Here is a 57671-nt window from a genome sequence, read left to right as displayed (position 1 = left end):
TGCTGGACGCGGTCGCCGGCCGTGTCCTGTGCGGTCACCCGCAGCGTCACATAGGTGTCGCCGTGGGTACGCGGGGACTTGGTGACCACCGCGCCGAAGGCGTTGTGGCCGCGGTCCTCGACCTGCGCGCGGCTCCAGGTCTTCCCGTCGTCGTACGACGCCTCGACGGTGACCCGCACCCCGCGCGGTACGGCCGCGCCGTCCTGGGCGCGGACCGTCAGCCCGACGGTGTGCGAGCGGCCGGACGCCACCGTGTTGCGGGCGTCGACCGGGACCGCGTAGTCGAGCTGGAGCAGCGGCAGCAGGGTCGCCTCGGAGGTGCTGCCGGAGCGGAACGACCAGGACGTGCTGGTGTTCGTGGCGTACCGCCACTCCGCGGAGGTCCGTGACGTCGTCACGTCCAGGCGGTAGTCGGCCGTCGCCGCGGGCACCTCGAAGTCCGTCCACGGGGTGTCGGCCCTGGCCGCCTCGGAACCGTTGCGGTACAGCACCGCGCTGGTGGTGTCGGGCTCCTCCGTGCCGGGATCGTCGCCGATGTCACCCGGCTGCGCGGAGGTGCCGAAGCCGCCGCCGACCGCGGCCCGCGACCAGTGCCCGGCGCCGGAGTCGGTGAACTCCGGTATCCGCAGGTCGAGTGCGTTGCCGGTGCGGACGCTCGGGGTCTGCGTGCCGCGCGGGATCGACGGCCGCACCACGGCCTGCTGCCACGCCTCGTCCGGCTGCCTGCCCGGCCGGAACGTCCTGATGGCGTCGGCCATGCCGGACAGCAGCGGCGCGTCGATGTCGAACGTGGTGGCGTGGTTGACCAGGTGCTGCCAGTAGGTGCCGTTGGCGCTGATGTACTCGGTACGGGTGATGCCGGTCGGTACGTTGCGGGTGGCCTCCCACGCGGTGCCCTGGTAGGGCCGCCAGGCGTACCGCTGTTCGCTCGCCCACGGCTCGCCGCCGTTGTCGGCGTAGGTGCTGTGGACGACTGCGCTGTTCTGGGCGGAGACGGTGTACACCACCTGCTGCGGGATGCGCTGACTGGAGGTCTGCATCACGTCGTACAGGTACGGGCTGACCGCGGTGCCGGTGAACCGCACCGTGGTGGTCTTCTTCGCCAGCCGCTGCAGCAGCGCGGTGCCGACCGCCTTGCCGACGCGTACCGTCGGCAGCGCGGTGCGGGTGCCGGTCGGGCTCCAGCGGGTCCAGGCGAAGTCGGAGAAGTGCACGATCATCAGGCCCCGGGCGCCGGCCTTGGCCGCGGCGGCCGCCAACTCGTGCTCGCTCTCGCCGCTTTCGTTGCGTACGACGGCCAGCCGGCCGCGGACCCGGCTGAAGTCCGGCTTCTCCAGGGAGCCCGCGTCCACGGCGGTCAGGCTCACCCCGTGGCTGTCGAAGACCGGTGAGGTGGGCATGTAGAACCCCTTGAGGTCCAGTCCCGTGCCCTGCGCGTCGACATCGAGCAGCGGTGCGGTGAGCTGCCAGCGGGAGGCGAACTCGAAGCTCCCGTCGGTGACTTGGGCGGTGGGGCTGACGTACAGCCGGTCCAGGGCGCCGCCGAAGAACTGCTCGGTCTCGCTGAGGCCGCGCCCGTCGATCTGCCGGTAGGTCTGGTAGTACACCAGGCCGTTCTGCTGGGCCGGCTGGGGGGTACGGATCTGCACCTGCGTCGTGCGGCGCGCGTCGGTGGTCACCGCGGTGTCCTTGGTGACCTTCACCTCCGGGAGCACGACCAGGCGCTCCACGATCCCGTCGGCCGTCAGCTCCTGGAAGGAGGCACGGACCTGGTACGTACCCTCCTCGACCGAGGCGGTGTACCTGCCGCTGCCCGTGCCGTCGTCCACCGCGTTGACCATGCCGCCGGCGCCCCAGATGGAGAGCGCCGGCTGGGCGCGGTCGCCGTGGCCGTCGTAGGCGGTGATGGTGAGGGTGTGGACGGGGCCGTGGGCGACCAGCGCGAGGGTGGTGTGCACGCTCCCGGCCGCGCCGCCCGCCGGGGTGGCGGTCAGATAGCCGTAGTAGGAGCCGGTGGGCACCTTGGCCGGGTTCACCGACACCGGCACCTGGATGGTGCCGCCGGCCGGCACGGTCACCGTGTCACTGCCGAGCCGTACCGCGTCCCCGGCGACCGACCGGCCGCCGGCGGTCTTCAGCACCAGGCCCAGCTTGAGGGTCACGGCGGTGGCCGAGGTGTTGGTGTAGCGGACCGGATACGTGGCGGCCGGGTCCGCCTGGTGGACGTCGCCCAGGAAGACGGTGCCGGTGGCGGTGACGGAGCCCAGCGCCGCCGCTGCGACGTCGATCCGGCCGCCGCCCTGGTCGGTCACGCCCTGCCCTTCGACGGTGTGCGCGGTGCTGATCAGCGCGTCCTTGAGCTGGTGCGCCGACCAGTCGGGGTGCCGCTGCGCCAGCAGCGCCGCCGCGCCGGCCACGTGCGGGGTGGCCATCGAGGTGCCCGAGAGGGTGACGTAGTAGGTGTCGACCGGGTCGCCCAGGGTGGTGCCCGCCGCGCGGGCCGCGACGATGTCCACGCCGGGGGCGGTGACGTCGGGCTTGACCGCGCCGTCGCCGCTGCGCGGGCCGCGGCTGGAGAAGTCGGCGAGCGCGTCCTTGGCGTCCACCGCGCCGACGGTGAGCGCCTCGTCGGCGACACCGGGGATGCCGACGGTCTGCTGGCCGCTCTCGCCGTTGTTGCCCGCCGCCACGACGAAGAGGGTGCCGCTGGTGCGGGTGATCTCGTCGAGCGCGAGGCTCATCGGGTCGGTGCCGTCGCTCTCGTCGTCGGCCCCCAGGCTCATGTTGACCACCTTGGCGCCTTCGTCGGCCGCCCACTGCATCCCGGCGATCACCTGGGAGTCGGTGCCGTAGCCGTCGTCGCCGAGGACCTTGCCGACCAGCAGGTTCGCGGCCGGGGCGACGCCCTTGCGCGCACCGCCGGAGGCGGCGCCGGTGCCGCCGATGATGGAGGCCACATGGGTGCCGTGACCGAAGTGGTCACCGGTCCCGGAGGGGCTGTCGGTGAAGTCCTCGGCCTCGGCGACGCGGCCGGCGAGGTCCGGGTGGGTCTGGTCGACGCCGGTGTCCAGGATCGCGACCTTGACCTTGTCGCCCTGGTAGCCGGCCTGCCACACGGCGGGCGCGCCGATCTGGTCCATGCTGCTGTCCGCGGCGGCCCCGACCCGGCCGTCGAGCCAGATCCTGGGGGTGGCCTGGAGGGCTTGGGCGGTCTGCGCGGTCTGCGCGGTCTGGGCGGTCTGGGCTTTCGCGCTCGCGGGCGGGGCCGCGGGGACCAGGCGCTGCCAGAAGTCGTCGAGGCCGGCGTCGGGGATACGGACCGAGCGCGCGCCGATGCTGTCCAGGTCGAGGGCGGGCGCGCCGGGGGCGGCCAGCGAGGTGAGCCGGTCCACCGCGTTCACGCTCACGCCCGCGGGCTGCGCGATGATCAGCGGCAGGGCGGCGGTGTGCGCCTCGTCGTACTGCTGGGCGACCAGTGCGGTGACGTCGAAGAGCCGCCGGTCGAGACGCCCGGAGCGCAGCAGCGGGTCGGCGTCGGACGGCACCACGCTGATCCGGCCGTCGGTCTCGGCGGTGTGGAACACGATGCGCTGCCGCCCGGCGCCGGGCTCGATCGAGGCGGTGTGCGCGCCGTCCGCGGTGGTGGTGACGGTCACCTGGTCACCGGTGATCAGGCGGACGGTGGCGGTCGCGGTGGCCGCCGTACCTGCGGATCCGCCCGTTCGGACGGTGTTCGCCGGGGTGTCGCTTGCCTGGGCGATGCTCGGGACGGTTGCGGAAGCGGCCACGATCAGCCCGGTCGACACCACCGCCGCAAGGCGGGTTCGTCTCATTCGGTCCAGCCCCTCTCTCTGCGTGTGCACGCGATGCTGGACAGAATCAGCCGGGGGCCGCGGGCGTGTCACCGGTTTCCTGTGGCACGGATGTGACGTGTCACAAGGGCGCCACGGGGCCGGCCGGGGCGGGGCCCCGGCCGGCGGGCGTCCTACGGGTGGGTGACGTCAGGGTTGACCACGGGGTGCGCGGCGGGAATGCGCTGGCACCGCCGGGCGTTCTTCCCCTACGATGGAGCGAGCACAGTGAGCATCGCCGGGCCATGGTGAGTCCGGCGGCGCACCTTGAAAAAACAACATGGGGATGATCGGTTTCGACTGGGGATGTCGAAGCAGGGGAAGCGAGCCGAGGAAGCGGCAATGATCTCGTTAACCATATGCCGAAACCAATAATCGCCAACACCAAGCGCGATTCCTTCGCCCTCGCTGCCTAAGTAGCGACTTGCGAAGTGTCAGCCCGGGGCTGTTCCCGACCCGGATCCTGGCATCAGCTAGGGAACTAAACTTCTAGGACCGGTCACGGGTCCTGGAAGGAAATCAAACAGTGACTGGGCCCGTCGGCGGCTTGTCCGCGTGACTGCCGGGGCCGAGAAAAGCACAGCGGACTGCGCTCGGAGAAGCCCTGATTCCGCACCACAGGACGCGGGTTCGATTCCCGCCATCTCCACGAATGCGATAGGCGAGGTGTGCCCGCGGAAAGCGCGGGCCGCCTCGCCTTCGTCGTTTCTGCTCGGCTTCGCCTCGCCCGGCGGGGGCTCCGCCACCCGCACCCCCGTGCACCGGGCGGGGTGCCCCCGGGCGTCGGGTGAGGTGTGCCCGCGGAAAGCGCGGGCCGCCTCGCCTTCGTCGTTTCTGCTCGGCTTCGCCTCGCCCGGCGGGGGCTCCGCCACCCGCACCCCCAGGCACCGGGCGGGGTGCCCCTGCGCGTCGGGCGAGGTGCGCCCGCGGAGGGCGGAGGGCGCCTTGCCTTCGTCGTTTCTGCTGGGCTTCGCCTCGCGCCTCGGCGGCGGCCTTCGCTGCCCGCATCCCTTACGCCGCGCGTGCGGGGGCGCCTCGCCCGGCGGGGGCTTCGCCACCCGCACCCCCAGGCACCGGGCGGGGCGCCCCCGGGGCCCCCGCATCCTCACGAAGCGGAGTGCGGGGCCCTCGCACTCCGGGGGAGGGCTTCGCTACCCCGTACCCCTGGGGGCTGGAGGTGCGGGGCAGCACCTTCACGCCCCGGGGTGCCCGGGCCGCCGCGCATGTCGGGGGTGGGCCTCGGCACCCGCATCCCTCACGCCGCGGGTCGGGGGTTTCGGCACCCGTTCCCCCGGGTGCTGGGCGGGGGGTGCCGCCGGGGACGGGCGGGGTGGGGCTCACAGGGGTGGGGGGCCGGGGGTGAGTGCATGGTTGCGCTCGTGTCACCTCGCGGCATGGCGTGGAAACCCGCCGTTCCTATCGTCGGACGGAATTCCGATGGCGGGAGGCCGTGATGGGGCGCTGGATCGACACGTGGGACCCCGAGGACGAGACGTTCTGGGACGAGGGCGGGGGCCGCCGGATCGCCGGCCGCAATCTCGCCTTCTCCGTGCTCAGCGAGCACATCGGCTTCTCGGTGTGGAGCCTGTGGTCGGTGATGGTGCTCTTCATGGGCCCCGGATACGGCGTCGACCCGGCCGGGAAGTTCTTCCTCGTGGCGCTGCCGACGCTGGTCGGCGGGGTGCTCCGGGTCCCGTACACCTTCGCCGTCGCGTGGTTCGGCGGCCGCAACTGGACCGTGGTCAGCGCGCTGCTGCTGCTGATCCCGACCGTGACCGCCGCCTTCGTGGTCAAGCCCGGGGTGTCCTACGGAACGCTGATGACGGTGGCCGCGCTGACCGGCGTCGGCGGCGGCAACTTCGCCTCCTCGATGACGAACATCAACTCCTTCTACCCGCTGCGCCGCAAAGGCTGGGCGCTCGGCCTGAACGCCGGCGGCGGGAATCTGGGCGTCGCCGCGATCCAGCTGGTCGGGCTGCTCGTGATCGGCACGGCGGGGGCCGCCCATCCGCGGATCGTGCTCGCGGTGTACATCCCGCTGATCGTGCTGGCGGCGCTGCTCGCCGCGCTCTTCATGGACAACCTGAGCAGCGTCCGCAGCGACACCGGCGCGGCCGTCGAGGCGGCGAAGGACCCGCACACCTGGATCATGTCGCTGCTGTACGTGGGGACCTTCGGCTCCTTCATCGGCTACAGCTTCGCCTTCGGCCTCGTGCTGCAGAACCAGTTCGGCAGGACCCCACTGCAGGCGGCGTACCTGACCTTCATCGGGCCGCTGCTGGGGTCACTGGTACGGCCGGTGGGCGGGCGGCTCGCGGACCGGCTGGGCGGCAGCCGGATCACCTGGTGGAACTTCCTCGCGATGGCGGTGGCGACCACCGTGGTGATCGTCGCGTCGCAGGCGCGGTCACTGGCGGTGTTCCTGGTCGGCTTCATCGCGCTCTTCGTGCTCAGCGGGATCGGCAACGGGTCCTCGTACAAGATGATTCCGGCGATCTTCCAGCGCAAGGCCGAGGCGCGGGGGCTCACCGGGGACGCCGCGGCGGCGTACGGCCGGCGGCTGTCGGGGGCGTCGATGGGACTGATCGGCGCGGTCGGGGCGCTCGGCGGGGTCGGAATCAACCTGGCCTTCCGGGAGTCGTTCCTGCACGCGGGGAGCGGGACCCCGGCGTTCGTCTCCTTTCTGGTGTGTTACGCGCTCTGCTACGCGGTCACCTGGGCCGTATACCTGCGGCGGCCTGCTGGGCTACCGGCCGGTACCGGTCAGGGGGTCCCTGCCTCGGCGACGGTCCCGGCGCGGGTGTGAACGGGGGCCGGCTACGTAACAGCCGGGTAATCCGGGTGAACCCGACCCGTCACCGCGTCTTGCGACGATGCAGGTCCCGGCGGGGTGACGGGCGTTCGCCGGGCAGCGGGGCCCGCGGTGGGACGAGCACCTCCAGCGAAGTGGGGCGGAGCCATGTACGCGAAGGGAAGCGGCGAGCCGGCGGCGGTGCCGCCGCTGGCGGGTTTCACCGTCGGAGTGACGGCCGCCCGCCGCGCGGACGAACTGGCCGCGCTGCTGGAGCGGCGCGGGGCGGTGGTGCTGCGGGCACCGGCGCTGCGGATCGTGCCGCTCTCGGACGACGCCGAACTCCTCGACGCCACCAAGCAGTTGCTCGACGACGCGCCTGATGTGGTGATCGCCACCACGGCGATCGGTTTCCGCGGCTGGATCGAGGCCGCGGACGGCTGGGGCCTCGGGGAGGCACTCCTGCGCCGGCTCGACGGGGTCGAACTGCTCGCGAGGGGACCGAAGGTGCGCGGCGCGGTACGGGCCGCCGGCCTCAAGGAGGCGTGGTCGCCGGCCTCGGAGTCGATGGCCGAAGTGCTGGAGCGGCTGCTCGACGAAGGGGTCGAAGGGCGGTGCGTGGCCGTGCAGTTGCACGGGGAGCCGCTGCCCGGCTTCAGTGAGGCGCTGCGCGAGGCCGGGGCACGGGTGGTGGGCGTGCCGGTGTACCGGTGGACCGCGCCGGAGGATTTGGGGCCGGTGGACCGGCTGCTGGACGTGGTGGTGGCGGGCGGTGTGGACGCGGTGAGCTTCACCAGTGCGCCGGCCGCCGCGTCGCTGCTGGCCCGGGCCGAACGGCGGGGGCAGCTGCGGGAGTTGCTGGAGGCGTTCCGCGGCGGGGCGGTGCTGGCGGCGTGCGTGGGGCCGGTGACGGCGCTGCCGTTGCAGGCGCACGACGTGCCGACGCAGGCCCCGGAGCGGTTCAGGCTCGGCCCGCTGGTGCAGCTCATCGCGAATGAACTGCCAGGGCGGGTACGGCCGTTGCCGGTCGCCGGGCACCGGCTGGAGATCCGGGGGCAGGCGGCGGTGGTGGACGGCGGGCTGCGGGCGGTGCCGCCGGCCGGGATGTCGCTGCTGCGGGCGCTGGCACGGCGGCCCGGATGGGTGGTCTCCCGGGGGGACTTGCTGCGGGTGCTCCCCGGGGCCGGGCGGGACGAGCACGCCGTCGAGACGGCGATGGCGCGGCTGCGGGTGGCGCTGGGGGCGCCGAAGCTGATCCAGACGGTGGTCAAGCGGGGCTACCGGCTGTCGCTCGACCCCCACGCCGAGGGCAAGTACGTGCCGTCGCCCCGCTGAACGCCCTTCCCGTCGAGCGTCCCCCGCGCTGAACCTCCGGCCCCGTTCGCCTCCCGCCCGGCCGTTCGGCCTCTGGCACCCTTCGGGGTTGCCGGGCACCCTGGTGGGGAGGGGGACGGATGGGGAAGGTGGTGGCGTGATGGGGGCTCTGGGATTCGACAGCGGCCGGGTCTGTCTGGACCTGGTGGCGACGGGGGAAGGGCCGGCGCTCGGGTCGGCACGGGGATTACGGGGATGGGTGTACGACGCGGGACTGGTGCCCGCGGGCATCGAGGTGGGGGTCGCGGCGGACTGGCTGGGGCCGTTCCTGACGCTGCGGGGGCGGCTGGAGCGGATGGTGGGCGCCGAACTCGGCGGCCTGCCGCAGGCGGCGCAGGACGTGGCGGGGCTGAACGAGGCGGCACGGCCCGCGCCGCCCGCGCCCGCCGCGGTGCTGGGGGAGGCCGGGACGCTCACCAAGGGCCTCGCGGGCGCGCCGGGCTGCGAGCAGCTGCTCGCCGTGGTCGCCCGGGACGCGGTGGAGCTGTTCACCGATCCGGTGGCCCGTGCGCAGCTCAGACGGTGCGAGGGGGAGAACTGCCCCCGGGTCTATCTGGACACCTCGCGGGGCGGACGGCGCCGCTGGTGCAGCAGTGAGGTGTGCGGAAACCGGGAACGGGTGGCCCGCCACCGGCGCCGTACCACGCTCAGGACCACCCGGGGCTGACACCGGCGAGCCCGGGCGGGCCGGGTGGGCAGAAGCCCGCAGGTCGCGTACGGTTGCAGGCTGCCCCACGCACGGTCGCGCGAGGGGCACCGCACGGAAGAAGGGGGTCCTGCGTGGCCGCGCAGACCGCAGCACCGGGGGTCAGGGACCAGGAGATCGCCGCCGAACAGGCGCACCTGGACCGGGTGTACCACCGCCTTGAGGAGAAGATCCACGAGGCCGAGTTCCTGATGAGCGACGCCGCCCAGCGCGGCCAGGTCGGCACGCCCGGCGCACTGGCGGAACGGGACGCCCAGGTGTACCGCGCGGGTATCCACCTGAACCGGCTGAACAGCGAGTTCGAGGACTTCCTCTTCGGCCGGATCGACCTGCTGCGCGGCAAGGACGGCAAGAAGGGTGCCGACGGCGCCTTCACCTCCGTCGACCCCGCGGACGACGCGATCCGCGACGACGCCACCGCCGACATCGCCGAGACCCTGCACATCGGCCGGATCGGGGTGCTCGACACGGATTACGCGCCGCTGGTGATCGACTGGCGGGCGCCGGCCGCCGCTCCCTTCTACCGGTCCACACCGGTCGCTCCGGGCCGGGTGGTACGCCGCCGGGTGATCCGGTCCAAGGGCCGCCGGGTGCTGGGCGTGGAGGACGACCTGCTCCGCCCCGAGCTGGAGACCGGGCTGCCGGTGGTCGGCGACGGCGCGCTGATGGCCGCGCTGGGGCAGGCCCGCACCCACTCGATGCGGGACATCGTCTCCAGCATCCAGGCCGAGCAGGACCTGGTGATCCGGGCGCCCGCCGCGTCCGTCACCGAGGTGACCGGGGGCCCCGGCACCGGCAAGACCGCGGTGGCCCTGCACCGGGCCGCGTACCTGCTCTACCAGGACCGGCGGCGCTACTCCGGCGGCATCCTGTGCGTCAGCCCGACGCCGCTGCTGGTGGCGTACACCGAGGGCGTGCTGCCGTCGCTCGGCGAGGAGGGGCAGGTCGCGATCCGCGCGGTCGGCTCGCTGGTGGACGGCGTGACGGCCGACCTCTACGACGAGCCGGCGGTGGCCAGGATCAAGGGCTCCTCGCGGATGCTGAAGGTGCTGCGCAACGCGGCCCGCGGCTGCCTGGACGGGGACGACCGCAGGCCCGGCGTGCTGCGGGTGGTCGCCTTCGGGCGCCGGATCGAACTGGCGGCCGAGGAGCTGGACGCGGTGCGCCAGCAGGTGCTCGGCGGCACCGCGCCGGTCAACCTGCTGCGCCCGCGGGCCCGCAGGCTGCTGCTGGACGCGCTGTGGCGCAAGGCGGGCCGCCGTCAGGACGACCGCGAGCTGGCCGTGGAGGAGCGCCAGGGCTTCGACGAGGACATCAGTACCGAGCAGGACTTCCTCGACTTCCTTGAGGACTGGTGGCCGGTGCTCCAGCCGCGGGACGTCCTGGACGCGCTCGCCGACGAGAAGCGGCTGGCCCGCTGGGCCAGGCGGGTGCTCTCGCCGCCGGAGGTCCGCCGGGTGGCCCGTTCGCTGCGGCGCAAGGGCACCACCGTGCACGACGTGGCGCTGCTGGACGAACTGGAGACGCTGCTCGGTTCGCCGCCGCGCGAGAAGCGCCGCGAGATCGACCCGATGGACCAGCTCACCGGCCTCGACGAGCTGATGCCGCAGCGCGGCGAGAGCGGCCGGGAGCGGGCCGAGCGGCTGGCCAGGGAGCGCACCGAGTACGCGCACGTCATCGTGGACGAGGCGCAGGACCTCACCCCGATGCAGTGGCGGATGGTCGGGCGCCGCGGCCGGACCGCCACCTGGACGATCGTCGGCGACCCGGCGCAGAGTTCCTGGTCGGACGTGGAGGAGGCGGCCCGCGCCCGTGACGAGGCGCTGGGCTCCCGGCCGCGCCGCCGTTTCAATCTCACCGTCAACTACCGCAACCCCGCGGAGATCGCGGAGGTCGCCACGACCGTGCTGGCGCTGGCGATGCCCGGCGCCGAGTCCCCGCGCGCGGTGCGCTCCACCGGCATCCGGCCGGAGTACGAGGTGGCCGGCGAGGACATGGGCGCGGACGTACGGGCGGTGGCGGAGCGGCTGCTGGCCCGGGTGGACGGCACGGTCGGTGTGGTGGTGGCGATGAACCGCCGGGAACAGGCCCGCGGTTGGCTCGCCGGGCTGGGGGACCGGGTGGTGGCGCTGGGCAGCCTGGAGGCGAAGGGCCTGGAGTACGACGCCACGGTGGTGGTGTCACCGGCGGAGATCGCCGAGGAGTCACCGGCGGGGCTGCGGGTGCTGTACGTGGCGCTCACCCGGGCCACCCAGCGGCTTACCGTCATCGCCGGGGAGCGGGACCTGCCGGACGCGGACGGCGTACCGGACCTGCTCAGGAAGGACTGAGCCGGCGCCCCTGACGCGCCCCCCGAACGCACTTCGGGCGCCCTTCCGAGGAAGGGCGCCCGAAGACGTTGATGACACCGACCCGCCATGCTCGCCTCGCGGCAAGTGGGCGCTCGAAGCGCCTAAGGTTGGGCCCGGGGGCTTGGATCGGGCCGGTGCCGTACTCAGGCTAACAAACCCGTCCCGGAACCTCTTCCCGCCGGGCGGATTTCCTTCCGATCATCTCGTGGCCACCCGTTCTTCCCCCGCGGATCGCCCCCCGCTCGGCCAACCTCCGTATGGCGGAAGTACGCTTCCAGCAGCTGATCCGGGTTTACGCGTACCCGGCGGTAGGTGCGACGATCGATCGGCATCAGTTCAGCAAGCGGGTCCGTCGGCGCATGTTCACGCACGTCCGCGCACGTACGGACACGTCCACGCAACGTCCGCACGGCGCGTCCGTACGGGCACCCGGCAACGAACCACCCTCCGCAGGAACCCGGAAGAAGGTCGTCATGGCAACGGCGCCGAGCGTCTCTTACTCGATCACGGTACGGCTGGAAGTCCCCGCCAGCGGGACCGCGGTCAGCCAGCTCACCACCGCGGTGGAGTCCTCGGGCGGGTCGGTCACCGGCCTCGACGTCACCGCCTCGGGTCACGAGAAGCTCCGTATCGACGTCACCGTGGCGGCCAGCTCCACCGAGCACGCCGACCAGATCGTGGGCAAGCTCCGCGGCATCGAGGGCGTCGTCATCGGCAAGGTCTCCGACCGTACGTTCCTGATGCACCTCGGCGGCAAGATCGAGATGCAGTCCAAGCACCCGATCCGCAACCGCGACGACCTGTCGATGGTCTACACCCCCGGGGTCGCCCGGGTCTGCATGGCCATCGCCGCCAACCCCGAGGACGCCCGCCGGCTCACCATCAAGCGCAACTCGGTGGCCGTGGTCACCGACGGCTCCGCGGTGCTGGGGCTGGGCAACATCGGCCCGAAGGCCGCGCTGCCGGTGATGGAGGGCAAGGCGGCGCTCTTCAAGCGGTTCGCCGGGATCGACGCCTGGCCGCTGTGCCTGGACACCCAGGACACCGACGAGATCGTGGCGATCGTCAAGGCCATCGCCCCCGGCTTCGCCGGCATCAACCTGGAGGACATCTCCGCGCCGCGCTGCTTCGAGATCGAGGCCCGGCTGCGCGAAGCGCTGGACATCCCGGTCTTCCACGACGACCAGCACGGCACCGCGATCGTGGTGCTGGCCGCGCTGACCAACGCGCTGCGCTGCGTCGGCAAGCAGATCGGTGACCTGCGGGTCGTCATGTCCGGTGCGGGCGCGGCCGGTACGGCCATCTTGAAGCTGCTGCTGGCCGCCGGGGTGAAGCACGCGGTGGTGGCCGACATCCACGGGGTGGTGCACGCCGAGCGCGACGACCTGGTCAGCGCGGCCCCCGAGTCGCCGCTGCGCTGGATCGCCGACAACACCAACCCCGAGGGCGTCACCGGCACCCTGAAGGAGGCCGTGGTCGGCGCCGACGTCTTCATCGGTGTCTCCGCGCCGAACGTGCTGGAGGGCTCGGACATCGCGAAGATGGCCGACAAGGCGATCGTCTTCGCGCTGGCCAACCCCGACCCCGAGGTGGACCCCGGCGCCGCCCGCGAGACCGCCGCCGTGGTGGCCACCGGCCGCAGTGATTTCCCCAACCAGATCAACAACGTGCTGGTCTTCCCGGGTGTCTTCCGCGGTCTGCTGGACGCGCAGTCCCGGACGGTCAACACCGAGATGATGCTGGCCGCCGCGCGGGCGCTGGCGAGCGTGGTCGGCGACGGTGAGCTGAACCCGAACTACATCATCCCCAGCGTCTTCAACGACAAGGTGGCCGGCGCGGTCGCCGACGCCGTACGGGACGCAGCGAAGGCGCAGGGCCCGGCAGTTGCGGGTACGGCCGGGGGTACGTCCACCACGCCGTGACCCGGCGGCCGGCGGGAGCGCGCGGGGCGGCGTGACGGTTGTCACCTTGTCCGCCGCGGATCGGATTCCGTGCGTCGACCGTGTGACAACACTGCGTCATCCCGGGCCCCCGGCCACGCTTTTTCCGCGACTCGCGCGGGCAGGCGATTGGCTTTCCCCCCATATGTGGGGGCAGGATGCACACCTGGGCAGTGAGGCACACAGCAACAGCTTCGTAGCTCGCGCCCCCATGGCTAGAAAGAACACGGGAGTACAGATATGAACCGCAGTGAGCTGGTGGCCGCGCTGGCCGACCGCGCCGAGGTGACCCGCAAGGACGCGGACGCCGTTCTGGCCGCGTTCGCTGAGACCGTTGGTGAGATCGTGGCCAAGGGCGACGAGAAGGTCACCATCCCCGGCTTCCTGACCTTCGAGCGCACTCTCCGTGCCGCCCGTACCGCCCGCAACCCGCAGACCGGTGAGCCGATCGACATCCCCGAGGGTTACAGCGTCAAGGTCTCCGCAGGCTCCAAGCTGAAGGAAGCCGCCAAGGGCAAGTAGTCGCCGAGGCGCGTGACACACGAAGGGCGGCCATCCCCGGCGAACGGGGCGGCCGCCCTTCGGCGTGCCTGACGGGCCCGGGCTCAGGCCGGCGACAGGTCGTGCTCCGGCAGCTCGATCTGCGCGCCGAGGCCCCGCAGTTTGGACAGGAAGTTCTCGTAGCCGCGGTTGATGAGGCTTATTCCGTGCACCCGGGAGATGCCCTGCGCGGCCAGCGCCGCGATCAGGTAGGAGAAGCCGCCGCGCAGGTCGGGGATGACCAGATCGGCGCCCTGCAGCTTGGTGGGACCGGAGACCACCGCCGAGTGCAGGAAGTTGCGCTGCCCGAAGCGGCAGGCGCTGCCGCCCAGGCACTCCCGGTAGAGCTGGATGTGCGCGCCCATCTGGTTGAGCGCGGAGGTGAAGCCGAGCCGCGACTCGTAGACCGTCTCGTGCACGATCGACAGCCCGGCGGCCTGGGTGAGCGCCACCACCAGCGGCTGCTGCCAGTCGGTCTGGAAACCGGGGTGCACGTCGGTCTCCAGCGCGATGGCGTTCAGCGGGCCGCCCGGGTGCCAGAAGCGGATGCCCTCGTCGCGGATCTCGAAGGCGCCGCCGACCCGGCGGAAGGTGTTCAGGAAGGTCATCATCGAGCGCTGCTGCGCGCCGTGGACGTAGATGTCGCCCTCGGTGGCCAGCGCCGCGCTCGCCCAGGAGGCCGCCTCCAGGCGGTCCGGGATGGCCCGGTGGGTGTAGCCCTCCAGCCGGTCCACGCCGGTGATCCGGATGGTCCGGTCGGTGTCCATGGAGATCATCGCGCCCATTTTCTGCAGTACGCAGATCAGGTCCTCGATCTCCGGTTCGACCGCGGCGTTGGAGAGCTCGGTGACCCCCTCGGCGAGGACCGCGGTCAGCAGCACCTGCTCGGTGGAGCCGACCGACGGGTACGGCAGCCGGATCTTGCAGCCGCGCAGCCGCTGCGGGGCCTCCAGGTACTGGCCGTCGGCCCGCTTGTCGATGGTCGCGCCGAACTGCCGCAGCACGTCGAAGTGGAAGTCGATCGGCCGGCCGCCGATGTCGCAGCCGCCCAGGCCCGGGATGAAGGCGTGGCCGAGCCGGTGCAGCAGCGGACCGCAGAAGAGGATCGGGATCCGGGAGGACCCGGCGTGCGCGTCGATGTCGGCGACGTTGGCGCTCTCCACCTTGGTCGGGTCCAGCACCAGTTCACCGGGCTCGTCGCCGTTCTCCACGGTCACGCCGTGCAGCTGGAGCAGTCCGCGGACCACCCGCACGTCGCGGATCTCGGGGACGTTGCGCAGCCTGCTGGGTGAACTGCCCAGCAGCGCGGCGACCATGGCCTTCGGGACGAGGTTCTTCGCGCCTCTGAGCCTGATCTCTCCCTCAAGAGGGGTTCCGCCATGGACAAGCAGTACGTCGGCGATGTCGGTCATGGATCTCGCGATCATAGGGAGGGCGTCAACGGGGTCAACGGGGGCCAAAGAAGGCCGAACGGTGTCGAAGGAGGTCGAACGAGCTCGAACGAGGGTGAAGCAGGAGGTCAAGAGGGCAGCAGGGCGCCCGGGTGCGGCCGCCGCGCGGGAACCAGGAAGAAATGGTAATCCGCTCCGCGACCTGCCCGTGCTGACCGGCCCCCGTCGTCATCGGCCATCGGTCCGCCCGTCCGTCCGCTCGGCGTTGAGCCTACGCGTGCCCCCGGGATGCGGGATCATGTTGACCATGACCGAGGTGTCCTCGCTCACCGGGCGACTGCTGATCGCCACCCCGAAGCTGGCGGACCCGAATTTCGACCGGGCCGTGGTGCTGCTGCTCGACCACGACCGGCAGGGGACGCTCGGCGTGGTGCTGAACCGGCCGACCACGGTGGACGTCGGCGATGTGCTGGAGCCGTGGGCGGCGCTGGCCGGCACCCCGGCGGTGGTCTTCCAGGGCGGTCCGGTCTCGCTGGACTCCGCGCTCGGCCTTGCCGTCGTCCCCGGCGAACCGGCCGCCGGCGGGGAGACGGGCGTGCTCGGCTGGCGCCGTGTGCACGGCGCCATCGGCCTGGTCGACCTGGAGGCGCCGCCGGAGCTGCTGGCCGCCGAGCTGGGCTCGCTGCGGATCTTCGCCGGCTACGCGGGCTGGGGCCCCGGCCAGCTGGAACGGGAGCTGGTGGACGGTGCCTGGTACGTCGTGGAGTCCGAGCCGGGGGACGTCTCGGCGCCCGATCCCGAGCGGCTGTGGCGGTCCGTGCTGCGCCGCCAGCTGAGCGAGCTGGCCATGGTGGCCACGTATCCCGACGATCCGACGCTCAATTAACGCCGGATCTCAATTACGCTTGACGTCCATGAGCACTCTTGAGCCCGAGCGCGGGGCGGGCACCGGCACCCTGGTCGAGCCGACTCCGCAGCTCTCCCACGGTGACGGCGACCACGAGCGCTATGCGCACTACGTCCAGAAGGACAAGATCATGGCGAGCGCGCTGGAAGGCACGCCCGTCGTCGCCCTGTGCGGCAAGGTCTGGGTCCCCGGGCGCGACCCGAAGAAGTACCCGGTCTGCCCGATGTGCAAGGAGATCTACGAGGGCATGTCCTTCGGCGGCGACAACAGCGGCAAGGACAAGTCGGGCAGGGGCAGCAACGGCTGACAGCGGCGCGTTCGGAGCGGCGGACCCGCCGGACGACGAGGACCTGCCCGGCGACGGGCTGCCCGAGGACGACGCGAGCAGCGGCGAACGGGTGCATGTCCTGGTCGGCCAGGGCCGCTTCGCCGAAGCGCACTCCCTGGTGAGCGATGCCTTCGTCGAGCGCAACGGCAGCGCGGGCTATCTGCTGCGTGCCTGGGTGCTGACCCAGGAGCGGCGGCCCGCGGAGGCCCGTGAGGCGGTCGACTGGGCGCTGGCGATCGCCGGGCCCGCGGAGGCGGCGGACGTCTTCGTGCTGGCCGGTGTGGTCCTGCTCTCGCTGGACGAGGCGCACGCCGCCCTGACGGTGGCGCTGCGCGCGGCCGGTTCCGATCCCGACGGCTGGGAGCCGTCGGTCCTGCTGTCCGACGTCTACCGGCGGCTGGGCCGGGTCCCGGACGCGGTGGCCGCCGCCCGCCGGGCGGTCGCGGTCGCGCCGTACGAGGCCGAGGCCCAGGTGGCGCTGGCCCGCTCGCTCTCGGCGACCCGCGGACTCACCGGCCGTCCCGCCCGGCGGCACCGCGCCGAGCACGAGTCGGCCGTCGAGCGCGCCCTGACCCTCGGGGTGGACCCCGGGCAGCTCACCGCGCCGCGCGGCGGGGCGCTGATCGGCGGGATCGGCCTCCTGCTCTTCTGGGGAGTGCAGCTCTACCGGATGGAGACCGGTGACACCTGGCAGCTGATCGCCGGCGGCGCCGTGCTCACCGCCACCTTCGTCCTGGTCGCGGTGCTGGTGAAGAGCGGCAGCCGCCGCTCGGGCATCAGCGCCAGGACCCGGTTGCGCGGCATCCGGGCCACCACCCGTACCGAACTGGCCGGCGACGACTGGCTCTGGCGGATCGGCGCGGTCCACGTCGGGGCGGCGCTGCCGCTGCCGGTGCTGCTCAGCACCGGGATGGCCGCCGACCGGGCCTGGCGCGGCCATGCCTGGCCGCTGTGGGCCACCGCGACGGCCGCCGCCGCCGGAGTCGGCGCGGTGCTGGTCGTCCTGCTCGGGGTGCGCTGGTGGTACGGCGCCTGGCTGGCCCGCCGGATGCTGCGGTACGGGCGGCTGATACTCGCCCAACTGGTGGCCATCAGCCTGCTGGTGGGGGTGACGCTGGCGCTCGCGTCCCGCGGTGACGTGCCCGACTGGGAGTGGGCGGCGCTGGCCGTGGTGCATCTGGGCTGGATCGTGCTGGGGTGGCTCGGCGCGCTGCTGCTGGTCTGGTGGATCCAGGTGCGGCGGCGGCAGGTGCTCTGAAAGGCGCGGTTCCGCCGGGACGGCGGGACGCCCGATCGGTCGATTGGTCTATGCCAATCGCCGATTCGGCGGCAGGATTGTCCCCATGGACCTCATCCCCACCCCGAGTCACGAACCGAGTTACTCCGCAGACGGGAGCTTCACCCTCACCTCCGGGACCGTCCTGGTGGCGGAACCCGGCACGGAAGGTGCGGCGCGCTGGCTGCGGGCCACGCTGGGCGCCGCCACCGGGCTGCCGCTGCCGCCCGCGGCACCCGGCGACAGGGGCGCCGACGCGGGCCTGGTGCGGCTCGCGGTGGACGAGCGCGCCTCCGGCAGCCCGGAGGGCTACCGCCTCACCGTGGATCCGGCCTCCGGCGTACGGATCACCGGGGCCAGTCCCGCCGGGGTCTTCTGGGGCGCGCAGACCCTGCGCCAGCTGCTCGGCCCCGACGCCTTCCGGCGCGCGCCCGTCGGCGGCCCCGACCGCGCCTGGCGGGCGCCGGCCTGCCACCTGCAGGACGCCCCGCGGTTCGGCTGGCGCGGCTTCATGCTGGACGTGGCACGGCACTTCATGCCCAAGGACGTCGTGCTGCGCTACCTCGACCTGATGGCCGCCCACAAGCTCAACGTGCTGCACTTCCACCTCACCGACGACCAGGGCTGGCGGGTGCAGATCGAGCGCTACCCGCGGCTGACCGAGGTCGGCGCCTGGCGGGAGCGCACCAAGGTCGGGCTGCGGGAGTCGACGCTGTGGGACGAGCGCCCGCACGGCGGCTACTACACCCAGGACGACATCCGGGAGATCGTGGCCTACGCCGCCGAGCGGCATATCACCGTCGTCCCCGAGATCGACATCCCCGGCCACTCGCAGGCGGCCATCGCCGCCTACCCGGAACTCGGCAACACCGACGTCATCGACACCACCACCCTCCCCGTGCTCACCAGTTGGGGCGTCAACCCCAACGTACTGGCACCCACCGACAGCACCCTGCGCTTCTACGAGAACGTCTTCACCGAACTGCTCGACCTGTTCCCCGGCACGTTCTTCCACATCGGCGGCGACGAGTGCCCCAAGGAGCAGTGGCGCGAGTCGGCCACCGCCCAGACCCGGATCAAGGAGCTGGACCTCGCCGACGAGGACGAGCTGCAGAGCTGGCTGATCCGGCACTTCGACAACTGGCTCGCCGAACGCGGCCGCCGGCTGATCGGCTGGGACGAGATCCTGGAGGGCGGGCTGGCGCCCGGCGCGGCCGTGGCCTCCTGGCGGGGCTACGCGGGCGGTGTCGCGGCGGCCAGGGCCGGGCACGACGTGGTGATGTGCCCGCAGAGCCATGTCTACCTGGACTGGCGGCAGTCGGAGTCGCCGGACGAGCCGGTGCCGATCGCGCACGCCCGCACGCTGGAGGACGTCTACCGGTTCGAGCCGGTGCCGCAGGAACTGACCGAGGACGAGGCCGCCCGCGTGATCGGCACCCAGGCCAACATCTGGACCGAAGTGATGGACTCGGTACGGGTGCTGGACTACATGGCCTTCCCGCGGCTCGCCGCCTTCGCCGAGGTCGCCTGGTCCGCGCTGCCGGAGCCGGCCGCGCGCGACTGGCCGGACTTCGAGCGCCGGATGGCCGTCCACTACGCCCGGCTCGACGCCCTCGGGGTGGAGTACCGGCCGGCCGGCGGACCGCTGCCGTGGCAGCGCCGCCCCGGGGTCGTGGGCCGTCCCAAGGCCGGGCCGCCCCCGATCGTGTGACGCGGGGCGGAAGTTATCCACAGGCTCCGTGACGAGCTGGCACCGTGGACGCGTACCGTGTCAACAAGCCCGGAAGATGGCAATTCCGGCACAGCGACCAATATCGGTGGAGTCGTGCGATCAACCCCGCTGTGGGCGGATCGGTACTTCAAGGACCCTCGCGTCGGCCACCGTGGAACATGTGCCAGAGTTGCCACGTCCGGGCTGTCAGCACGTACGGTACGGCTACCGCGTGACGGAGGAAGGCCGGGAAGGGGCAGCTGCGTGAGCACGTATGCACGGCAGACGGCGGAGAACGTCACCCTGCCGTCCTCGCTCGACGAGGCGGTGGAAGCGCTCGCCGCCATGCCCAGCGCGGTGCCCGTCGCGGGGGGCACCGACCTGATGGCGTCGGTCAACTCCGGGCTGCTGCGCCCCGCCGCGCTCGTCGGCCTCGGCCGGATCAGCGAGATCCGCGGCTGGCAGTACGCCGACGGGGCCGCGCTGCTCGGCGCGGGCCTCACCCACGCGCGCATGGGCCGCCCCGACTTCGCCGCGCTGATCCCCGCGCTGGCCGCCGCCTCCCGGTCGGCAGGACCCCCGCAGATCCGCAACGCCGGGACCCTCGGCGGCAACATCGTCTCGGCCGCGCCCACCGGCGACTCGCTGCCGGTGCTGGCCGCGCTGGAGGCGAGCGTGATCCTCGCCGGTCCCGAAGGCGACCGCGAACTGCCGGTCAGTCACCTGCTCACCGGCATGGACCCGCTGCGCCCCGGCGAGTTGCTGGCCTTCGTCCGGATCCCGCTGCTGCACGCGCCGCAGACCTTCCTCAAGGCCACCAACCGCACCGGCCCCGGCCGCGCGGTCGCCTCCGTCGCCCTCGTGGTGGACCCGGCCCGCCGCCAGGTGCGCTGCGCGGTCGGCGCGGTGGCCCCGGTGCCGCTGCGCCCGCTGGAGGCCGAGCACTGGGTCGCCGGGCTGATCGACTGGGACGGCGAGCGCAGCATCGCACCCGAGGCGTGCACCGCGTTCGGGGAATATGTCGCCGCCGCCTGCATCCCGGACCAGCCCGGGGTGGAACTGCCGCCGGCCGCCGTCCAGCTGCGGCGTACCGTGGCCGCACTGTCCCGCCGAGCGCTCGGGAGGGCCCTGGCATGACCGACCAGCCGCACGCGCCGGGCGCGCCCGGCAACTCCGGGGCCTGGCAGCCCGTGCCCGGGGGCGGGGACTACGACCCCGACCAGACCATGCACGTCTCCTTCGCCGCGCAGCTGCCGCCAGAGCCGCTGCCGGGCGAGGACCCGCTGAGCGCCCACGGCCCGGCCGGACCGGGGACCGGCGAGGCCGATCCGGCCACCCAGTGGTCGATCCCGGTCATCAGGGAGGAGACGGACTCGGGGGAGTTCTCGGTCGGCGCCTACACCGGGCCCTGGGACCCGGCGCCGCCGCCCCCGTCCGCCACCCAGTCCTTCCCGGCCGGCATGTTCGGACAGGGGGCCGCCGCCGCCCAGGCCGCGCAGGCCGAGGCCGCCGCACAGGCCAGGTCGGCCGCCGAAGCCCAGGCCGGGCACGCCAGGGCCGCGGAACCGCTTCCGGAGGCGTCGGGCGGGCACCTCACCGGCCAGTGGGCGATGCCCTTCACCGGCCCGGACGCGGGCGACCCCGGGCCGTGGCTGCCCGCGCACCCGCCGGCCTCCGACGCGGCCTGGTCCGCGGTGGTGGACGACCCGGAGCTGCCCCCGGAGCGACCGCGGTTCCCGGCCGCGGACGAGGCCGCCGCCCAGGACTCCCACCCCGCGGACGACGGCGGGCACTCCGGTGCCCCGCACACCGAACCGCCCCCCGGTGACGGGCCGCAGGAGGGCGCCGGCTCGGCCGCCGCCGACGGCCTGGACGCGATCGACCGCCTCGACGCGCTGGAGGCGCTGCCCGGCCTGGAGACGCTGGAGGAGCCGGGCGACCCGCTGGACACCGAGGCGGGCCCGGACGGCGACCCGGACACAGGGCCCGCCGCCGACCCGGACGCCCACCCGGACGCCCACCCGGACACAGGGGCGGCCGACGAGGCCGAACCGGCGGTGGTTCCCGAGCCGCTGCCGGAGACCCGCAGCGAGCACCCCCTGGCCTCGTACATGCTCCGGGTCAACGGCACCGAGCGGCCCGTCACCGACGCCTGGCTCGGCGAGTCGCTGCTCTATGTGCTGCGGGAGCGGCTCGGCCTGGCCGGCGCCAAGGACGGCTGCGAGCAGGGCGAGTGCGGAGCCTGCTCGGTACAGGTGGACGGCCGCCTGGTGGCGTCCTGCCTGGTGCCCGCGGCCACCGCGGCGGGCAGTGAGGTCCGCACCGTGGAGGGCCTGACGGTGGACGGCCGCCCCTCCGACGTGCAGGCCGCGCTCGCCGAGTCCGGCGCCGTGCAGTGCGGTTTCTGCATCCCCGGTATGGCGATGACCGTGCACGACCTGCTGGAGGGCAACCACAAGCCCACCGACCTCGACATCCGCCAGGCCCTCAGCGGCAATCTCTGCCGCTGCTCCGGCTACCGCGGCGTGATCGACGCGGTCCGCCAGGTCGTCGCCACCCGCGACACCGACGACGACCCCGCCTTCTCCGACGAGGCCCGGGTGCCGCACCAGGGCGGCCCGGCCGCATCAGGAGGCGCCGCATGAGCATCATCGACGGCACGCCGGGCCCCGGCCCCGGCACCCTTGCCGACGGGCCCGCGCTGCACGGCATCGGGGTGTCGCTGCCCTCCGAGGACGCGCTCGCCAAGACCCAGGGCATCTATCCGTACGCGGCCGATCTGTGGGCCGAGGGACTGCTCTGGGCGGCCGTGCTCCGCTCGCCGTATCCGCACGCCCGGATCACCAGGATCGACACCACCGAGGCCGCCGCGATGCCCGGGGTGCGCGCGGTCGTCACGCACGAGGACGTGCCGGGCGACGCGATGCACGGGCGGCTCGTCGCGGACCGCCCGGTCTTCGCCGGCGACGTGGTCAGGCACCACGGCGAACCGATCGCCGCGGTCGCCGCCGACCACCCGGACACCGCGCGGCTGGCCGCCGCCGCGATCCTGGTGGAGTACGAGGTGCTGGAGCCGGTCACCGACCCGGAGAAGGCGTTCGCCGCCGAACCGCTGCACCCCGACGGCAATCTGATCCGGCACATTCCGCTGCGCTTCGGCAACCCGGAAGAGGTCGGCGAGGTCGTGGTGGAGGGCCTCTACCGGGTCGGCCGCCAGGACCCCGCCCCGATCGGCGCCGAGGCCGGCCTCGCGGTGCCCCGCCCGGACGGCGGTGTCGAGCTGTACGTCGCCTCCACCGACCCGCACGCCGACCGGGACATCGCCGCCGCCTGCTTCGGCCTGGAGGCCGACCGGGTCAAGGTCGTCGTCACCGGTGTGCCCGGCGCGATGGGCGACCGCGAGGACTCCAGCCTCCAGCTCCCGCTCGGGCTGCTGGCGCTGAAGACCGGCTGCCCGGTGAAGTTCGTGGCCACCCGGGAGGAGTCCTTCCTCGGTCACGCCCACCGCCACCCCACCCTGCTGCGCTACCGCCACCACGCCGACGCCGAAGGCCGCCTGGTGAAGGTCGAGGCGCAGGTGCTGCTCGACGCGGGCGCGTACGCCGACGCCTCCTCCGACGCGCTCGCCGCCGCGGTGGCCTTCGCGGCCGGCCCCTACGTCGTCCCGCACGTGTTCGTCGAGGGCTGGGCGGTGCGCACCAACAACCCGCCCTCCGGGCATGTCCGCGGGGAGGGCGCCCTCCAGGTCTGCGCGGCGTACGAGGGCCAGATGGACAAGCTGGCCGCCAAACTCGGCCTTGAGCCCGCCGAGTTGCGGATGCGGAACGTGCTCTCCACCGGTGACCTGCTGCCCACCGGGCAGACGGTGACCTGCCCGGCCCCGGTCGGCGAACTCCTCAAGGCGGTCCGCGACGCCGACCTCCCGCCGCTGCCCGACGGCGACGACGAGTCCCAGTGGCTGCTCCCCGGGGGCACCGCGGGCGCGGGCGAACCGGGCGCGGTGCGCCGCGGGGTGGGTTACGCGCTCGGTATGGTCCATGTGCTCGGCGCCGAGGGCGCGGACGAGGTCTCCACCGCGACGGTGCGGGTGCACGACGGCCGGGCCACCGTGATCTGCGCGGCCGTCGAGACCGGCCAGGGGTTCACCACCCTGGCCCGGCAGATCGTCCAGGAGGTGCTGGGCGTGGAGGACGTACGGGTGCTGCCGTCCGACACCGACCAGCCGCCCGCAGGACCGTCTGCCAGGAGCCGCCACACCTGGGTCTCCGGCGGGGCGGTGGAGCGGGCCGCGAAGATGGTGCGCACCCAGCTGCTCCAGCCGCTCGCGGCGAACTTCGGGATGTCGGTGGAGCTGCTCTCCATCGCCGACGGCAAGATCACCTCGTACGACGGGGTGCTCTCCACGACGGTCGCCGAGACGCTCGACGGCAAGGAGCTGTGGGCCACCGCGCAATGCCGACCGCACCCCACCGACCGGCTGGACGACTCCGGGCAGGGCGACGCCTTCGTGGGGCTCACCTTCTGCGCGGTGCGGGCGGTGGTGGACGTCGACATCGAACTGGGCGCCGTGCGGGTGGTGGAGCTGGCGGTCGCCCAGGACGTCGGCCGGATCCTCAACCCGCGGCAGCTCACCGCCCGGATCGAGGCGGGCGTCACCCAGGGCGTCGGGCTCGCCCTCATGGAGGACCTGCGGGCGCCGCGTGGCATCGTCAAGCGGCCCAACCTCACGGGTTACTCGCTTCCGACGGCCCTGGACGCGCCCGACGTCCGCATCGTCAAACTCGTCGAGGAGCGCGATGTGGTGGCCCCCTTCGGGGCGAAGGCGGTCAGCGCGGTTCCTGTGGTGACCACCCCGGCCGCCGTCGCCGCCGCGGTCCGTGCCGCCACCGGCCGCCCCGTCAGCCGCCTCCCCATCCGCCCTCAGGCGGCCATCGTCAAACCGGCGTAGCCCCTCCGGCGCCGGGGCAGGGGGTCCGCCTCCTGCCCCGTCCCGTCCCGTTCCCCGGGGCCCGGGGAACGGGGCCCGGGGCCCGGGGCCCGGGTCAGCGGCGGAGGCCCTCCGCCAGGGACGTGAGGGTGTCGAGGGACTGCTGGTGGAGGCCGCCGCCGAAGGTGATGCGGGTGGCGCCCATGACGCCGAGTTCGCGGGGGGCCGGGCCGCCCGGCTTGCACAGGGCGTTGAGGGGCAGGCCGATGCCCGCGGCGAGGGCGGCGAGCTGGGTGGGCGGGGCGAGGATCGGGTAGACACAGTCCGCACCGGCCGCCGCGTAGAGGCGCCCCCGCTCCACCGCCGTCGCCGTCGTCCGGTCCTCGCCCCGCAGGTAGGTGTCGACGCGCGCGTTGATGACCAGCGCCGCCCCCGCCGCGGCCCGTACCTCGGCGAGCCAGTCCGCCTGCCGCTGGGGGTCGTTGAGCCGCTTGCTCAGCGGGTCGGAGTCCTCCAGGTTGCACCCGACCGCGCCGGCCTCCAGCAACCGCTCCACGAACTCCTTGGCGGGCAGCCCGTACCCCGCCTCCATGTCCGCGCTCACCGGCACGTCCACCGCCCGCGTGATCCGCCCGACCGCCGCGAACATCTCCGCCACCGGCGTCCCCTGCCCGTCCGGGTAGCCGAGCGCCGCTGAGATCCCCGCGCTCGGCGTGGCCAGCGCGGCGAACCCCGCGTCCGCGAAGACCCGTGCGCTCGCCGCGTCCCACGGCCCCGGCAGCACCAGCGGATCCTCGGCCGCCCGCCCCTGGTGCAGCGCCCGCAGCACCGCCGCCTTGTCGTTCACATCACCCGCGTTGTCCGTCATGCCCCGACCGTACGGCCTCCCGGCCCGCCCCCGGTGTACCAGTCCGCCGCACATTTCCTGGGCCACTTCCGCGCCACTTCCGCGCCACTTCCGCGCCCCGGACAACTCAGGTGCCCGCCGGGCGATTTCGCGATAAGCATGCCGGATGATACGAGGCGAGAAGATCGGGCTGCGGGCCCGGCAGGAGAGCGACGTGGCCGTTCTGCACACGGAGCTCTACGAGGACGTGGCGATGACGTCACGCGCGGACACCAGGGCGTGGAAGCCGATCGCGGCGGGCGCGGCCGAGTCGCCGTATGCGGTGGGGGAGCCGTCGGAGGTCTTCGTGCCCTTCTCGGTGGCCGACCTGGAGACGGGCGAGCTGGCCGGAGCGGCGGTGCTCTGGGGCATCGATGCGCACAACCGCTCCGCCCACCTGGGCCTTTCGCTGCGGCCCGCCTTCCGGGGACGCGGTCTTGGCACCGACGTGGTGCGGACGCTGTGCGAGTACGGATTCGCCGTCCGCGGTCTGCGGCGGCTGCAGGTGGAGACGCTCACGGACAACCAGGCGATGATCGGCGCGGCCAAGGCAGCCGGGTTCCAGTACGAGGGCACCCTGCGGCGGGCGTCCTGGGTGTACGGGCGGGAACTCGACGAGGTGGTCTTCGGCCTGCTGCACGACGAGTGGGCGCCGGCCGTGCGCCCGTGACCGGTCGGCCGGCGCCGGCCGTACGCCCCTGACGGATGAGCCGGCGCCCCCATGCCCGTGACCGGTCGGCCGGCGCCCCGTACCCCCGTCACCCCCGTACGTCCTCGCCGAAGTCCCGTTCCGCAGGCGGTTCCTGACGCCCCGCCGGCCGCCGCTACTCCGCGACGAGCGCGTCCTTCAGGGCGCCCAGAATCGCGTCCACCGTCTCCTGCGGGCTCTGCTCCGACGTGTCGATCCACAGCCCCAGGCGGGGCGTCTCGTCGCGCAGCACGTGGTCGAGGCCGCCGACCGTCCAGGAGCCGTAGCCGGTCTTGGCGCGGGCGGCCTCGCGGGCGGCGACGGCCTCCTGGGAGGGGGCGAGGACCACCAGGAAGAGCGGGCGGGAGCCGATCGCGTCGAGGTAGGGCCGCAGGTTCTCGCCGAGCACCACGTCCTGGACGATCGCGGTCCAGCCGGCTGCCGCGTAGAGGTCCGCGGTGGACGCCGACACCCGGTAACGCAATCGGAGTTGGGCGACCGACTCCTCGTCGGCCTCGGGGACGAGTTCGCGCCGCCCGGAGACCAGCATCCGGCGGAACACGTCACCGCGTACGTGCACCGCGCGCGGCAGGCGCTCCGCGAGGAGTTGGGCGACCGTGGACTTGCCGGAAGCCATCACCCCGGTGATCACCATGACGCCGCCGTCGAGCGAGACGTCACCCATGCCCGTGCCCCCTCCGGAGTGCTTTCGAACAGTCCCGAACGGACAGAGAGCATCGCAGGCCGCGGCCGTAGCCTCAACAGAACCGCGGTAGTTGGCATATGGTCGGGTCATGTCTGATAACGCCGACGTGGTGCGACGCTATCTCCGGGTCTTCGAAACCCAGGACATGGAGGCACTGAAGCCGCTGGTGGCCGAGGACGTCCGGATCCACGGCGCCGGCATGTCGGTGCGGGGCCGCCGCTTCGTGGAAGGCGCGATCCGCACGCCGGGGCTGTCGCACTGCAGGCTCCGGGTGGACGACCTCTTCGCGGCGGGTGACCGGGTGGTGACCGCCTTCACCCTCACCTACCGTCACGATCTGTCCGGCCGTGACATCGGGATGACCGGCGTCAAGTCCTACCGCCTCAAGGACGGCGTGATCGTCGAGTTCTGGGGGGAGACGGACCTCTACACGCTGCTGCGGCAGGCCGCGCTGCTGCCGGTCCGGATCCCGTCCTTCGCCGATGAGCGGGTCGGCCTGAAGGCCGAACTCCCCGACTGGGTGGACGCCCACAGCGCCCTCTACCAGCTCGGCCGGGTGCTCGGCATCTTCCCGCTCGACGGGAAGTTCATGGACGTCCAGTACATGTTCTGGGACGACCATCCCCTGGGCAACGCCCTGCGGGCCACCCTGCTGGGCCTGGTCGACGCGGGCGTCCTGGAGACCCGTGGCGGCGGCCAGGAGTTCCGCTGGGCCCTCCCGCACGGCGCCGGCCCCGCCCCCGCGGTGAAGACCGGGGACGGGGCTGTTACGGAGGCCGTGACCGGAATCGAACCGGCGTAACTCGCTTTGCAGGTAGCTCTCACATCGGTGGGGCAGGCCACCAGTCTGACCAGGCACGACATCCAGGGTCAAGCGGACCGGACGACATGAGGCGACTTGCCTAGCTTCCCCAAGTGCACACGGCAGGGGCCTCAACGGCCCTGCCTGGCAGGCCACACAGAGGTTCTGAGCACAGCCTGAGACAGGTCTGCTGAGCTGCTGTACGCCTCTGTGAGCCACTTACACCACGTCTCCAGTGCCACCCGGTCGATCGCACCCTCACAGCCCCACCCACGGCCACACAGGGGATGGACAGGGGTAGATGGACGGGTATTACCGGGGAGGGAATGGAGCGCTCATTCATTCATGAGGCAGGGGCGCATCTATCAATCAATGAAAGAGAATCCTGGGGTGGCGTCCTGGCCTGCCGCCACTCATTCATCCGGTAATTCCCTGAGTGCACAGCGCAGTCAGCGGTAAGGATGATATGTCCGAGTCTTTCGCTATTTGGGTACCCGGGCATTGTTAAATCCTGATGCCTCTCCCTCTGTGAGTCCCTTCAAATTTCTAACATAAATACGGCGCTCCCTGTAGCGGCGACCCACTCTGTGTAGTGCTTCGGAGGTTAATCACCGAGACGCGATTCCATGTGAATGCCGAGCATTGCTCGGCTGTAGACCGAAAGAACAGGCAACTATGCCTGACTGACGCTCACTTTCTCCCCGCTGTAGGTAAGGGCCTGCCTTATGCAGGCCCATCTCACCTAGCTACGAGCCTTCACGCACTTGGGACACGAGCATGGAGGGAAAGCTGAACAGATAAGAGGACCAGTGGACTTGACGAGTCGCCGAGGTTTGATGACAGTCTTCTCTCCGGTCTCCGGATTGATCCGGTACACGGTGATGGTCAGTGCGGGGCCTGTCTCTTCACTTTCCATGCATCGATTGTCAGGGTGCATGGGTGCAGTGCTTAGCTGGTTTCCCGTTCCTGCAAGAACTTGTCCCTGATCATTTCAAGCATAGTCCGCATCTCATCTCCGGAAAGGGACGTGGACGAGAAGCCCTCGAACTTGTCTGTGTATTCTTTGATGTCCCGAGGGTCAGTGACAACCACTTCAGCGTGAACTGTCTCGACAGTGACAATCCTTTCATCCCTGATCACGAAGGAGTGTGAAGGGAAGTCATGCTGCGGCGCCGACAGGGCAACGATGCGAATATCTATGTTGGGCAATCGAGAGAGGGAGATAAGCCTGTCTATCTGACCTGCCATGATGGCTGAGGAGGTGATCCTCCAACGCAGCACCGACTCAGTGATGATGAACCGGAGCTGTTTGGTTCTGTCGTAGAGAACCTTCTGACGGTCTAGTCGCGCAGCTAGAGTGCGGGACTGAGATTCCTCGGTCAGTCCGTGCCTTGCAATCACGGCCCTGATGTACTCGGGAGTCTGGAGAAGGCCGGGAATGAGTGCAGGCTGGAAGAGACGTAGAAGGCTCATCTGTGCTTCAAGGGCCTGAGCCTGTTGTTGCCCTTTGTGGTAGCCCATTCGTGCCAGCAGACGCCAGGCCATTACTTCTGTAGAGGCAGCACGGGCTGCCTCCATGTACTCGCACTTAACTTCATCCGAGACACCAATAGCGGTGAGGATGCTCTCAACATCAACGACGCTCGGAGCGAGCTTACCCGTCTCAATTTTGCTGAGTTTGCTTGCAGACATGACAGCACTACGGGCAACGGTCTTGGCCTCTTTTCCAGATGCCTTCCGTAGTTCCCGTAGTGCGGTACCAAGCTCAGTCTTTCTCACTCTTCTCCGTGCCGCTCCCACCACTCCGTGAACGGCTCTGCCCTGGCGAGAGCCGTATCTCTGTACTTGACGAACTCTGCTGCTCTGACCGGAGGAAGAACCTCAGCCCCGAGGAACTTTCCCTCACCGGCGTAGCCCATAGTGGCAACGTCTTCACCGTCGAACAGCCAGAAGTCACCAACGCCACTAAGGGGATTATCTCTCCCGGTGATGTCCAGGACGAAGAACTCTTCGCCTCCGGTCATGTTCTTCCGGTATCCCCAACCAAGTTCGAACCGGAGATAGGGAGTGAGAGGACGACTCAGCACATGTACACGGTAAATGCGTTTACCGGCTGCTGTTGATGCCCGAACCTCTTCTACCCAGTCTGCGTTGTAGTCCTCTGGTTGGGGTAGGCCGGCCAGGAACAGTCGGTAGGCGACCACGCTCCCGGACTTGCTGTAGTCGTCCAGTGTCTCAAGACGGAACGCCTCACTTTTGAAGGAGTCGAAGAGGTCACCCAGAGATTTAGATGACCCCATCGGCAATAGCCTTCTTCAGTAGTTCCACGGGGATCTCAACGACTCCCTCACCCTGGGGCACGGTCAGCCCGTGCTCATCCCCGGTGTACCCCTGAACCAGGAGCGTGCCCCTGTCGGTGGCGTAGAGCGTCGGGCAGTCCTTCTTGTCACAGACCTTGGTGAGCATGGTGACCTGCATCAGCTTCCCCTCTCCAGTGGTGTCCTGATCGATGCTCCGGGCTGCACATGCAGCCCGTCAAGGACGAGTAGTTGCAGGAACAGGAAACTGCCTTCATCGGCTCGAACACGCTGTCATACTCCGTGCGTTCGTAGCGGCGTAGGGCTTGAGGAGTGTTCCCGTGTGGTTGATCGCCCTATGGGGTGCAGTAGTACCGATCTTCACAGCAGTTGACAGCGGTATCCGGCCAGCGACTTGGACATCCGGTCTGGGAACTGGGATCGGTCTACTCGTCGTGCTCGTGATCCTTTCTTTCATATGGCCCAGGTTCACGGTCACTTGGGCTATGGGCTTCGCTGGGGGCTCGGCCATCTCTCTTGTTGCTGCACCGATAGCCGGGTATCCCATGCTCGACATTGGGTTTGCCATTCAGGGTGCTGGCGCTCTCGGTGTCATGTCTCTCGCTGCCAGGAATCATCAGCGCAAGCAGGTGCGAAGCCTCCTCGTGAATCCAGATTCAAGAGTGCACCGTATAGCAGTTGAGGAAGCCTTCAAAGGATCGCTGGTCGCACCCGGTAAGGCACACGCCTTGCTGGTCACCACGAAACACATGGCAGGCCCAGGAATGGCGATACTGTCTCCCGATGGGCCACTCTTGTTCAGTTCGGCTACGGGCATGAGCCACACGCTGGAACGCAAGTACATCAAGGGTGTTGAACCGGTAGAACAAGAGGACGTTGCTCCTGGAACCCTCATGATCTCGTTCACTCCTCCGATCCTCCTTTATGGCATCTCCATCACACCGCCTGAGGAGGATAGGGAGAAGTGGCTTGCTCTCAACCCTAAGGAGACTCCTTCATCTTGAGACGTAGGACAGAGGATGGGGCTGCCTTGTGGCAGCCCCTTTCTCATGCAGTGAGAGCTAGTTCCTCTCGTAGTTCCTTGTACTTCCTTGAGACATAGGAGCTGCTTACTCCAATTTCCCGAGCTACTTCACTGGCACTCCTGTAGTTCGTGAACCCGGCTCGGATTGCCTCGCCGTTTGAACCTGAACCGGAGGAAGAACCAGACTGAACCTGAACTAGAGAACCTGAACTCAGAGGTGAATCAGCCTGAACCTGTGAACTAGAACCCCGAGCCGGCTGAACCTTTGAACCTGCTAGTTCAATTCGAACCTGTGAACTTGAATCAGAGTGAACCTCTGAACTCTGAACCACCGGCTCTGAACCTTGAACGTGTGGACCTGATAGTTCTAGTTCGAGGTACCTGAACTTACGACGGTAGATAGGTGCTACCTCAGATGCACAGACAAGGATGACCGGTGAGATAGAGTGGATGGCTACTCCCACCCAATCCCTCTCGGCTACAGAGTTCCACGTGTTCAGGAACAGGGAAGCTACTCCTGTAGCCCATCGGAAGAACCCTGGCCACTTTCCTCCGGTCTTCCCATACTTGGACAGCGTTGCATCTGCTGACAGTGCCAGGACAAAGGCAGCATCAGTCAGTAAACCTAGTATCCATCCAGACCAACTCCACTGAGAATGGCTGGAGACAAGAGGAGTGCTGGTCATCAGGGAGTAGAACACTGCTCCCCCTGTGATGAACCAGAGCATCCCGTTGACAATCTTGCGGGTACGACTAAGAGACTTAAGCTCGTTGATAACGTTCATGTGTTGTGCTCCTTGGTAGGGGGCTGCCTTATGGCAGCCCTTGTGGTGTCGTTAGGTTGGCACTTCACTGTGCTAGTAGTACGTCGGGCCTTCGCTTAAGCGACAGGCCCCTGTACGAGTCGCACTAGCTGTGCATCTCTCTGGACCTGATCGAGCCCTTCCCCTTCTTTTTCCTCCGATCCCAAGGCAGGAGGGACCCGCCCTAGCGGGAGGTCCCTGCCGTTAGTGAGAGAGTCCTTCGGTCGGGGGTAGGTATAGAGGTAAGACATCTTTCTTTCTTACCTATATACGCTAGGGGGGAAAGAAAGAAAGATAGAACCGACAGTCACGCTGCCAGCCTGTAGAGGTTGGAACGGCCTTGGACCTTGGTCTCAACCTCTCCAGCCTTCACTGTGCTATCTAGTGCAGCCTTGAGTACGCCAGGGTTACCGGCAACAGCGTTGGTAATGGTCCCCTGCTTGACCCACTCCCCAGGACGCTCAGCTAGATACGTCTTGATCTGGGAGGCGTGATCGGTTGCGCGGGTGCGCTCATCCTTACGGGTCTTCTGCTGTGGGGAACGTCCCTGCTTCTTCTGCTTGTCCTTTCGGTTGTCCCACCGAGCCTTAGCCCTGCTCACTAGTTCGTTGTGCTCTGCCGACATTGCTACCGTCTCCTCTTCGCCAATGAGCGTCACGAACGCTCCGTCATCTCCCTCACCACTGAAGTCCAGGGCAACGCCCAGTTCCCTCTCGGGAGTGTTGTTCCCGTAGACCCTGAGAACCCTTAGCTCCTGGTCATCAGTGACCTGAATGAACTGCCGACCCCATGCCTCAATAGCAGTGGAACCCATAGGGCTCTTCTGCGAACCCGTCTCCTCATTGAACTTGCCGGAGTGGTGAACAAGCACGATGGCAATACCCTCATCTAGTGTCGCGTGAATGAAGTCCTTGGACGGTGGCTGGAAGTGCGGTTGAATGGCGTATGCCTGTCGCCCTGCCGTTGGCCGTCGCCAATGCGGACCGTGAGGTCTTGCGTTCGTGGGTCCGCTCGCCGTCGTCCCCGTCGGGGCTGGTGACGCGGGCCCGGATCGTGCTCCTTGCCGCGGAGGGCGCCTCGAACACCGAGATCGCGCGGCGGTTGGAGCTGTCCCGGCAGACGGTCGTCACCTGGCGGGGCCGGTACCGTTCGGCCGGCCTTGCCGGGCTGGAGGACCGGCCGCGGTCGGGCCGGCCCGGCACGGTGGACGAGGCCGAAGTGGTGGTGCGGACCCTGGAGGGTCCGCCGGACCGGCTCGGCGTGACCCACTGGTCGTCCCGGCTGCTCGGCGCCGAACTGGGTCTGTCCAACGTCGCGGTGGCCAAGGTGTGGCGGAAGTGGAAGATCCAGCCCTGGCGGAGCGAGACGTTCAAGTTCTCCACCGACCCGGAACTCGAGGCGAAGGTCCGCGATGTGGTGGGGCTGTATCTGGCCCCGCCGGAGAAAGCGGTGGTGGTCTGCGTCGATGAGAAATCGCAGATCCAGGCGCTGGACCGGACAGCGCCGATGCTGCCGGTGCGGCCAGGGCTGGCCGAGCGCCGCACCCACGACTACGTCCGCCACGGCACCACCACGCTGTTCGCGGCCCTGGAGGTCGCCACCGGGAAGATCACCGCGGACGCCTGTTACGACCGGCACCGCAACGACGAGTTCCTCCGCTTCCTCAAGCAGGTCGCCAAAGCCCACCCGAGGGTGAAACTGCACGTGGTCGCCGACAACTACGCCACCCACAAGCACCCCCGCGTGAAGGCCTGGCTGGCGAAGAACCCCCGGATCACCCTGCACTTCACCCCCACCTCCTGCTCGTGGCTGAACCTGGTGGAGATCTTCTTCGGCATCATCACCCGCCAGGCCATACGCCGCGGCACCTTCACTTCCGTCCCCGACCTCACCGACGCCATCCGCCGCTACATCGACGCCTACAACGACCGCTGTCAGCCCTTCGCATGGACCAAAACCGCCGACGAAATCCTCGAACACGCCACACCTAAACGTCCAAGGACTTCATTCACGCGACACTAGGAGAGCCTGAAGCCTGCCTAGTGCTGGCCTTACATCTGAATCGTTGTTGTAGCTACCGCGTCCCAGCAGGGCAGACAGGTTGTCAACGACCAGGACTTCAATACCAGACGAGACAAGAACGTCGGAAAACTCTTCCCACCATTCCTCGGTGTCCTCTGGCCTAACGTCAGTGATGAACAGTTGAGAGTCCTTGGCCCCAGAGGCCGTGTTGAATCTCTGCCAGGTCTCGTCTTCCTGTCCAGGATCGAGAGCCCATAGAAGTGTGGCCTTGGCTTCCACTTCCCTGCCGAGCCAAGGTGTTCCTTCTCCGAGTGCCATTGCTGCGGAAAGAGCTACGAAAGACTTACCAGCCTTGGGCCTTCCATAGATCATGGTTGCGGTTCGATGGATCAGACCCTCAATCAGGAAGGGTGTCTCACTGGATGGTGTTACATCGGCAAGTCGCTTGATACCGTAGATGTTGTTCATATGTCGTCTCCTTGTTTGGGCATGAGAAAGGGCCGCCTTAGCGGCCCTGTATCTCATCTATTGTTGTTATCTCTGGGCCGGCCTGCTTCCAGGCCGTTACTCAGAAAGGTAGTCGGATAGTGCCGGTCCTACCTGCCCGCTCTCGTCTAGTTCCAGCATTGCCTTGATGGTCTGGAACAGTTCGAAGGGATCGGAGGAAAAGGCGGTGAGCAGTGTTGCCACGTCCCTTGGAACAAATCCCTTACCTTCGCCCCTGAACGGAACGGCGTAACCACCAGACTTCCCTACCTGTCCTCTCACCTCGTTAACCAGCTCCACCCTGAACAGCTCTCCATCGCTCAGTGCCTTCCAAACGGCAGCCTTATCCTTCAGTGCCATCAGTTCTCCTCCTTCTCGGTCTGCTTCCTAACCCAATTGCGGATCTTCTTCAGTTCCTTGTTCTGCTTGCTCTGCTTGTAGTGAGACCAGCAGTAGGAATGTGCATGGTGTGGACGCTCGCAGCCGGGGAAAGCGCAGAACATTCGACCCGCTCTGTCTCGTAGCGGCCTAAGTTCCTCTCCTCTTGCCGCCATCTTTCGGTGACCGTCACACAGGCCATGGCTTATTGGGTACCTAGTACATCCCTCGCACTTGCAATCCTTGTGCTTCTCTTCCATCTCTTTCCTCCGTTCATTGATCTATCGGGTGGGCCTCCCTAGAGGCCCCCTGGTGTCATTCCTTGAACAGGTCTCTAGTCAGTCGCTCGTATCGCTCGTGGCTGATGAGCACTGCCTTTACCTGTCCGTACGTGGTGAACTCGATCGCCTCTCCCCCTTCTGCGCGCTTGACCAGTTCGGGAAGGATGTTCCTTGCTTCTGTAGTGGTGACCTTCATTACCTCTCCTTCCTTGGAATGCCTTGCTTGTTCTTCTCTGCGTACTGTGCGTACTTCTCAAGAGAGGTAGTCAGCTCTTCTGCGAAGCCAAGCCCAGTGGCAAACTCGACTACCTCTTGTGTTGGTCGGAACTGCTCTACCTTGTCTTGCACTCGACTGGACTTGAAACGCTCGTGGGTCAGCGTCTCCATACCTATACCTCCTTGAGTAATCCCCAGCACCCTGACGGGCATCCTGTCATTGTCGTCTCTCGATATACTCTTGAATCTGGTCAGTTTTGGGTCTGCCGTTGTACCGAACTTGATGTTTCCGTTGTTCATCTCAAGTGCATACACCCAGCCCGGTGTGTCGCCGGAGATAGCTCCGGCGTCATCAAGTTCCTTGACCACATTCATTGTCTTCTCGTTCCTCCAGTTGTGGAGTCTGATTGCACAGGGCTCGCAGAGGATGAGAGAGACGCTGTTAAAGCTCCTTAGTATCCCTGGCTCTCCGCACTGCTTCTCGTTGTCTGGATTGATTGCTCCACAGCTAACCTCGGCTGTTACGTCATGCATCTCCTTGAATAGGTCGTGCTCCATGTGGGTTGTTCCTTGCATGTGTGAAGGGTCCTCGGCCTTGCCGCTAAGACCCCTTCGGGTGTTGCTGTCATCGCTGGCAACACAAAAGGCCCTGAGAGCGTTTTTCCGGGCCTGTGCGTTCCTGCTGTGTGGAGTTGTCTAGCCGTGCCGTGTGAGGCTGTCGCAGAGTCTCTGAGGGCCTTCTAGCTGTAGCTCCTGCCTGAGCACTTCTTCAGCCACATGTTGGCGTGCTTGTCTGCCTCATGAATCATGTGGAAAGTCTGTCCACACAGCTTGCACTGCCACATGTAACCCTGGTGTGGGATGAGAGCCCGAGTGATGGTGAGTGCCATGTCTCAAGCCGCCTTTACCCAGTAGTGGGAAGAGACGCTGAGATCGATCGTCAGTCCTAGAACCAGCGGGCTTACGCACTTGCCGAATACGTAGTGCTTTCCTAGGTAAGACCTGTCTGCGAACTCCTGTCGGCAAGAGACGCACTTGTAGCCGTTGCCAGTCCTTGTGTAATGGCGCTTCATGTCAGTTCTCCTATGTTGTATCAACCTGCTTGAAAAAGAGAGCAGCCAGGCGGGGCCCCTCAAGGGGATACCTGGCTGTAGATGTTGTGGCAGCCATCCTGCAAACACAAAGGGCCCGACCTTCCTGAACCAGGAAGACCGAGCCCTCTATGTGCAAGGAGGTAACCACATGAACGTAGCCAGACCTGTTTTTGGGCAGCGTCTGCCTACAGTTTCCATTTTACCGTTAATCTACGGTTTGTCCATTCCGACTAGCTTCTTCCCGTGTCGCTTAGGAGAAGGGGGGCTCCTCGCCGGAGGAGAAGCTAGTATCTATCCCCAAGTCCATGCACAGCGTTGACTGCTCTGGTGGAGGCCATGTCAGCCCCGTATCTCCGGAGCATGGCAGGAGACTTCCATCCTCGGATAGCCATGATGTTCTCTCCGGACACTCCGGCTGTTTGAAGGTCATCGGCCCACGTGTGGCAGAACGAGTGAGGAGATACCGCAGCAGGGTCGTAGCCAGCTTCCTCGGCCCTCTTCTTCACCATCCGGTATAGACCCATGTATTGCATCTCTTTCCGTGACCGAGTACCCAACCAGAGCCAACCATTCGACTCCGACAGGGCATGGCTAGAGCGGACCCTGAGATACCGAGTGAGAGCCTTCACGGTCTTGGGCTGGAGAGGGATGGTTCTGCCGTCAGTGCTGTTCCTGTTTCCCTTGAGCGGCACGACTAGGGCCGTGTGGTTGGCCAGGTCGAGATCCTGCACCCGGAGGTTCAGCAACTCCTCAGCCCGTAGACCTTCTGTGAGAACCCGGATCACGGCGTGGTCCCTGACAGTCTCGAAATCCCTCACCTTCGAGGAACCGTTGCCAGTCACCTTGAGCACGTCCTGAACGAACTCGGCACTCAGGGTCTTGGGCTTGCCGAGAGGAGGTGTGGCGTACCTGTGGAGCTTGGGACTGCTGTAAGGGCTTGGGTGGTCGTACTCCTCTTCTATGTAGCGGAAGAGGGGACGGAGGTTCCGTTGCAACGTGTTGGTGCCACCTGTGTACCCGCCCTTGCCGTCCTGGCTCTTGGGCAGGTCATGTGTCTGGTAGTGCCACCGGAAGAACCTGTTGAGGGTGGCTACGTCCACACAGGTGAAGTCCCCTTCTATGGAGGTCTCTGTCATCCAGTTGTGCAGAGCGACACCAGCGAACCGGTAGGCGTTGATGGTCTTGCGCTGGTACGGCCTGCCGTACCGGTTGTTGATCGTGCTGAGATGCAGGTCCAGCTCATCGAGCATCGCGGTACGTACGTCAGAGCCTGAGCGGCCCTGGAGAACCCGGAGCGGAGCGGGTGTGGCTGTCTGCTCTGTGCGGGCCTCTGTCGTTCTGGCGGCACTGCGGAGAGGGGTCTTCCTCGCTGGCACGGTGGCTCCCTGGTGACAGGGTCTAAGCAAGTCGTAGGAGTCCAAGCGACTTGCCTAGCCCAGGTTTCGGTGGGATGCCTCACCGATGAGGGAGCCTGTCTGACCACGAAACGTGCTGGTCAGCCTGCGGTACGGAGGCCGTGACCGGAATCGAACCGGCGTAACTCGCTTTGCAGGCGAGTCCCTCAACCACTCGGGCACACGGCCGTGTGCTGTGTCCTCGACAATGCCGGGTGCGGCCGGGGCGGGTCAATGCCGGCGCGGGGCACGCCATGGGACTGCCATACCGCGTTCACAAAGGGGGTCTTAGGACCGCGGGCGGAAACAGGACCGGTCGCATGGCAGGGGTGTAACGCGGCTTTGCCCCTTACGCTGGGCGGGTGACTGGCGTACGGGTGCGGGATGAGCAGCAGGTGCGGGGGAGCGCAGGGGACGACGGGGTGCTCGGCCGCCGGTACCGGGCGCTGACGCTCGGGATCGTCTCCGTGGTGCTGCTGATCGCCTTCGAGGCGACCGCGGTGGGGACCGCGATGCCGGTGGCGGCGCGCGAGCTGCACGGCGTCGGGCTGTACGCCTTCGTCTTCTCCGGGTTCTTCACGACCTCGCTGCTGGCGATGGTGATCAGCGGCCAGTGGTGCGACCGCAGCGGTACGCAGGCGCCGATCACGGTCGGTATCGGGGGGTTCGCGGCCGGGCTCGTGGTCAGCGGGACCGCGCAGTCGATGGGCCCCTTCCTGCTCGGCCGGGCGGTCCAGGGCTTCGGCGCCGGGCTGGTGATCGTCGCGCTGTACGTGGTGGTCGGGCGGGCGTACCCGGAGCGGCTGCGCCCCTCGGTGATGGCGGCGTTCTCGGCGTCCTGGGTCGTACCCTCCATCGTCGGGCCGCTGGTGTCCGGCACGGTCACCGAGCAGCTCGGCTGGCGCTGGGTGTTCCTGGCGATCCCGGTCCTGGTGGTCCTGCCGGTGATGGTGATGCTGCCCGCGCTGCGGCGGACCGCCCGGGAGGCAGCGGAGGCCGGGGGCTCCGGGTTGTCGGGGCGGGGCGCGGCGCAGGGCGCGGCGAAGGACGGCCGGCCGGCGATGAACGGGCGGCGGATCTGGCTCGCGGCGGCGCTGGCCACCGGTGCGGTGCTGCTGCAGTACGCCGGGCAGGACCTGCGGCCCGTCTCGGTCGTGCCCGCGGTGGCCGGCGCGGCCCTGCTCGTACCGTCGGCGCTGCGGCTGCTGCCGCGCGGGACCTTCCGGGCGAAGCGCGGGATTCCGACGGTGGTGCTGATGCGGGGGATGGCCGCGGGTACGTTCATCGCCGCCGAGAGCTTCATTCCGCTGATGCTGGTCACCCAGCGGGGTCTGTCGCCGACGCTGGCGGGCCTCTCGCTGGCCGGTGGCGGCCTCACCTGGGCGCTGGGCTCCTACCTCCAGTCCCGGCCGGGGTTCGAGGCGTCCAGGGAACGGCTCGTGCAGGTCGGCCTGCTCTGTACGGCCGCCGCCATCGCCGCGGTCCCGCTCGCCCTCGACCACGCGGTCCCCGCCTGGGTGGTGGCCGTCGCCTGGTCCGTCGGCGGTTTCGGGATGGGGCTGGCCATCTCCACCATCGGCGTCCTGCTGCTGCGGCTCTCACCGCCCGCCGACGCGGGCGCCAACTCCGCCGCCCTGCAGGTCTCCGACGCCCTCTCCAACGTCCTGCTGGTCGGCGCGGCCGGCACCGTCTTCGCCGCCCTCGGCGGCGGCTCCGTGGCCCCCTCCGCGGCCGGCGCGGCGGCGACCGCGACCTCCGCCCACCCCACTGCCTTCGCCGCCGTCTTCCTCCCGGCCGCCGCCCTCGCCCTGACCGGCGCCTTCATAGCCACCCGCCTCCGCCCCGGGCCCCGGCCCTGACCGGGAGCCGCCGGGGGCCGGTTGTGAGCTGAGTCGCACCCGGGGGCGCCGCGGCGTCGGGGACCGGAGATGCGGGGCTCGACCGATAGGCTGAGGCGGTTTTCGTACGACCCGCGGGGCGAACCCGCAGCCGTGTCGCCGACCCCGACGGAGAACGTGACTACCACCGCTTCGCACCCGCATCACAGCCTGTCTCCCGCCTTTCCCGGGCGCGCCCCCTGGGGGACGGCGGGCAAACTGCGGGCCTGGCAGCAAGGGGCGATCGACGAGTACGTGGCGAAGCAGCCACGGGACTTCCTGGCGGTGGCGACACCGGGCGCCGGGAAGACCACCTTCGCGCTGACCCTGGCCTCGTACCTGCTCCACAACCACCTGGTGCAGCAGATCACCGTGGTCGCGCCCACCGAGCACCTCAAGACGCAGTGGGCGGACGCGGCGGCGCGGATAGGGATCAGGCTCGACCCGGACTACAGCGCGGGGCCCGTCTCACGGGAGTACCACGGGGTCGCGGTCACCTACGCCGGGGTGGGCGTGCGGCCGATGCTGCACCGCAACCGCTGCGAGCAGCGCAAGACCCTGGTGATCCTGGACGAGATCCACCACGCGGGCGACAGCAAGTCGTGGGGCGAGGCGTGCCTGGAGGCCTTCGAACCGGCCACCCGCCGCCTCGCGCTGACCGGTACGCCCTTCCGGTCGGATACCAACCCGATCCCCTTCGTGACCTACGAGGAGGGCAACGACGGCATCCGCCGCAGCTCCGCCGACTACACCTACGGCTACGGCAGCGCGCTCGCCGACGGCGTGGTGCGCCCGGTGATCTTCCTCAGCTACAGCGGCAACATGCGCTGGCGTACCAAGGCCGGTGACGAACTGTCCGCGCGGCTCGGCGAGCCGATGACCAAGGACGCCATCGGCCAGGCCTGGCGGACCGCGCTGGCGCCGACCGGGGAGTGGATCCCCAATGTGCTCAGGGCCGCCGACCAGCGGCTCACCGAGGTGCGCAAGGCCGTCCCGGACGCCGGCGGCCTGGTCATCGCCACCGACCAGGACTCGGCCCGCGCCTACGCCAAGCTGCTCAAGGAGCTGACCGGGCACAAGGCGACGATCGTCCTGTCCGACGACACCGGCTCGTCCAAACGCATCGAGAAGTTCACCGAGAGCGACGACCGCTGGATGGTCGCGGTCCGCATGGTGTCGGAGGGCGTGGACGTCCCCCGGCTGGCGGTCGGCGTCTACGCCACCACCATCTCGACGCCGCTCTTCTTCGCCCAGGCGGTGGGCCGCTTCGTACGGTCACGGCGGCGCGGTGAGACCGCGTCGGTCTTCGTCCCCACCATCCCGATGCTGCTGGAGTTCGCCGGCGAGATGGAGGTCGAGCGCGACCACGTGCTCGACAAGCCGAAGAAGCAGGGCGAGGAGGACCCGTTCGCCGAGGAGGACAAGCTCCTCGCGGAGGCCGAGAAGGGCGAGGACGAGGCCACCGAGGACGACATGCTGCCCTTCGAGGCGCTGGAGTCCGACGCGGTCTTCGACCGGGTGCTCTACGACGGCGCCGAGTTCGGGATGCAGGCCCACCCGGGCAGCGAGGAGGAGCAGGACTACCTCGGCATCCCCGGCCTGCTGGAGCCGGACCAGGTGCAGCTGCTGCTCCAGCGCCGCCAGGCCCGGCATATCGCCCACAGCAGGAAGAAACCGGACGAAGAGGCCGACCTGCTCGAACTGCCCGCCGACCGGCGCCCGGTGGTCAGCCACCGCCAGCTGCTGGAGCTGCGGAAGAAGCTGAACACGCTCGTGGCCGCGTACAACCACCAGAGCGGCAAGCCGCACGGCGTGATCCACACCGAACTGCGCAAGGTCTGCGGCGGTCCGCCCAGCGCGGAGGCGACCGCGGGTCAGCTGACCGAGCGGATCAAAAAAGTTCAGGAATGGGCGACGCGGATGCGGTGATGTTCGCCGGATTGTAGGTGATCTGTCCGCAGTCGAACCCCAAAGGTCGGTCAAGGCGGCGCCCGGATTGTGGACGACCCCTTCCGCTGAGCGGTACCCGCTCGCTACGGTGCCGGTCACGCACGCGCCGTGGCAGTGCAGCCGCGGAGCGCAGCCGGGTATCAAGACCAATCCCGGCGGCCTCTCCGCGCACTGCCGCGGGACCGGCAGTGCGTTTCCGTTCTGGAGACCGTGAGATGCGCTGCCGATTTCACGAGGAGGGGGCGTCGTGACCGCGGAGACGTCTCAAACGCTCGACCGGGGCCTGAGGGTCCTCAAACTGCTCGCCGACACCGACCACGGGCTCACGGTGACCGAGCTGGCCGCCAAGCTCGGGGTCAACCGCACCGTGGTGTACCGGCTGCTGGCCACGCTGGAGCAGCACTCGCTGGTCCGGCGCGACCTCGGCGGCCGGGCCAGGGTCGGCCTGGGGGTGCTGGGCCTGGCCCACCAGGTGCACCCGCTGCTGCGCGAGGCGGCGCTGCCCGCCCTGCGTTCGCTGGCCGAGGACATCGGGGCCACCGCCCACCTCACGCTGGTGGACGGCAAGGAGGCGCTGGCCGTCGCCGTGGTGGAGCCGACCTGGACGGATTACCACGTGGCCTACCGCACCGGCTTCCGGCACCCGCTGGAGCGCGGTGCCGCCGGCCGGGCGATCCTGGCGGGCCGCGGTATGCAGCCCGCCGCGGACGGCCGCGGCTGGGAGCTGTTCGCGGACGCCGCGGACGGTGCCGAGGAGGTGCCGGACCCGGCGGGGGTCTACGCCGAGGTGGCCGCGGCCGGGGTGGCCCGCGCCGACGGTGCCGACCGTACGATCGGGGCCGGCGGGCCCGTCAACCAGGTCCGCTACGTCCTCACCCAGGGTGAGCTGGAGGCCGGCGCGAGCGGCGCCGCCGCCCCGCTGCTGGGCGTACCCGGCATCGAGGGCAGCGTCGGTGTGGTGATGCTGGCGGACTCCGTACCCGAGCGGGTGGGCCTGCGGGTGGTGGAGGCGGCCACCGAGGTCGCGGACGCCCTGCGCTGACCGCCCCCGTACGGCCGGCGCCCGGTCCGGCTGACAGTCCCGCCGGAGTCGGGGGCAGCGGGCCCCGGACGTCTCCCGCCCCGGCCGACGGCTCCGTGGGGACCGTGAGCGGAACGTGACGCGGGCGGCGGCGAGGACGGTGCGGTCGTGAAATAGGGTCGGGCGCATGCCTACGCTCTCCCGCCGGTCCCTGACCCTCGCCGCGTGCGCGGCGGTCGTGGTGGCCCTGCTGGCGGTGGCCGCCTTCGCGCCGCTGCCGGTGTCGATCGTCGTCCCCGGTCCGACCACGGACGTCCTCGGCACGGACAAGGGCTCCCCGGTGATCACCGTCACCGGCGCTCCGGTCCGCAAGACCAGCGGGCAGCTGCGGATGGTGACCATCTCGGCCACCGAGCCGAACGCCGCCGTGCACTTCACCGACGTGGCCAAGGCGTGGTTCAAGAAGAGCCAGGCGGCGATGCCGCGGGACGCGGTCTACCCCAGCGGCGGCTCGGTCGAGCAGATCACGAAGGTCAACCAGAAGGAGATGACCGACTCCCAGGTGGCCGCCACCTCCGCCGCGCTCAAGGAACTCGGGCTCTCCCCGGCCACGGTGAAGGTGGACCTGCGGCTGGCCGACGTCGGCGGCCCCAGCGCGGGCCTGCTCTTCAGCCTCGGCATCATCGACAAGATCGGCGGCGACGGGCACGGCGGCGACCTGACCGGCGGCCGGACCATCGCCGGCACCGGCACGATCGACGCCGCCGGCAAGGTCGGCGCGGTCGGCGGTGTCCCGCTGAAGGAACAGGCCGCCCGGCGCGACGGCGCCACCGTCTTCATCGTCCCGCGTGACGAGTGCGGTGACGCCAAGGCCGAGCTCCCCAGCGGGCTTCGGCTGATCCCGGTGACCACCCTGGACGGCGCCCTGTCCGCGCTCTCCGCCCTCCGCGCCGGGCGGCAGCTGCCGTCCTGCTGAGCGGGCTCACGAATCCGCCGGCGCGGGTTCGGCGCGCAGCGCCCTGGCCGGCGGCTCGGCCGCCGTCTCCCACCGCCGGAAGGCCGGCAGCACCAGCGGGCTCAGCGTCGTCAGCAGATACGTCACGCTGACCGCGGCCATCGCCGCGGTCAGCCCGGCGTACTGCACCAGATACCCGCCGAGCAGCCCGCCCATCGGCACCGCCACCAGCACCCCCGAGCTCACCGCACCGAACACCCGGCTGCGCAGCCGTTCCGGCACCAGCCGCACCATCTCGGTGCCGATGATCGGGTTGAGCACCCCCGCCGCGAGCCCGCACACCGCGCAGGTGACCACGATCGGGGTGAGCCCGGGCACCAGCGCGGCCACCGCGGTGCGGGGGAAGCCGCAGACGATGAAGGCCCCGATGAACAGCCCGCGCTGCGGCAGCCGGTGGCCGACCCCGAACACCCCGTAGAGCAGCGAGCCGGCCAGCGCGGCGGCCCCGAACGTCCCGGAGATCACGCCGACGCTCACCGAACCGCCCAGGTTCTCCCGGGCGTCGACCGGCAGCAGCACCGCCGACCACGCCTGGTCGAGCGCGTTGGTCACCATCACCATCAGCACCACCGCGAAGAGCAGCCGGGCCGCGACCAGATACGCGTACCCCTCGCGCAGTTCGGCCCGGTAGCCGGCGAAGGTCGGCCGCCGCCGGGAGACGCCCTCGGCCCGCTCCCGGCCGCCGTGGTGCACCCCGAAGCCGATCAGCAGCGCGGACACCGCGAAGGAGACCGCGTCGAGCAGCAGGACGTCGGCGGCGCCGATCGCGGCGATCAGCACACCGGCGAGCGGTGCGCCGAGCATCCGGGCGCCGCGCGAGGCGCCCTCGTACGCGCTCGACGCCCGCTGGATCGTGGTCCCGGCCCGGTCGGCGAGGCGCGGCATCAGCACTTCACGGGCGGTCTCGCCGGGTGCGTGGAAGAGGCCGTTGACCGCGACGAGCGCGAGCAGCCATCCGTAGGAGAGGCCGCCGGCCATGTGCAGCAGCGGCACCGCGGCGGTGGCGACCGCGCAGACCGCGTCGGAGACCACGCTGGTGAGGGTGAAGCCGAGCCGGTCGATCAGCGGGCCGCCGAGCAGCGCGGCGATCACCACCGGCAGGGTGCCGGCGAAGGCGACCAGGCCGGCCCGGGCCGGGCTCCCGGTGGTGTCCAGGACGAACCACGGCACCGCGACCAGGGTCAGCATGCTGCCCGTGATGGAGACGACGTTGGCGGCCAGCAGCACCCCGAGCGGGCGGCGGTCCCGGCCGGCGGGTGACGCGGGTATGGCGGACGTACTCATCGGAAATCCCCCGTGGATGTGGATGTGGATGTGGATGTGGATGCGGTGTTCGGTGACGTGCCCTGGGCGTGGTGCGGCGCGGTACGCCGTGCGTGCGGCGTACCGCGAGGTGACGCCGGGTCAGTCGATACGGCGCGGGAAGGCGTGGAAGTGGATGCGGACCGAGGCGGTGCCGTCCGCCGCGGGGCTGCGCGGGTGCTGGCCGGCGGGCGGTTCCGGCACCCGGTGGCGGTAGGACTCGATCAGGTCGTGCATCCGCCGGCCGAGTTCGGTGGCGAGTTCCGGAGTGAGCCGCAGGCTGAAGTTGCTCATGTCACCGACGCTCCGCCACGGCTCCTGCCACTCGTGCAGGGTGCCGAGCCAGGTGCTGAGCTGTTCCGCGTGACTGACGGCCAGTTCGTGCATGAAGGTGTTCAGCGCGCCGCGGACCCCGGGATCGGGGTGGTGCAGGAACTGGTCCACGTCGTCGAAGCGGGTGCCGCGGTGCACCGCCTTCCACCACCGTTCGCGGCCGGTGCCGCGCTCCGGGTCGTCTTCGACGAAGCCGTGGGCGGCGAGCTGCCGCAGGTGGTAGCTGGTGGCGCCGCTGGATTCGCCGAGCCGGTCGGCGAGCTTGGAGGCGGTCGCGGGGCCGAACTCCTGGAGGTCGGACATCAGCCGCATCCGCAGCGGGTGGGCGAGCGCGCGCAGTGAGCGGGGATCGAGGCGGCGCACGGTGTCGCCGTCGGCGAGGGCGGTGACGTCGGTGGCCGGGGGCGCCGCGGGCTCGGCGGGTCCGGCGGCTGCCGCGGTCCGGTCGGTGTCGTGGGGGCGGATCTCGTCCGCCGGGGTCTCGGGCACGGCCACCACGCTAAGGGACCGCAAAGGTTCTTTGCAACGCTTATTTGCAAAGAACCTTTGCATCCGGGTGAGGCGAGGCAAGGAGGCCGGACGAGGCGCGCGGACGGTGCGGGGGCGGGTGGCGGGCGGGCCCGCGTGGCCCGGGTTGGGCGGGGCCCGCCCGCTCGACCGCGCGGCGGCGCTATTCGTCCTGCGCCGCCTGGGCCACCAGGGGGATGATCCGCAAGGGGACCGGGTTCTCCATCACGATCGCGGTGGCCGCGCGGACGATGCCGTCGAAGCCGACGACCCGGTCGATGACCCGCTGCAGATCCGCGTTGGAGCGGGCCACCAGGCGGCAGAGCATGTCGCCCTGCCCGGTCGTGGTGTGGAGTTCCAGCACCTCCGGCACACCGACCAAGTGCGCCCGTACGTCGGCGCCTTGGCCCTGCTTGATCTCCAGCGTGGCGAACGCGGTCACCGGGTAGCCGAGCGCCGCCGGGTCCACCTGCGGGCCGAAACCGCGCACCACACCGTTCGCCTGCAGCCGGTCGAGCCGTGCCTGCACCGTGCCGCGGGCCACCCCGAGCCGCCGGGACGCCTCCAGTACGCCGATCCTCGGCTCCTCGTCCAGCAGGGTGATCAGCCGGCCGTCCAGCGCGTCGATGCCCATTGCGTCGCTCCCGTCGTGGTCATCCTGTACGGATTGACCCATCGATCCTGACTTTCGCTGCACACCATGTCCAGCGAAAACCGGAACTATTGCGCACGTTGAGAGGTGGCGGGACGCTTCAGTCATGACTGAGACCCGGGATGCTTTCCCCGTAAAAGGCATGGACGCCGTCGTCTTCGCCGTGGGCAACGCGAAGCAGGCCGCGCACTACTACTCGACCGCGTTCGGCATGCGCCGGGTGGCGTACGCCGGACCGGAGAACGGCAGCCGCGAAACCGCCTCCTACGTCCTGGAGTCGGGCGGCGCCCGCTTCGTCCTCACCTCCGTCATCAAGGCCGAGACCGCCTACGGCCGCTTCCTGGCAGCCCATGTGGCCGCGCACGGCGACGGTGTCGTCGACCTCGCCATCGAGGTCCCGGACGCCCGTGCCGCGTACGCCTACGCGGTCGAGCACGGCGCCACCGGGATCGAGGAGCCGTACGAACTCAAGGACGAGAACGGCACGGTGGTGCTCGCGGCCATCGCCACCTACGGCGAGACCCGGCACACCCTGGTCGACCGCACCGGCTACGACGGCCCCTATCTGCCCGGGTACGCCGCCGCGGGACCGATCGTGGAGCCGGCCGGCAAGCGGTACTTCCAGGCCGTCGACCACTGCGTGGGCAACGTCGAACTCGGCCGGATGAACGAGTGGGTGACCTTCTACAACAAGGTCATGGGCTTCACCAACATGAAGGAGTTCGTCGGCGACGACATCGCCACCGAGTACTCCGCGCTGATGTCCAAGGTCGTCGCCGACGGGTCCCGGAAGGTCAAGTTCCCGCTCAACGAGCCGGCCGCGGGCAAGAAGAAGTCCCAGATCGACGAGTACCTGGAGTTCTACGGCGGCCCCGGCGTGCAGCACATCGCGCTGGCCACCAACGACATCGTGGCGAGCGTACGGGCCATGCGGGCGGCCGGCGTCGAGTTCCTGGACACCCCCGACTCGTACTACGACACGCTCGGCGAGTGGGTCGGCGACACCCGGGTGCCGATCGAGACCCTGCGCGAGCTGAAGCTGCTCGCCGACCGGGACGAGGACGGCTATCTGCTGCAGATCTTCACCAAGCCGGTGCAGGACCGCCCGACCGTCTTCTTCGAGATGATCGAGCGCCATGGCTCGATGGGCTTCGGCAAGGGCAACTTCAAGGCGCTCTTCGAGGCGATCGAGCGCGAGCAGGAGCGCCGCGGCAACCTGTGAGTGCGGTGGGCGCGGTGACCGCCGTGAGCGCCGTGAGCGCCGTGCACGTCTGAGGACGGCCGCCGCGCCGCAGCCGGGCGGGCACCTGGTGCCCGCCCGGTGATTGAGAACGCGGGGGAGCAGGTGACAAGCTGAAGATATGTCCGACCTGATCAGCGCGCTCCGCTCCGGCCTCTCCCAGGGCACCGTCCTCACCGACCCCGATGTCACCGCCGCCTACGCCCATGACATGGCGAGCTTCTCCGCGTCGGGGACGCCCGCGGTGGTCGTACTGCCGCGGACGGTCGAGGAGGTGCAGCACGTGCTGCGCACCGCGACCGCGCTACGGGTGCCGGTGGTGCCGCAGGGCGCGCGGACCGGTCTGTCGGGCGGTGCCAACGCCGGTGACGGCTGGATCGTGCTGTCGCTGGCGAAGATGGACCGGATCCTGGAGATCGATCCGGTGGAGCGGATCGCCGTGGTGGAGCCCGGAGTCGTCAACGCGGCGCTCTCCCGGGCGGTGGCCGAACAGGGCCTGTCCTACCCGCCGGACCCGTCGAGCTGGGAGACCTGCACCATCGGCGGCAACATCGGCACCGGCGCGGGCGGCCTGTGCTGTGTGAAGTACGGGGTCACCGCGGAGTACGTGCTCGGCCTCGACGTGGTGCTGGCGGACGGCCGGCTGCTGACGACCGGCCGGCGTACCGCCAAGGGCGTCGCGGGCTACGACCTGACGCGGCTCTTCGTCGGCTCCGAGGGCACTCTCGGGGTGGTGGTCAAGGCGGTGCTCGCGCTGAAGCCGGCGCCGCCCCAGCACCTCGCGCTCGCCGCCGAGTTCCCGTCGGCCGCCGCGGCGGGCGCCGCGGTCTGCTCGATCATGGCGAGCGGCCACGTACCGTCGCTGCTGGAGCTGATGGACGGCACCACGGTCCGCGCCGTCAACAAGCTGGCGAAGATGGGGCTGCCGGAGGAGACCGGGGCGCTGCTGCTCGCCGCCTTCGACACCCCGGACCCGGCGGCCGACCTGGCCGCGCTCGGCGAGCTGTGCCTCGCGGCCGGTGCCACCGACGTCGTACCGGCGCAGGACGCCGCGGAGTCCGACCTGCTGCTGCAGGCCAGGCGGCTGTCACTGACCGCGCTGGAGACCCTCTCCTCCGCGACCATGATCGACGATGTGTGCGTACCCCGGTCCCGGCTCGGTGAGATGCTCGACGGGGTGGCCGCGGTGGCGGAGAAGTACGGGCTGACGATCGGCGTCTGCGCGCACGCCGGGGACGGCAACACCCACCCGGTGGTCTGTTTCGACGCGCACGACCCCGAGGAGTCCCGGCGGGCCCGCGAGTCCTTCGAGGAGATCATGGCGCTCGGCCTGTCGCTGGGCGGCACCATCACCGGCGAGCACGGGGTGGGCCTGCTCAAGAAGGAGTGGCTGGCAAGGGAGTTGGGGCCGACCGGGCTGGAGCTGCAGCGCGGGCTGAAGGCCGTCTTCGACCCGCTGGGGCTGCTCAACCCGGGCAAGCTGTTCTGACCGGGGGCCCGCGTCACGCACTGGCGTCCGGGTTCTCGTCCTTGCCGGCGCAGGGGTCGCGCAGCCACGCCTCGTCGCCGGCCGCCGGGGCGAGCAGCCGGCTCAGGCCGTCGTCCATGCTCAGCTGCTCGTGCTCGGTGCCGGGCGCGACCACCCGCAAGGTGCGCTCCAGCCAGGAGGCCACCGGTGAGGAAGGCGCCTCCAGCAGCGCGTCCCCGTCGGGGGAGCTGAGCGCGAGACAGATCACGCTGCGGCCGTTGACCTTCGTCGGCCAGATGCGCACATCGCCGTTTCCGCACGGCCGGAACACCCCCTCCACGATCAGTTCGCGGGCGAACGTCCAGTTCACCGGGGTCTGCGACCCCACATGGAAGGTGACATGCACGGCGTAGGGGTCGGTCGTGCGGTAGGCGAGCTTGGCCGGCACCGGAATGCTGCGTTCCGGCGACAGGACAAGCTGCATCTCGAGTTCGCGTTCCACCACGGTCTGCATGAGTCGACGTCCTTTCCTCGGCGCGGTGGCCCCTGCCGGAAGGTTGCGCTGCGGGGCCTGCACCTGGAGAGAGCGCGTGCCTCTCCAACCATTACGCGGGTTACCGGTACGTGGTTCAAATTTCCAGAACCTGTGGCGCATGACAACGCGTAGGGGGTAAGGACGTCAGGGAGTGGACCCGCCGGGCCCACAGGTCTGGTAGATGTGGACGCACACCCCCGGCCGAGCAGATACGGAATCCGTGAACCATGAGCGCACCCACTTCTGGCTCCTCCGGTTCTTCCTCGTCCTCCGCCGCGCCGGCTCCGGGCTTCTACCCGGACCCGTCGATCCCCAACTACATCCGGTACTGGAACGGTTCGGCCTGGGTCCCCGGTACGAGCCGGCCGGCCGGTGCGGAGGGCACGGCGCCACCGCCGCCTCCCGTGGTACCCGCGCAGAGCCAGGGCCCGGCCGCGAGCACGGCCCCGCCGCCGCCGAGCCCTGCTCCGCCGCCGAGCCCCGCCCCGCGTCCTGCCCCGGCCCCGCGTCCCCCGGCGGTGGACGAGTCGGGGCCGATGTTCCTCGACGAGGACCCGGCCGCGCCCCGCTCCCAGTCACCCGCGGCGCCCGCGGCACCAGCGGCACCCGTTCCCAACTGGCCGGTACCCGCCCAGCAGGGCCAGGACCTGCCGCCGATCTCCTGGGGCGCCCGCGCCCCGGCGGAACCGGCCCCGCCGGCCCGGCAGCGGCAGGCCCCCTCACCCGCTGCCGCGCCGCAGCAGCCCGTGCCGCCGCAGGCATCCCGGCCGGCACCTCATGCGGCACCCCAGCCGTTGCCTCAGCCGTTGCCCCAGCCGTTGCCCCAGTCATCGGCACAGTCATCGGCACAGCCATCGCCCCGGCCGGCGCCACGGCCCGCACCGCAGTCCAGCCCCCCGTGGGCGGCCCAGGTGCACGACCTCGCCCGGCAGGGGCCGGGGCCGGGCCGCCCGGACGCCGTGCTCCCCTGGCGGCCCCCCGCCGCGGACCCGTTCGCGAGCGCGCTCAGCCAGGAGCGGCCCGGCGGGCTGGTCCGGCGGTTCGCCGCCCGGGTGATCGACACGGTGGTGGCAGCCGTGGTGGTCGGCGCCGCGGCCGTACCGCTCGGCAGCGCCGCCTACCACCACGCCAAGGACAAGGTGGACGCGGCGAAGCTGACCGGTGAGACGGTCAAGGTGTGGCTCATCGACGGCACCACCGGCACGCAGTTGGGCGCGGTGCTGGTGGTGGCGGTGCTGGCCGGGCTGCTCCTGGAGGTGCTGCCCACCGCCAAGTGGGGCCGGACGCTGGGCAAGAAGCTGGTCGGCCTGCACGTGCTGGACATCGAGGCGCAGCAGCCGCCCGGCTTCGGCGCGAGTCTGCGCCGCTGGCTGACGTATGTGCTGCTCGATCTGCTGGTCATCGGCGTCGCCGGGGTGCTGTGGTGTCTCTTCGACCGGCCGTGGAAGCAGTGCTGGCACGACAAGGCGGCCCACACCTTCGTGGCCGGCGGCTGACCGGCCGGCCGGGCTCGCCGCCATACCCCGAACGGGTCGCGACGGCGGGCGCCGCCGGCAACCGCGGGTTTGACTCGGGACATGAGTTCCGATCAGCCGGGCCCCGGTTCCCCTGACGACCCGTTCGCCAAGCCGCCGGGCAACCCGTACGGCAACCCGCCGCCCGGCGACGGCGGCCCGTACGGTCAGGGCGGCCCCCACGGTGCTCCGCCGCCCGGCGACGGCGGCTTCGGACAGGACCCGTACGGCCGCGGCCCGCAGGACCCGTTCGGCGGCGATCCGTACCCCGGCGGCCCGCAGGGGCCCGGCCCCGGCCCCGACCCGCTGGCCGGCATGCCCCCGCTGGCGCCGGCCGGCCGGCGGATCTTCGCCCGGATCGTCGACGTCGTGGTGGTGCTCATCCCCGGCTACCTGCTGGAGTGGGCGGTGGTCGGGATGCAGGACGGCAGCGATGTGAACTGGGGACGCTCGGCGGTCGGCGGGGTGTTCACCGCCGGCATCGGCTTCTTCTACGAGTGGCTGATGACCCGGTCCACCGGCCAGACGCTGGGCAAGCGGGCGATGGGGCTGCGGACCGCGATGCTGGCCGACGGCGACATCCCCACCTCCAACGCCGCCGCACTGCGCGCGGCGGTGCTGTGGGTGCCGGTCTTCTGCTGCTACTGCGTCTGGTTCCTGCTCATCGGCATCACGGTCGCCTTTGACAAGCCGTACAAACAGGGCCTCCACGACAAGGCGGCCAAGACCGTGGTGGTGCAGGTCGTCTGACGGCCGGCCGATGGCGGATCACGGTCTGTACGGCCACCCGGATGGCTGATTGACTCATCGGTCATGAGTGCTGACCGACCGTACGGTATGCCCCCGCTCGCGCGGCTCGGCAGCCGCTTCCTGGCCCGGGTGATCGACACGCTGGTGCTGATCGGGATCGACCTGCTGCTGGCCACCGCGGTGGCCGGGCCGACCGACCCGGAGGACTACTCCTACGCCGGCGACGTGCTGCTGACCGCGCTGGTCTTCGTGCTGTACTTCGCCTACGAGGGCGCCATGACGGCTGCCCGCGGGCAGACGCTGGGCAAGATGGCGCTGGGCATCCGGGTGGCGCAGCTGGCCGACGGCGCGGTGCCCAGCAGGACCGGGTGGACGCGGGCGGCGGTCTACGCGCTGCCCGGGGTGCTGCTGGTGATCGCGGTCGGCCCGCTCTTCTGGCTGCTCGACTCGCTCTGGTGCACCTGGGACAGGCCCTTCCGGCAGTGCCTGCACGACAAAGCGGCCAAGACCGTGGTCGTGGCCGCCGTCTGACGCGTGGTCCGGACGATCCGCCCTCCGGTGGCCCGGGGTGCGGGCCCGGTGGTCAGCGCCGCAGGGAGTGCTCGCGCACCCGCTGCGCGGCGGCGCCGGTGCGCACCCGCGCCCTGGGCACCGCGGCCGCGGAGGTCAGGGGAGCGGTGGCGGGCCGGGCGGCAGCGGCGGGGGTCCTGCGGCTGCTCGCCGCCATCCCCGTCGCGACCAGCAGACCGAGTACCAGTCCGCCCGCGGCGACCGCCACCACCGCGGCGCCCGAGCGGGCGTCGGTGAGCAGCAGCACCACCAGGGTGAAGAGGACAACGGTCAGTGTTCCATAGGCGACTTGCGCGTTCGTAGGACGTGGCATCGGGGGAATCCGTCCTCGGGTACGTCGAAAGCGGGGGCACGCTCGGGATGACTCTACGGTTCGGCATGCCCGCGCCTGACACCGGGTAAGCACCGCCTTACCACCGGTGCGGTGCACACGGGGGCGCACGGGGGTCGCACGCGTGACCGAGCAACAGCGGTCCGTGGCAGTGCTGTTGTCTGTGTGTCCGCTGAGCGGAGCGGGGAAACCGGCAAACGTACTGGCGTGCCATGCCCAAGTCAAGATCTGTTTTTTCCTTCGCCACTCCGATGCAATGGCCTTTCCCAAGGGGAGGTCAAGGATCTTGAAAATACAGCGGAGGATCACCAAACCCGCCGCCCTGGCTCTCGCGATAGCCGTGCTGGGCGTACCCGCGGTCACCGCCGCCGGGGCGCACGCGGCCACGCCCGCGTCGCCCACCCCGGCGGTGGCGTCCGACCCGGCGACCAGCCAGGCGCAGCAGGCACACAACCTGCCGGGTCCGTTCAGCGAGAAGCAGGCGGCGGAGCACTCCGCCGCCCTTCAGCAGGTCGTCTCCGGCGATGCCACGGTCCAGCAGCGCGGCGCGTCGAAGGTGGTCCAACTCGGCGGCGGCAAGGGCAAGAAGAGCAAATACGTCGAGCTGGACCGGGAGAAGACCGACAAGATCTTCACGATTCTCGCCGAGTTCGGCGACCAGGTGGACAGCACCACCACCTACGACCCGGACGGCCCGGACGGGCCCCAGCCGCCCGTCACCAAGTTCGGCGGCACCCCCGGCCCGGCGCACAACACCATCGCCAAGCCGGACCGGAAGAACGACAACAGCACCGCCTGGCAGGCCGATTACAACGAGCAGCACTTCCAGGACCTCTACTTCTCGCACGACGCGAAGAAGGAATCCCTCGCGAAGTACTACGAGAAGCAGTCCTCGGGCCGCTACTCGGTCGACGGTGAGGTCTCCGCCTGGGTCAAGGTGCCGTGGAACGAGGCCCGTTACGGCTCCAACTGGTGCGGTTCCAGCACCTGCTCCACCGCCTGGGACCTGATCCGCGACGCCACCACCGCGTTTGTCAACGACCAGAAGGCGCAGGGCCGCACCGACGCGCAGATCAAGGCGGACCTGTCGGCGTACGACCAGTGGGACCGTTACGACTACGACGGCGACGGCAACTTCAACGAGCCCGACGGTTACATCGACCACTTCCAGATCGTGCACGCCGGCGAGGACGAGTCCGCGGGCGGCGGCGCGCAGGCCGAGGACGCCCTGTGGGCGCACCGCTGGTACGCCTACGGCACCGACGCGGGCAAGACCGGCCCGGCGGACAACAAGGCCGGCGGCACCCAGATCGGCACCACCGGCATCTGGATCGGCGACTACACCCTGCAGCCGGAGAACGGCGGCCTTGGTGTCTTCGCCCACGAGTACGGTCACGACCTGGGCCTGCCCGACGAGTACGACACCACCGGCGCCGGTGAGTCCGGTGTCGCGTACTGGTCCCTGATGTCCGACGGCTCCTGGTCGGGTACCGGCAAGGACGCGATCGGCGACCTGCCGGACGACCTGACCGCCTGGGACAAGCTGCAGCTCGGCTGGCTGAACTACGCCACCGTCAAGGCGGCCAAGACCTCCACCACCAAGCTGGGCGTCGCCGCGTACAACACCAAGGACAAGCAGGCACTGGTCGTCCAGCTGCCGGACAAGGCGGTCACCACCACCGTCGTCACGCCCGCCGAGGGCAGCAAGCAGTGGTGGAGCGGCAGCGGCGACAACCTGTCGAACACCCTGACCCGCTCGGTCGACCTCACCGGTGCCTCCACCGCGTCCTTGAACCTCAAGGGCTGGTGGGACATCGAGGAGGACTACGACTACCTCTACGCCGAGGTCTCCACCGACGGCGGCGCCAACTGGAACTTCCTGGACGGCACCGCGGACGGCCGGAGCATCCCGCGTGACGGCGGCGACAACCCGGCGCTGACCGGCACCTCCGGCGCGTACGAGGACCTCGCCTACCCGCTGGACGCCTACGCGGGTCAGCAGATCCAGCTGCGCTTCCGCTACCTCACCGACGGCGGGGTGGCGCAGATGGGCTTCGCGGCCGACGCGATCACCATCACCGCCGACGGCCGGAGCGTGCTCAGCGACGGCGCCGAGACCGACGACAACGGCTGGACCGCCAAGGGCTTCTCCCGGATCGGCGGGTCGTTCACCAGCGACTACCCGCAGTACTACATCGCGGAGAACCGGCAGTACGTCTCCTACGACAAGACGCTGAAGACCGGCCCGTACAACTTCGGCTGGACCAGCACCCGGCCGGACTGGGTCGAGCACTACCCGTACCAGAACGGTCTGCAGATCTGGCTCTGGGACACCTCGCAGTCCGACAACAACGTGGGCATCCACCCGGGCGCCGGGGAGATCCTGCCGGTCGACGCGCACCCCAAGGCGGAGAAGTGGTCGAACGGCAAGATCATCCGTAACCGGGTGCAGTCGTACGACGCCACGTTCAGCTGGTACCCGACGGACGGCTTCACGCTGCACAACGACGGAGTGGCCGCCAGGATCAGCCCCAAGCTCGGGGTGCCGTTCTTCGACGACCACTACGGCTCGTACTGGGACAGCGCCAACCCGACCGGCAGCGTGAAGGTGCCGGACACCAACACCCGCATCACGATCGTGAGCGAGCCGCTGGACGGCAGCACGATCACCCTGCTGGTGAGCAAGGCGCACCGGTGAGGACCCGATGATCACCGGCGATGATCTGGTGATTATCCGCACATAGGGTCTGACCTGCGAAGACGGTGTGTTCGGCCGTCGCCCTCTGGTGGGCGGCGGCCGGACCGCCAATGATGTGAGCATGGCCGCAGGCGGATTCATCAGACTCCCGGGCGGCACGGTCGTCGTCGCACTGGCCGTGCCCGATCCGGCCTGCGCCGAGCACACCGTGCGGGTGGTGGTGCACGCCCTGAACCGCCAGCGGGCGCTCACCCGGCTCAGCAACCTCGGCTTCCGCGGCGCCCGGCTCTCCGGCAACGCGGAGCCGCCCACCCCGGACGAGGCCACCGCGGTACTGCACCACCCGGACGGCCTCATCTGGCGCGATTACCACGCGCGGACCGGCGAGCCGTGGCATCCGATCTCGGCGCTGAGCCGCCCGGCGCGCCGGGCGTAGGCCGGGCCCTGGCGGGCCCTGCGTCTCAGGCCACGGCCGGCTTGCCGGAGAGCTCCACGCCGGCCTCCCGCAGCTCGGTCAGCGCCCGCTCGGTGCTGTCGGCGGCCACCCCGGCGGTCAGGTCGAGCAGCACCCGGGTGGCGAAGCCGGCCCGGGCCGAGTCCAGCGCGGTGGCGCGCACGCAGTGGTCGGTGGCGATGCCCACCACGTCCACCTCGGTGACCTGCCGCTCCCGCAGCCAGTCGGCGAGCAGGCCGCCGTTCTCGTCGTGGCCCTCGAAGCCGCTGTAGGCCGCGGCGTGCTCGCCCTTGGAGAAGACCGCGTCCACCGCGCCGGAGGCGACGGCAGGGGCGAAGTTCGGGTGGAACCCGACGCCCTCGGTGCCGGCGACGCAGTGCACGGGCCAGGAGGCGACGTAGTCCGGGTGCGCGGAGAAGTGCGGGCCGGGGTCGATGTGGTGGTCGCGGGTGGCCACCACGTGGCGGTACGCGCCCGCGGAGTCGCCGATCAGGTCGGTGATCGCGGCGGCCACGTCGGACCCGCCGGTCACCGCGAGGCTGCCGCCCTCGCAGAAGTCGTTCTGCACGTCGACGACGATGAGTGCGCGGTGCATTTTGCCCTTCCGGCGGATGGGGTGGGGTGGGGGTACCGAGCGTATTGGCTCCGCCCCGCACCGGGAAGTGGGACACCGCCCCACACCCCCTCGGGGTCCGACCCTTGCCTGTCGGCTGCCGCCCCGTCGTGGCTCGTCGCGCAGTTCCTCGCGCCCCTTGGGGGTACCGACCGTTGTCTGTCGGGTGCTGCGCCGTCGTGGCTTGTCGCGCAGTTCCTCGCGCCCCTTTGGGGCGCGACTTCCCTTGCCCCAGGGGGAACGTGCCCCGTCAGGGGCGCTGGGGGCACCCCCGGACGAAGTCTGGGGGAGGAACTGCGCGAGCAACCACGTGCCGGGCGGGTGGTCCGGGGGCGGCCGGGAGGGGCAGGACGGACGGGCCAGGCAGGGCGTCAGCGGTACTCGACGGGGAGGGCCGGTTCGCCGCGGGAGAGCTGGGTCGCGGAGAGCGGAAGCCCCCCGCGCGCGGCCACATGCCGGTCGCGCGCCGCGTCGAGCGGCTCGCGGCCGACCACCACGCCACCCCGGACGAGCGGCACCAGCAGGAGCCGGTCGACGAGATCCGCCGGCACCTCCCCCGTGCCGATGACCTCCGCCTCGGCGACCCCCTCCGCGTCGAGCCGCCGCGCCGCCCACTTGCGCCCGCCGACACTCGTCTTCCCGCCCATCGACTTCTTCGCCACCGCGACCAGCGGCGAGTCCGGGTCGTCGGAGGAGGAGCGGGCCACCAGCTTGTAGACCATCGAGCACGTCGGGTGCCCACTGCCGGTCACCAGCGACGTACCGACCCCGTACGCGTCCACCGGCGCCGCCGCCAGCGAGGCGATCGCGTACTCGTCCAGGTCCGAGGTGACCACGATCCGGGTGTCCTTCGCGCCCAGGTCGTCCAGCTGCTGCCGCACCCGGTGGGCGAGGAGCAGCAGGTCACCGGAGTCGATGCGGACCGACCCCAGCTCGGGCCCGGCGACCTCGACCGCGGTGCGGACCGCCGTGGCCACGTCGTAGGTGTCGACCAGCAGCGTGGTGTCGCGGCCGAGGGACTCCACCTGGGCGGTGAAGGCGTCCTTCTCGGTGTCGTGCAGCAGGGTGAACGCGTGCGCGCTGGTCCCGATGGTGGGCAGCCCGTAGCGGAAACCGGCCGCCAGGTTGGACGAGGAGCGGAACCCGCCGATGTACGCGGCCCGCGAGGCGGCCACCGCGGCCAGCTCGTGGGTGCGGCGGGCCCCCATCTCCATCAGCGGCCGGCCGCCGGCCGCCACCGCCATCCGGGAGGCCGCCGCCGCGATGGCCGAGTCGTGGTTGAGGATCGACAGCACCACCGTCTCCAGCACCACCGCCTCGGCGAAGGTGCCCTCGACCCGCAGGATCGGCGAACCGGGGAAGTACACCTCGCCCTCGGGGTAGCCCCAGATGTCCCCGGTGAAGCGGAAGTCCGCCAGATAGTCCAAGGTGGCGTCGTCCACCACGCCCGCACGGGAGAGGAAGTCCAGCACGGGCCGGTCGAAGCGGAAGTTCTCCACCGCGTCCAGCACCCGGCCGGTGCCCGCCACCACGCCGTACCTGCGGCCCTCCGGCAGCCGGCGGGTGAAGGTCTCGAAGACCGACCGGCGGTGCGCGGCGCCGCTGCGCAGGGCCGCCTGCAGCATCGTCAGCTCGTACCGGTCGGTGAAC

Annotated in this window: 49 protein-coding genes, 1 tRNA gene, 1 other RNA gene and 1 pseudogene (2 of these 52 running past the window's edge); 30 read left to right on the top strand and 22 right to left on the bottom strand. The window is 70.0% G+C overall.

The window, feature by feature from the left end; genetic code table 11:
* Positions 1–3833, bottom strand: partial view of a S8 family peptidase gene (locus tag OG552_RS13130; RefSeq protein WP_329132460.1) — the 5' portion only. The gene continues 34 nt to the left of window position 1, outside the view; the window shows 3833 of its 3867 coding nt (coding positions 1–3833); the start codon lies at positions 3831–3833; its stop codon lies beyond the left edge, outside the window.
* Between the two features lie 300 nt (positions 3834–4133).
* Here OG552_RS13130 and ssrA point away from each other — a divergent pair.
* The 7 genes from ssrA (at position 4134) to OG552_RS13095 (ending at position 13535) form a co-directional block, all read left to right on the top strand.
* Positions 4134–4503, top strand: a transfer-messenger RNA (tmRNA) gene (ssrA, locus tag OG552_RS13125).
* Positions 4504–5304: 801 nt separating this feature from the next.
* The gene (locus OG552_RS13120; protein WP_329132458.1) at positions 5305–6657 is read left to right on the top strand and encodes a nitrate/nitrite transporter; all 1353 of its coding nucleotides are present in this window, start codon (positions 5305–5307) and stop codon (positions 6655–6657) included.
* Positions 6658–6810: 153 nt separating this feature from the next.
* A complete protein-coding gene (locus OG552_RS13115; protein ID WP_329132456.1) occupies positions 6811–7977 on the top strand; it encodes a uroporphyrinogen-III synthase in 1167 nt (388 codons plus the stop codon).
* A gap of 139 nt (positions 7978–8116) precedes the next feature.
* The gene (locus OG552_RS13110) at positions 8117–8683 is read left to right on the top strand and encodes a CGNR zinc finger domain-containing protein (protein ID WP_329132454.1); all 567 of its coding nucleotides are present in this window, start codon (positions 8117–8119) and stop codon (positions 8681–8683) included.
* 113 nt (positions 8684–8796) lie between these two features.
* Positions 8797–11052, top strand: a complete 2256-nt coding sequence (locus OG552_RS13105) for a HelD family protein (RefSeq protein WP_329132452.1) — start codon at positions 8797–8799, stop codon at positions 11050–11052.
* A 494-nt stretch (positions 11053–11546) separates the two neighbouring features.
* Positions 11547–12995: an NAD-dependent malic enzyme gene (locus tag OG552_RS13100; RefSeq protein WP_329132450.1), complete on the top strand. Its 1449-nt coding sequence runs from the start codon at positions 11547–11549 to the stop codon at positions 12993–12995.
* Between the two features lie 258 nt (positions 12996–13253).
* The gene (locus tag OG552_RS13095; protein ID WP_329132448.1) at positions 13254–13535 is read left to right on the top strand and encodes an HU family DNA-binding protein; all 282 of its coding nucleotides are present in this window, start codon (positions 13254–13256) and stop codon (positions 13533–13535) included.
* An 83-nt stretch (positions 13536–13618) separates the two neighbouring features.
* Here the strand turns inward: OG552_RS13095 and murA are convergent, their stop codons facing one another.
* Positions 13619–14965 carry a UDP-N-acetylglucosamine 1-carboxyvinyltransferase gene (murA, locus tag OG552_RS13090; RefSeq protein ID WP_329132446.1) on the bottom strand — a complete coding sequence of 449 codons (1347 nt, stop codon included), beginning with the start codon at positions 14963–14965 and terminating at the stop codon, positions 13619–13621.
* A 277-nt stretch (positions 14966–15242) separates the two neighbouring features.
* Here murA and OG552_RS13085 point away from each other — a divergent pair, with 277 nt between their 5' ends.
* The 7 genes from OG552_RS13085 to OG552_RS13055 all read left to right on the top strand — a co-directional run bounded on the left by OG552_RS13085 (position 15243) and on the right by OG552_RS13055 (position 24114).
* Positions 15243–15830 carry a YqgE/AlgH family protein gene (locus tag OG552_RS13085; protein ID WP_329132444.1) on the top strand — a complete coding sequence of 196 codons (588 nt, stop codon included), beginning with the start codon at positions 15243–15245 and terminating at the stop codon, positions 15828–15830.
* Between the two features lie 28 nt (positions 15831–15858).
* Positions 15859–16158 (top strand): DUF3039 domain-containing protein, encoded by a 300-nt coding sequence (locus OG552_RS13080; protein WP_329132443.1) that lies wholly within the window; start codon positions 15859–15861, stop codon positions 16156–16158.
* A 91-nt stretch (positions 16159–16249) separates the two neighbouring features.
* Positions 16250–17437, top strand: coding sequence for a tetratricopeptide repeat protein (locus tag OG552_RS13075; RefSeq protein WP_329132441.1), 1188 nt, complete (start codon positions 16250–16252; stop codon positions 17435–17437).
* A gap of 85 nt (positions 17438–17522) precedes the next feature.
* Entirely contained in the window at positions 17523–19166 is a 1644-nt protein-coding gene (locus OG552_RS13070; protein ID WP_329132440.1) for a beta-N-acetylhexosaminidase, read from the top strand.
* Positions 19167–19430: 264 nt separating this feature from the next.
* On the top strand, positions 19431–20303 hold the full coding sequence (locus OG552_RS13065) for an FAD binding domain-containing protein (RefSeq protein WP_329132438.1): 873 nt from the start codon (positions 19431–19433) through the stop codon (positions 20301–20303).
* Positions 20300–21811, top strand: a complete 1512-nt coding sequence (locus OG552_RS13060; protein ID WP_329132436.1) for a 2Fe-2S iron-sulfur cluster-binding protein — start codon at positions 20300–20302, stop codon at positions 21809–21811. The genes OG552_RS13065 and OG552_RS13060 overlap by 4 nt, the downstream gene beginning before the upstream one ends.
* The gene (locus tag OG552_RS13055; protein WP_329132434.1) at positions 21808–24114 is read left to right on the top strand and encodes a xanthine dehydrogenase family protein molybdopterin-binding subunit; all 2307 of its coding nucleotides are present in this window, start codon (positions 21808–21810) and stop codon (positions 24112–24114) included. Before OG552_RS13060 ends, OG552_RS13055 begins: the two co-directional genes overlap by 4 nt.
* A 94-nt stretch (positions 24115–24208) precedes the next feature.
* Here the strand turns inward: OG552_RS13055 and OG552_RS13050 are convergent, their stop codons facing one another.
* Positions 24209–24961: an isocitrate lyase/PEP mutase family protein gene (locus tag OG552_RS13050; RefSeq protein WP_329132432.1), complete on the bottom strand. Its 753-nt coding sequence runs from the start codon at positions 24959–24961 to the stop codon at positions 24209–24211.
* Positions 24962–25106: 145 nt separating this feature from the next.
* On the opposite strand from OG552_RS13050, the gene OG552_RS13045 reads away from it, so the two are divergent.
* Positions 25107–25649: a GNAT family N-acetyltransferase gene (locus tag OG552_RS13045; protein WP_329132430.1), complete on the top strand. Its 543-nt coding sequence runs from the start codon at positions 25107–25109 to the stop codon at positions 25647–25649.
* A gap of 154 nt (positions 25650–25803) precedes the next feature.
* On the opposite strand, the gene OG552_RS13040 is transcribed toward OG552_RS13045, so the two are convergent.
* Entirely contained in the window at positions 25804–26352 is a 549-nt protein-coding gene (locus OG552_RS13040) for an AAA family ATPase (protein ID WP_329132428.1), read from the bottom strand.
* A gap of 109 nt (positions 26353–26461) precedes the next feature.
* Here OG552_RS13040 and OG552_RS13035 point away from each other — a divergent pair, with 109 nt between their 5' ends.
* Positions 26462–27175 (top strand): nuclear transport factor 2 family protein, encoded by a 714-nt coding sequence (locus tag OG552_RS13035; RefSeq protein ID WP_329132426.1) that lies wholly within the window; start codon positions 26462–26464, stop codon positions 27173–27175.
* A 948-nt stretch (positions 27176–28123) separates the two neighbouring features.
* Here the strand turns inward: OG552_RS13035 and OG552_RS13030 are convergent.
* From OG552_RS13030 to OG552_RS13020, 3 genes are read right to left on the bottom strand one after another with little or no spacing between them, the layout of a single operon-like run.
* Complete coding sequence (locus tag OG552_RS13030) at positions 28124–28954, bottom strand: helix-turn-helix domain-containing protein (protein WP_329132424.1); 831 nt, start codon at positions 28952–28954, stop codon at positions 28124–28126.
* On the bottom strand, positions 28951–29475 hold the full coding sequence (locus tag OG552_RS13025) for a DUF6879 family protein (protein WP_329132422.1): 525 nt from the start codon (positions 29473–29475) through the stop codon (positions 28951–28953). The genes OG552_RS13030 and OG552_RS13025 overlap by 4 nt, the downstream gene beginning before the upstream one ends.
* On the bottom strand, positions 29462–29653 hold the full coding sequence (locus OG552_RS13020) for a hypothetical protein (protein ID WP_329132421.1): 192 nt from the start codon (positions 29651–29653) through the stop codon (positions 29462–29464). Before OG552_RS13020 ends, OG552_RS13025 begins: the two co-directional genes overlap by 14 nt.
* Before the next feature lie 160 nt (positions 29654–29813).
* Between OG552_RS13020 and OG552_RS13015 the strand changes: the two genes are divergently transcribed.
* The gene (locus OG552_RS13015) at positions 29814–30497 is read left to right on the top strand and encodes a hypothetical protein (protein ID WP_329132419.1); all 684 of its coding nucleotides are present in this window, start codon (positions 29814–29816) and stop codon (positions 30495–30497) included.
* Positions 30498–30540: 43 nt separating this feature from the next.
* Here the strand turns inward: OG552_RS13015 and OG552_RS13010 are convergent, their stop codons facing one another.
* The gene (locus OG552_RS13010; RefSeq protein WP_329132416.1) at positions 30541–31302 is read right to left on the bottom strand and encodes a hypothetical protein; all 762 of its coding nucleotides are present in this window, start codon (positions 31300–31302) and stop codon (positions 30541–30543) included.
* Positions 31303–31627: 325 nt separating this feature from the next.
* Positions 31628–32191, bottom strand: a complete 564-nt coding sequence (locus OG552_RS13005; RefSeq protein WP_329132415.1) for a hypothetical protein — start codon at positions 32189–32191, stop codon at positions 31628–31630.
* A gap of 74 nt (positions 32192–32265) precedes the next feature.
* On the opposite strand from OG552_RS13005, the gene OG552_RS13000 reads away from it, so the two are divergent.
* On the top strand, positions 32266–33342 hold the full coding sequence (locus tag OG552_RS13000; RefSeq protein ID WP_329132414.1) for an IS630 family transposase: 1077 nt from the start codon (positions 32266–32268) through the stop codon (positions 33340–33342).
* On the opposite strand, the gene OG552_RS12995 is transcribed toward OG552_RS13000, so the two are convergent.
* The 6 genes from OG552_RS12995 to OG552_RS12970 form a co-directional block, all read right to left on the bottom strand.
* The gene (locus OG552_RS12995; protein ID WP_329132413.1) at positions 33325–33810 is read right to left on the bottom strand and encodes an AAA family ATPase; all 486 of its coding nucleotides are present in this window, start codon (positions 33808–33810) and stop codon (positions 33325–33327) included. The genes OG552_RS13000 and OG552_RS12995 overlap by 18 nt on opposite strands.
* 96 nt (positions 33811–33906) lie before the next feature.
* On the bottom strand, positions 33907–34188 hold the full coding sequence (locus OG552_RS12990; RefSeq protein WP_329132411.1) for a hypothetical protein: 282 nt from the start codon (positions 34186–34188) through the stop codon (positions 33907–33909).
* 333 nt (positions 34189–34521) lie between these two features.
* Positions 34522–34683, bottom strand: a complete 162-nt coding sequence (locus OG552_RS12985) for a type II toxin-antitoxin system Phd/YefM family antitoxin (protein ID WP_329132409.1) — start codon at positions 34681–34683, stop codon at positions 34522–34524.
* A complete protein-coding gene (locus OG552_RS12980; RefSeq protein ID WP_329132407.1) occupies positions 34683–35261 on the bottom strand; it encodes a hypothetical protein in 579 nt (192 codons plus the stop codon). The genes OG552_RS12985 and OG552_RS12980 overlap by 1 nt, the downstream gene beginning before the upstream one ends.
* An 820-nt stretch (positions 35262–36081) precedes the next feature.
* Complete coding sequence (locus OG552_RS12975; RefSeq protein ID WP_329132405.1) at positions 36082–37047, bottom strand: tyrosine-type recombinase/integrase; 966 nt, start codon at positions 37045–37047, stop codon at positions 36082–36084.
* Positions 37048–37308: 261 nt separating this feature from the next.
* Positions 37309–37380 (bottom strand) — tRNA-Cys (locus tag OG552_RS12970).
* 173 nt (positions 37381–37553) lie between these two features.
* Here OG552_RS12970 and OG552_RS12965 point away from each other — a divergent pair.
* From OG552_RS12965 to OG552_RS12950, 4 genes are all read left to right on the top strand, one after another.
* The gene (locus OG552_RS12965; RefSeq protein WP_329132404.1) at positions 37554–39050 is read left to right on the top strand and encodes an MFS transporter; all 1497 of its coding nucleotides are present in this window, start codon (positions 37554–37556) and stop codon (positions 39048–39050) included.
* 156 nt (positions 39051–39206) lie between these two features.
* Positions 39207–40997, top strand: a complete 1791-nt coding sequence (locus OG552_RS12960) for a DEAD/DEAH box helicase (RefSeq protein WP_329132402.1) — start codon at positions 39207–39209, stop codon at positions 40995–40997.
* 268 nt (positions 40998–41265) lie between these two features.
* On the top strand, positions 41266–42060 hold the full coding sequence (locus OG552_RS12955; protein ID WP_329132400.1) for an IclR family transcriptional regulator: 795 nt from the start codon (positions 41266–41268) through the stop codon (positions 42058–42060).
* A gap of 166 nt (positions 42061–42226) precedes the next feature.
* Positions 42227–43015, top strand: a complete 789-nt coding sequence (locus tag OG552_RS12950; protein WP_329132398.1) for a S16 family serine protease — start codon at positions 42227–42229, stop codon at positions 43013–43015.
* A gap of 6 nt (positions 43016–43021) precedes the next feature.
* Here the strand turns inward: OG552_RS12950 and OG552_RS12945 are convergent, their stop codons facing one another.
* The 3 genes from OG552_RS12945 to OG552_RS12935 all read right to left on the bottom strand — a co-directional run bounded on the left by OG552_RS12945 (position 43022) and on the right by OG552_RS12935 (position 45830).
* On the bottom strand, positions 43022–44338 hold the full coding sequence (locus OG552_RS12945) for an MFS transporter (RefSeq protein WP_329132396.1): 1317 nt from the start codon (positions 44336–44338) through the stop codon (positions 43022–43024).
* Positions 44339–44458: 120 nt separating this feature from the next.
* Positions 44459–45178: an ArsR/SmtB family transcription factor gene (locus tag OG552_RS12940; RefSeq protein WP_443070921.1), complete on the bottom strand. Its 720-nt coding sequence runs from the start codon at positions 45176–45178 to the stop codon at positions 44459–44461.
* A 181-nt stretch (positions 45179–45359) separates the two neighbouring features.
* A complete protein-coding gene (locus OG552_RS12935; protein WP_329132394.1) occupies positions 45360–45830 on the bottom strand; it encodes an Lrp/AsnC family transcriptional regulator in 471 nt (156 codons plus the stop codon).
* Positions 45831–45954: 124 nt separating this feature from the next.
* Between OG552_RS12935 and hppD the strand changes: the two genes are divergently transcribed.
* Together hppD and OG552_RS12925 are read left to right on the top strand one after the other, a co-directional pair.
* A complete protein-coding gene (hppD, locus tag OG552_RS12930) occupies positions 45955–47070 on the top strand; it encodes a 4-hydroxyphenylpyruvate dioxygenase (protein ID WP_329132393.1) in 1116 nt (371 codons plus the stop codon).
* 139 nt (positions 47071–47209) lie between these two features.
* Positions 47210–48577: an FAD-binding oxidoreductase gene (locus OG552_RS12925; RefSeq protein WP_329132391.1), complete on the top strand. Its 1368-nt coding sequence runs from the start codon at positions 47210–47212 to the stop codon at positions 48575–48577.
* Between the two features lie 13 nt (positions 48578–48590).
* Here the strand turns inward: OG552_RS12925 and OG552_RS12920 are convergent, their stop codons facing one another.
* Positions 48591–49070, bottom strand: a complete 480-nt coding sequence (locus OG552_RS12920; protein ID WP_329132389.1) for an SsgA family sporulation/cell division regulator — start codon at positions 49068–49070, stop codon at positions 48591–48593.
* Positions 49071–49318: 248 nt separating this feature from the next.
* Here OG552_RS12920 and OG552_RS12915 point away from each other — a divergent pair.
* The 4 genes and pseudogenes from OG552_RS12915 to OG552_RS12900 all read left to right on the top strand — a co-directional run.
* Positions 49319–49456: pseudogene (locus tag OG552_RS12915) on the top strand (DUF2510 domain-containing protein); the annotation flags it as partial.
* 546 nt (positions 49457–50002) lie between these two features.
* On the top strand, positions 50003–50587 hold the full coding sequence (locus tag OG552_RS12910) for an RDD family protein (protein WP_329140782.1): 585 nt from the start codon (positions 50003–50005) through the stop codon (positions 50585–50587).
* Between the two features lie 81 nt (positions 50588–50668).
* Positions 50669–51355 carry an RDD family protein gene (locus tag OG552_RS12905; protein WP_329132387.1) on the top strand — a complete coding sequence of 229 codons (687 nt, stop codon included), beginning with the start codon at positions 50669–50671 and terminating at the stop codon, positions 51353–51355.
* Between the two features lie 63 nt (positions 51356–51418).
* Complete coding sequence (locus OG552_RS12900) at positions 51419–51886, top strand: RDD family protein (RefSeq protein WP_329132385.1); 468 nt, start codon at positions 51419–51421, stop codon at positions 51884–51886.
* Positions 51887–51938: 52 nt separating this feature from the next.
* On the opposite strand, the gene OG552_RS12895 is transcribed toward OG552_RS12900, so the two are convergent.
* Positions 51939–52238: a hypothetical protein gene (locus OG552_RS12895; RefSeq protein WP_329132383.1), complete on the bottom strand. Its 300-nt coding sequence runs from the start codon at positions 52236–52238 to the stop codon at positions 51939–51941.
* A 304-nt stretch (positions 52239–52542) separates the two neighbouring features.
* Here OG552_RS12895 and OG552_RS12890 point away from each other — a divergent pair, with 304 nt between their 5' ends.
* Together OG552_RS12890 and OG552_RS12885 are read left to right on the top strand one after the other, a co-directional pair.
* Complete coding sequence (locus tag OG552_RS12890; protein ID WP_329132381.1) at positions 52543–54954, top strand: immune inhibitor A domain-containing protein; 2412 nt, start codon at positions 52543–52545, stop codon at positions 54952–54954.
* Positions 54955–55075: 121 nt separating this feature from the next.
* Complete coding sequence (locus OG552_RS12885; RefSeq protein ID WP_329132378.1) at positions 55076–55390, top strand: hypothetical protein; 315 nt, start codon at positions 55076–55078, stop codon at positions 55388–55390.
* A 25-nt stretch (positions 55391–55415) separates the two neighbouring features.
* On the opposite strand, the gene OG552_RS12880 is transcribed toward OG552_RS12885, so the two are convergent.
* Together OG552_RS12880 and OG552_RS12875 are read right to left on the bottom strand one after the other, a co-directional pair.
* On the bottom strand, positions 55416–56003 hold the full coding sequence (locus OG552_RS12880) for an isochorismatase family protein (protein ID WP_329132376.1): 588 nt from the start codon (positions 56001–56003) through the stop codon (positions 55416–55418).
* A gap of 389 nt (positions 56004–56392) precedes the next feature.
* On the bottom strand, positions 56393–57671 hold the 3' portion of the coding sequence (locus tag OG552_RS12875) for a nicotinate phosphoribosyltransferase (protein WP_329132374.1). 50 nt of this gene lie beyond the right edge of the window; 1279 of the gene's 1329 nt are visible here — the last part of the coding sequence; its start codon lies off the right edge, out of view; it ends in the stop codon at positions 56393–56395.

The sequence above is a fragment of the Streptomyces sp. NBC_01476 genome, from assembly GCF_036227265.1.
Taxonomy (GTDB): domain Bacteria; phylum Actinomycetota; class Actinomycetes; order Streptomycetales; family Streptomycetaceae; genus Actinacidiphila.
The sequence above is the reverse complement of the archived record's forward strand: the minus strand, read 5'-3'. Positions and strand labels throughout refer to the sequence as shown.

Bases quoted from the DNA above. Each gene is read 5' to 3' on its own strand.
- OG552_RS13120 (WP_329132458.1), top strand. From the start codon at position 5,305: ATGGGGCGCTGGATCGACACGTGGGACCCCGAGGACGAGACGTTCTGG.
- OG552_RS13115 (WP_329132456.1), top strand. From the start codon at position 6,811: ATGTACGCGAAGGGAAGCGGCGAGCCGGCGGCGGTGCCGCCGCTGGCG.
- OG552_RS13110 (WP_329132454.1), top strand. From the start codon at position 8,117: ATGGGGGCTCTGGGATTCGACAGCGGCCGGGTCTGTCTGGACCTGGTG.
- OG552_RS13100 (WP_329132450.1), top strand. From the start codon at position 11,547: ATGGCAACGGCGCCGAGCGTCTCTTACTCGATCACGGTACGGCTGGAA.
- OG552_RS13095 (WP_329132448.1), top strand. From the start codon at position 13,254: ATGAACCGCAGTGAGCTGGTGGCCGCGCTGGCCGACCGCGCCGAGGTG.
- murA (WP_329132446.1), bottom strand. From the start codon at position 14,965: ATGACCGACATCGCCGACGTACTGCTTGTCCATGGCGGAACCCCTCTT.
- OG552_RS13085 (WP_329132444.1), top strand. From the start codon at position 15,243: ATGTTGACCATGACCGAGGTGTCCTCGCTCACCGGGCGACTGCTGATC.
- OG552_RS13080 (WP_329132443.1), top strand. From the start codon at position 15,859: ATGAGCACTCTTGAGCCCGAGCGCGGGGCGGGCACCGGCACCCTGGTC.
- OG552_RS13070 (WP_329132440.1), top strand. From the start codon at position 17,523: ATGGACCTCATCCCCACCCCGAGTCACGAACCGAGTTACTCCGCAGAC.
- OG552_RS13060 (WP_329132436.1), top strand. From the start codon at position 20,300: ATGACCGACCAGCCGCACGCGCCGGGCGCGCCCGGCAACTCCGGGGCC.
- OG552_RS13055 (WP_329132434.1), top strand. From the start codon at position 21,808: ATGAGCATCATCGACGGCACGCCGGGCCCCGGCCCCGGCACCCTTGCC.
- OG552_RS13050 (WP_329132432.1), bottom strand. From the start codon at position 24,961: ATGACGGACAACGCGGGTGATGTGAACGACAAGGCGGCGGTGCTGCGG.
- OG552_RS13045 (WP_329132430.1), top strand. From the start codon at position 25,107: ATGATACGAGGCGAGAAGATCGGGCTGCGGGCCCGGCAGGAGAGCGAC.
- OG552_RS13040 (WP_329132428.1), bottom strand. From the start codon at position 26,352: ATGGGTGACGTCTCGCTCGACGGCGGCGTCATGGTGATCACCGGGGTG.
- OG552_RS13035 (WP_329132426.1), top strand. From the start codon at position 26,462: ATGTCTGATAACGCCGACGTGGTGCGACGCTATCTCCGGGTCTTCGAA.
- OG552_RS13025 (WP_329132422.1), bottom strand. From the start codon at position 29,475: ATGGGGTCATCTAAATCTCTGGGTGACCTCTTCGACTCCTTCAAAAGT.
- OG552_RS13020 (WP_329132421.1), bottom strand. From the start codon at position 29,653: ATGCAGGTCACCATGCTCACCAAGGTCTGTGACAAGAAGGACTGCCCG.
- OG552_RS13010 (WP_329132416.1), bottom strand. From the start codon at position 31,302: ATGAACGTTATCAACGAGCTTAAGTCTCTTAGTCGTACCCGCAAGATT.
- OG552_RS13000 (WP_329132414.1), top strand. From the start codon at position 32,266: ATGCCTGTCGCCCTGCCGTTGGCCGTCGCCAATGCGGACCGTGAGGTC.
- OG552_RS12995 (WP_329132413.1), bottom strand. From the start codon at position 33,810: ATGAACAACATCTACGGTATCAAGCGACTTGCCGATGTAACACCATCC.
- OG552_RS12990 (WP_329132411.1), bottom strand. From the start codon at position 34,188: ATGGCACTGAAGGATAAGGCTGCCGTTTGGAAGGCACTGAGCGATGGA.
- OG552_RS12985 (WP_329132409.1), bottom strand. From the start codon at position 34,683: ATGAAGGTCACCACTACAGAAGCAAGGAACATCCTTCCCGAACTGGTC.
- OG552_RS12980 (WP_329132407.1), bottom strand. From the start codon at position 35,261: ATGGAGCACGACCTATTCAAGGAGATGCATGACGTAACAGCCGAGGTT.
- OG552_RS12975 (WP_329132405.1), bottom strand. From the start codon at position 37,047: ATGCTCGATGAGCTGGACCTGCATCTCAGCACGATCAACAACCGGTAC.
- OG552_RS12950 (WP_329132398.1), top strand. From the start codon at position 42,227: ATGCCTACGCTCTCCCGCCGGTCCCTGACCCTCGCCGCGTGCGCGGCG.
- OG552_RS12945 (WP_329132396.1), bottom strand. From the start codon at position 44,338: ATGAGTACGTCCGCCATACCCGCGTCACCCGCCGGCCGGGACCGCCGC.
- OG552_RS12935 (WP_329132394.1), bottom strand. From the start codon at position 45,830: ATGGGCATCGACGCGCTGGACGGCCGGCTGATCACCCTGCTGGACGAG.
- hppD (WP_329132393.1), top strand. From the start codon at position 45,955: ATGACTGAGACCCGGGATGCTTTCCCCGTAAAAGGCATGGACGCCGTC.
- OG552_RS12925 (WP_329132391.1), top strand. From the start codon at position 47,210: ATGTCCGACCTGATCAGCGCGCTCCGCTCCGGCCTCTCCCAGGGCACC.
- OG552_RS12920 (WP_329132389.1), bottom strand. From the start codon at position 49,070: ATGCAGACCGTGGTGGAACGCGAACTCGAGATGCAGCTTGTCCTGTCG.
- OG552_RS12905 (WP_329132387.1), top strand. From the start codon at position 50,669: ATGAGTTCCGATCAGCCGGGCCCCGGTTCCCCTGACGACCCGTTCGCC.
- OG552_RS12900 (WP_329132385.1), top strand. From the start codon at position 51,419: ATGAGTGCTGACCGACCGTACGGTATGCCCCCGCTCGCGCGGCTCGGC.
- OG552_RS12895 (WP_329132383.1), bottom strand. From the start codon at position 52,238: ATGCCACGTCCTACGAACGCGCAAGTCGCCTATGGAACACTGACCGTT.
- OG552_RS12885 (WP_329132378.1), top strand. From the start codon at position 55,076: ATGGCCGCAGGCGGATTCATCAGACTCCCGGGCGGCACGGTCGTCGTC.
- OG552_RS12880 (WP_329132376.1), bottom strand. From the start codon at position 56,003: ATGCACCGCGCACTCATCGTCGTCGACGTGCAGAACGACTTCTGCGAG.